We start from the raw sequence: 54,210 nt of genomic DNA on the forward strand, positions 1-54,210 counted from the left end.
GCTGTGTGACCGTTCCCACATATCGTCTGAGTATTCATGCAGGTTGATGCGGCAGCAATGGCCAGCTTCGCAGCGTGTATCTGCAAAACTGCAGACGTGCCTCCTCCGCCTCCGCGCCGGCCCAGCGCTGACGATCTGCTGGTGCTGCTCGCCGTCGGCCGCTCGGGGCGCTACACCAGCGCCGCCGACGAACTCGGCATCAACCACACGACGATCTCCCGGCGGATCGCCGCCCTGGAACAGTCCGTCGGCGGACGACTGTTGTCGCGGGTGGCCGGCGGCTGGGAACTGACCGACCTGGGCCGTGACGCGCTGGCCGCGGCCGAGGCCGTCGAATCGGCGGTGCGCTCGCTGTCGGTGGATCCGACCGGGGACCGGGCGCTGGAGGGCGTGGTGCGGATCTCTGCCACCGACGGTTTCAGCGCCTACATCGCCGCGCCCGCCGCCGCACAGGTGCAGCGCCGGCACCCGCTGGTGGCCGTCGAGATCGTCGCCGCCACCCGGCGCGCCTCCCAGCAGCGGTCCGGGCTGGACATCGAGATCGTGGTCGGTGAACCGCAGGTCCACCGCGCCGAGGCGATCCGGCTCGGCGACTACTGCCTGGGCCTCTACGGCTCGCGCGACTACCTCGCCGAGCACGGCACCCCCAACCGGGTGGCCGACCTGGCCCGCCACCCGCTGGTGTACTTCATCGATTCGATGCTGCAGGTCGACGACCTCGACCTCGCGACCAGTTTCGCCCCGGCGATGCGCGAATCGGTGACGTCGACCAACGTCTTCGTCCATGTCGAGGCGACGCGCGCCGCGGCGGGTCTGGGCCTGCTGCCCTGTTTCATGGCCGACCGCCACGACGACCTGGTCCGAGTGCTGGCGCGGACGGTCTCGGTGCGGCTGAGCTACTGGCTGGTGACACGCGCCGAGATCCTGCGCCGACCCGAGGTGGCGGCCGTGGTCGACGCGATCCGCGACCGCATGGTCGATCAGCGCGACGTCCTGCTCGGCGCTCCCTAGCCCCTTGCGCGCTCCCGCACGCCGTGATGCAGTCGGGCCATGCCGATGTTGGAGCACGACCGTGGCCGCGCCTACTACCGGCACTGGGCCGCCGCCCAGCCGCGCGCGGCGGTGATCTTCCTGCACGGCTTCGGCGAACACACCGGCGTCTACCACCGCTACGGCTTCGCGCTCAACGCCGCGGACATCGACCTGTTCGCCGTCGACCAGTTCGGCCACGGCCTGAGCCCGGGCAACCGCGGCGATTTCGGGTCGATCGCCGACTCCTCGGCGCTCGCCGAGGCACTGACGGCGATCGCCGAGCGGGAGCGGCCGGGCATCCCGCTGATCGCCCAGGGACACTCCCTCGGCGCCGTGATCACGTTGTTCCGGGTGCTCGAGCACCGGAACCGCTACCGCGCGTGCGTGATCTCCGGTGCACCGCTGGTACCGGTCGCCCAGCTGTTGGACGCGGACACCTCGTTCGACCTCGACCCGGCGTGGCTGTCGGCCGACCCGTTCTACCTCGACACCCTGGAACATGATCCGCTGGCCTTCGTCGGCGCCGACGGAGCCGCACTGGGCCGCGAACTGGACTGGGCGTGGGACCGATTCGGCGCGGCGCTGCCGACGCTGGCGGTGCCGACCCTGGCCGTGCACGGCGGCGCGGACCCCATCGCGCCGATCGGCGCCGTGCGCGCCTACGCCGAGCAGATCGGGCCGCTGCGGCTCACCGAGTTCCCCGGTGCGCGCCACGACATCCTCAACGAGACCGTGCACCGGGAGGTGACCGCGACCATCGTCGGGTTCATCGACGAACAGCTCGCCGATTGAGTTCGCGCGTGGGCTGTCAGCCTCCGCCGCCGCAGCCCCCGCCACCGCCGCAGCCACCACCGCCGCAACTGCCGCCGTCGCCGTAGCCGCCGTAATCGCCGTCCGACGAATAGACGCCGACCGCACCGGCCGTGCCCGCCGCCCACATCCTTCGGCGCTTCTCGAGGTGTTTGACGCGGCGCTTCTGGTCTCTGGTCCGCAGACCGGGCACCTCCCGCCGGTACCGGGCATGCGGAGCCCGCCGATGCCGCATCGTGAGCAGGACCGACGCCGAGACGACGACGATGATCGCCGTCACCGACACCGGGATCCAAGAGCCGTTCATCTCAACCCCCTCCGCCGCCGCAACCGCCGCCGCAGCCACCACCGCAGCCGCCGCCGCCCCAACCGCTGCCCCCACCGCTGCGGTACCGGGGCGCTCCCCCGCCCCAGGTCCGCTTCACCCGTCGTTTCCGACGTGCCTCGGCGCGCCGCTCGGCGAATGCGCGCCACCGCGATCCGCTACCCGACCGGTGGTCCAGAGCAACGTATTCACCCGTGGCCATACGGCCCGAACCGTCAGCGTGCAAATCAGTGCCGCGGCGGTAGCTACCCACCAGGATGGACGCGGTGACCAGCACACCAACCGCTGACATCAGCCCCACCACAACGTCCGTGGCGTCCATGAAAAGAGCGTACGCTGGTTAGCTCTCGCGGCCTACAGTGAACTTCATGCGGCACACCCGCCTCGACCGCTTCGACCGGGTCCACTCCGTGGTGTCGGAACTGGAGCTGCCACCGGCCGTGTTCAAAACCTGTCCATGGCAACCGCGATCCCTGATCGAGACCGGCCTGCGGCAGTGGCTGCGCTGCTGTGCCCCGGCCCTGCGGGATGAGCAGGTGATCGGGATGCCGTCCCGGGCGGTCGACGAGGCGTGGCACGGATTCATCCTCTGCACCGTGCGATACGCCGCCTTCTGCACCGAGGCCTACGGACGGTTCCTGCACCACCACCCCGAAGGAGCCGGACCCGCCGGGGGCCCGCCTGAAGAACCGATGGCTGAACAGCTGCGCAGGACCGTGATCGCCTGGACGCTCGTCGCGCGCCCGCAGGAGCGCTGTGTGCTGTGGGACCTCGACCGGCGATTGGGTCTCGACCACCCGTGGGGTGTCGACGCCGGCCTGGTGGCGGCCGTGAGCCGTGACCTCGCCGGCTGACGCCTACAGCCAGGTGTCGGGTGTGGTCGCGGTGAGGAACGCCTCGAGATCGTCACGCCAGTGTGCCGGCGAATTCTTGTCCGGCTCGATGCCGGTGTACTCGCCGCGGTAGAACAGCAGCGGGCGCGGCTTCTTCCGAGGCACATCGGACAGCGAGTGCACGGCACCGAACACCACGAAGTGGTCACCGCCGTCGACGACCGAATGCACGGTGCAGTCGATGTGCGCGAGCGTCCCGTCGATGATCGGCGACCCGAGATCCGACGCGCGCCAGTCGATCCCGGCGAACTTGTCCGGCTCGCGGGAGCCGAACCGGGCCGAGACGTCCTTCTGCTTCTCGTGCAGCACGTTCACGCAGAACCGCCCACTCGCCTCGATCGCCTGCCACGACCGTGAGACCTTGGTCGGGCAGAACAGCACCAACGGCGGGTCGAGGGACAGCGCGGCGAACGACTGACACGCGAAGCCCACCGGCACCCCCTCGTGCACGGTGGTGATCACGGTGATGCCGGTGCAGAACTGGCCGAGCACACTGCGGAACGTGCGCGGGTCGATGCTCGGGCCGGAGTGCGAAGCCATGGATCCTTACTTGAAGCCGACGCTGAAGTCGTGACCCCAGAGGCTGACCGCGGTGCTCTCCCGGGCGACCCAGTCCTTGTCGTCGACTTCCAAGCCTTCGCAACCGAACTCGACGTCGAAGCCACCGGGGGTCTTCATGTAGAACGACAGCATCTTGTCGTTGACGTGGCGGCCCAGCGTGGCGGACATCTTCACCTTCCGCCGCAGCGCCCGGTCCAGACACAGGCCCACGTCGTCGGCGTTCTCCACCTCGACCATCAGGTGCACGATGCCACTGGGCGTCTCACCCGGCATGAACGCGAGGCTGTGGTGGCGCGGGTTGACGCCCAGGAAGCGCAGCCACGCCGGCGCGCCGTCGGCGGGCCGGCCGACCAACTGCGGCGGCAGGCGCATGGAGTCGCGCAGACTGAACCCCAGCACGTCGCGGTAGAAATGCAGCGTCTCGGCGTCGTCGCGGGTGGTGAGCACGACGTGCCCGAGGCCCTGCTCCTCGGTGACGAACCTGTGGCCGTAGGGACTGACCAGGCGCCGGTGTTCCAGCGCGACACCGTGGAAGACCTCGATCGTGTTGCCCGACGGGTCGTCGAACGTGATCATCTCGTCGACGCGGCGCTCCGCCAGCTCGGCCGCGGTCGCCTCCTTGTAGGGCGTGCCCTCGATGTCGAGCCGCGTGCGGATGTCCTGCAGGCCTGCGGCGTTGGCGGCCTCCCAGCCTGACGACATCAGCCGGTCGCGTTCGCCCGGCACGATCACCAGCCGCGCGGGGTGTTCGTCCATCCGCAGGTACAGGGCGCCGTCGGTCTGCCCCGACCCTTCGACCATGCCCAGCACCTTGAGGCCGTACTCGCGCCATGCGCCGACGTCGGTGCTCTCGATGCGTAGGTATCCCAGTGACCGGATGCTCATCGCTCGCCTCCGAGGAAATCAATCGTGAGCTTGTTGAACTCGTCGAACTTCTCCAGCTGTGCCCAGTGGCCGCACTGCCCGAACACGTGCAGCTGCACGCGCGGAATCTGCTTGAGTGCCACCAGCGCCCCGTCGAGCGGGTTCACCCGGTCCTCCCGGCCCCAGATGAGCAGCACCCGCTGACGCAGCTGGTACACCTCGCGCCACATCATGCCGAGTTCGAAATCGGGCCCGGCGAACGACTTTCCCATCGCCCTGGTGGCGGCCAGCGACTCCGGCTGACGGGCGATCTCAAAGCGCTCGTCGATCAGCTCCTCGGTGATGAGGCTCTGGTCGAACACCATGATGCGCAGGAACTTCTCGATGTTCTCGCGCGTCGGTTCGCCGGCGAACTTGCCGAGCAGCTTGACACCCTCGGTCGGATCGGGGGCGAACAGGTTGACGCTGAGCCCGCCCGGGCCCATCAGCACCAGGCGCCCGGCCCGGTCCGAGTGGTCGAGGGCGAACCGCACCGCGGTGCCGCCGCCGAGCGAATTGCCCACCAGCGCCGCGCGTTCGATGCCGAGATGGTCGAACAGCCCCAGCAGCGCGGTCGCGCTGTAGCGGTTGTACTGCTCGTGCTCGGTGTGTTTGTCGGACAACCCGTAGCCGGGCTGGTCGACCGCCAGCACGTGGAAGTGCTGCGCGAGCACCGCGATGTTGCGGCTGAAGTTCGACCAGCTCGAGGCTCCGGGACCGCCGCCGTGCAGCAGCACGACCGTCTGCCCGTGGCCGACACCGGCCTCGTGGTAGTGCAGCCGCATGTCTCGATCGCCCGAGCGGACCTGCGCGTACCGCGAGGTCGACTCGAACGTGACCTCGACCTGCTGCTCGGTCTCCTGGATGTAGGACGTCATCGTCTGATCCGATCAGACCATCGTGTCCTGCGGCGGCAGGCCGAAGGCGTCGTTGCCGAAGATGAGGTACGCCCGCTCGGGTTCGTTGGCCGCGTGCACGCGGCCGGCGTGGGCGTCGCGCCAGAACCGCTGCACCGGCTGGTCGAGACCCAGCGCGGTGGCGCCCGACGCCTCGAACAGCAGGTCGATCGACGCGATCGCGCGCGCGGTCGCCCGCACCTGATCGCGGCGGGCGCGGGCGCGCAGCTCGAACGGAATCTCCTTGTCCGCCTGCAGCAGTGCGTACTCGTCGGCGACGTTGCCGATCAACTGACGCCACCCCGCATCGATGTCGCTGGCCGCCTCGGCGATCCGGATCTTGGCGAACGGATCCTCCTTGGACTTCTCGCCGGCGAACGCCGCGCGCACCCGCTTGCCCTGGTGTTCGACATGAGCGTCGTACGCGCCGTAGGCCATCCCCATGATCGGGGCGGTGATCGTCGTGGGATGCATGGTGCCCCAGGGCATCTTGTACACCGGTGCGGTGTTGTTCTGCAGACCGCCCGCGGTGCGGTCGTTCATCGCCTTGTATGACAAGAAGCGGTGCCGCGGCACGAACACGTCCTTGACGACGACGGTGTTGCTGCCGGTGCCCTTGAGCCCCACCACATTCCACACGTCGTCGATGCGGTAGTCACTGCGCGGGATGAGGAAGCTGCCGAAGTCGACCGGCTTGCCGTCCTTGATCACCGGGCCGCCGACGAACGCCCACGTCGCATGGTCGCAGCCCGACGACCACTGCCAGGCGCCGCTGACCAGGTAGCCGCCGTCGACCACGGTGCCCGCGCCCATCGGGGCATACGACGAGGAGACCCGCACGGTCGGATCGTCACCCCAGACCTCGTCCTGGGCCTGCTGATCGAACAGCGCCAGATGCCAGTTGTGCACGCCGATGATCGAGCTGACCCACCCCGTCGACCCGCACGCACTGCCCAGCCGGCGCACCGCCTCGTAGAACAGCGTCGGATCGCACTGCATGCCACCCCACTGCTCGGGCTGCAGCAGCTTGAAGAAGCCGATCTCGTCGAGATCCTTCACCGTCTCGTCGGGCAGCCTGCGGAGTTCCTCGGCCTCGGGTGCGCGCTTGCGCAAGGTGGGCAGCAGGTCGTCGATGCCGCTGAGGACCGCCTGCGCGTCGCGCTGTTCAATGGACGTCACTGCCTGCCTCCAACACGTACGGGACTGAAACGGGGCTTGGACAAAGATTAGAACACGTTACGATTTGTGTCGAGCAGCCCAACCCTGCAGGGTCTGGACCTGCGGAAGTGCATTTCTGTAACCTGTTCTAATTATGACGGAAGGGTGGGCTGCAACGTGGGCCAGGACGTGACGGACGAGCCGCTCGGCAGCCACGTGCTCGAACTGGAGGTGGCCGACGTCGTCGAGGAGACCGCCGACGCCCGCTCCCTGGTGTTCAGAGTTCCCGATGGCCCCGACGCGCCGGACATCCCGGCCGAACGGTTGCAGTACGCGCCCGGTCAGTTCCTCACGCTGCGGGTGCCCAGCGACCGCACGGGTTCGGTCGCCCGGTGCTACTCGCTGTGCAGTTCGCCGTTCAGCGACGATCCGATGACCGTGACCGTCAAGCGGACCGCCGACGGCTACGCCTCCAACTGGCTGTGCGACAACGCGCACCCGGGCATGCGGATGCACGTGCTGGCGCCCTCGGGCACGTTCGTGCCCACCTCACTCGACGACGACTTCCTGCTGCTGGCGGCGGGCAGCGGCATCACCCCGATGATGGCGATCCTCAAATCCGCCCTCGCCGAGGGCAGCGGGAAGGTGGTGCTCGTCTACGCCAACCGCGACGAGAGCAGCGTCATCTTCGCCGGCGCCCTGCGCGATCTGGCCGCCAAGTACGCCGACCGGCTGACCGTCGTGCACTGGCTGGAATCGGTGCAGGGCCTGCCATCGGCGACGGCGCTCGCCGGACTGGCGCTGCCCTACACCGGGCACGAGGCCTACATCTGCGGTCCCGGCCCGTTCATGGCCGCCGCGCAGGAAGCCCTCGGCAGCGCCGGGACCGCGCCGGACAAGGTGCACATCGAGGTGTTCAAATCGCTGGAGTCCGATCCGTTCGCCGCGGTGGTCATCCCGGAGGACGACAGCGACGAGGGCCCGGCCACCGCGGTGGTGACCCTGGACGGTCAGACCCACGAGGTGCGCTGGCCGCGGAAAGCCAAACTCCTCGACGTCCTGCTGGATCAGGGTCTCGACGCGCCGTTCTCCTGCCGCGAGGGCCACTGCGGCGCCTGCGCGGTGCTCAAGAAGAGCGGCGAGGTCGACATGGAGATCAACGACGTGCTCGAACCAGCCGACCTCGACGAGGGGCTGATCCTGGGCTGCCAGGCGGTGCCGCGGTCGGATTCGGTCGAAGTCACCTACGACGAATAGCGAAGGGCTAACTTCAACACGATGAACCGGCTCGCAGCAGTGAGTGCAGCGGCAGCGCTGGCGGCGGTGCTCGCCGCACCCGCCACCGCGGGCGCCGCGGTCAACGCGGCGCGCACGTCGATCCCCGTCGACCCCGCCACCCAGATCGAGATGCACGTCAGCGCGGACTGCGCGGGCACGCGATGCACGTTCACCACCGCCGCCAACCTGCTCGGACCCGGCGGGCCGACCGGTTTCCCGGGTGACACGTGGTCACGGCAAACCATCACGCTGCGCAGCAACGACCGCGACGTCTGGCAGGAGGTGCAGTACAGCGCACCCGCCGGTGTGCCTCGGGAAGTCAAGGGGGCCAACCACAACAACGTGCTGTCCAAGATGTACAAGGGGCTGCGCGACGTCGAGATCTCGGTGACGTCGTTCGGCGGCGGGCCGCTCGAGCGCTACCGCGTCGACGGCGACTCGATGCCGATGGCGTGGAGCACCGGGCAGCCGAACACCGAGGCCACCTTCATCGTGTGCTCGCAGATCCAGGTGGTCTACGCCGGGGTGAACCTGACCACCCCGCAGGCCTGCGCGCAGACCACCTTCAACTGACCGCTACCGCGGCAGCCCCAGCAACCGCTCGCCGGCGAGGGTGAGCAGGATCTGCTCGGTGCCACCGGCGATGGTCAGGCAGCGGGTGTTGAGGAAGTCGTGCACCTGCTGGTTGGACACCGACCCGGCACCGTCGGAGAGTTCCATCCGGAACTCCGCCAGCCCCTGCCGGTAGCGCACGCCGATCAGCTTGCGGGCGCTGGACTCCGCGCCCGGATCCTGTCCGCCGACCGCCTTCTGGGCGATGCGCTGGTCGAGCAGCGAACCGACCTGGGCGGTCAGGATCAGCACCCCCAGCCTGTCCTGATCGGCCGGGTCGAGGCCCTGTTCGGCCACGACGCGCAGCAGCTCCTCCATCGGATTGCCCAGCGCGGTGCCCGCCGCCATCGCCACCCGCTCGTTGGCCAGCGTGGTGCGGGCCAGCCGCCACCCGTCGTTGACCTGACCGACCACCATCTCGTCGGGCACGAACACGTCGTCGAAGAACACCTCGTTGAACAGTTCGTCACCGGTGATCTCGCGCAGCGGCCGGATCACGATGCCCGGTGAACGCATGTCGATCAGGAAGTACGTGATCCCTTTGTGCTTCGGGGCGTCCGGGTCCGTTCTGGCCAGGCACACGCCCCAGTGCGCGGTGTGCGCCGACGACGTCCACACCTTCTGCCCGGTCAGCCTCCAGCCGCCCTCGGCGCGAACGGCTTTCGTGCGCAGGGCGGCGAGGTCCGAGCCGGCGCCCGGCTCGCTGAACAGCTGACACCACTTGAGCTCACCGCGCAGCGTCGGCGGGACGAACTGCTCGATCTGCTCGGGGCTGCCGTGTTCGAGGATCGTCGGCGCGGCCCACCACCCGATCACCAGGTCGGGCCGTTCGACACCGGCCGCAGCCAGCTCCTGGTCGATCAGCAGCTGCTCGGCCGGGGCGGCCGCCCGGCCGAACGGCTTGGGCCAGTGCGGCGCCAGCAGTCCCGCCTGCGCCAGCGCGGGCTGGCGCGCGTCGGCGGGCAGCTTCGCCACCTCACCCACCGCCGCGCTGATCTCCGGCCGCAGGTGGTCCACCGAGTCCAGATCGATGTGCAGTTCCCGGCGCACCCCCTGCTGGGTCAGCTCGGCGATGCGGCGCAACCAACGGGAGCGTCCACCCAGGAACTGCGAGATGCCGTGGGCCCGGCGCAGATACAGATGCGCGTCGTGCTCCCAGGTGATACCGATGCCGCCGAGGACCTGGATGCAGTCCTTCGCGTTGGCCTTCGCCGCCTCGATACCGGCGGCCGCGGCCACCGCTGCGGCGATCGACAGCTGCCGGTCGTCGCCGCCCGCCGCGGCGCCGGCCGCATCGGCGGCCGTCACCGACACCTGCTCGGCGCGCAACAACATCTCCGCACACATGTGCTTGATGGCCTGGAAGCTGCCGATCGGCTTGCCGAACTGCTCGCGCACCTTCGCATACTCGGTGGCGGTGATCAGCTGCCAGCGCGCCACCCCGGCCGCCTCGGCGGCCAGCATCGTCGCCGCGAGATCCGCGAAGCGTCCGCGTGGCACGTCGAGCACCGCCGCCGGCGCCGTGTCGAAGGTGACCCGCGCCAGCGGCCGGGAGAAGTCGGTGGCTTCGAGCGGCTCGACGGTCACACCGTCGGCGGTGGCGTCGACGAGCACCACCGCGTCACCGGCCGGGATCAGCAGGACTCCGGCGGCGTCGGCACCCAGCACGCGGGGCGCCACACCGGAGGCGGTGCCGCCGTCGAGGGTCACCTCGGCCACCAGCGCGGCGCCTGCGGTCCGTTCGCCGGAGGCCAGCGCATCGAGCAGGTCGGTGTCGGAGACGACGAGGGTGGCCAGCGCGGTGGTGGCGACCGGCCCGGGCACCATCGCCGCGGCGGCCTCGTCGACCATCGCGCACAGATCCTCGACGGTGCCGCCTGCCCCGCCGAGCTCCTCGGGGATCGCGACGCCGAAGATGCCCAGTTCAGCCAGCCCGGCGTAGGCCCGGCGCCAGGCGTCGGGGTCACCCTGCTCGACCTCGCGGGCGGCCTCCACCGCACCCGACCGGGCCGCCCAGTCGCGGACCAGCTCACGCGCGGCAAACTGTTCGTCGGTGCCGGGGCCGGATCCCGACAGCACGGACTGAGTCATTTTCCGGACCTCTCGCCTTGGGTGAGAAGGTCTCACTCCCCACTAGAACGTGTTCTAATGGTGACACTGTCGAGCCGTCAAGTCGACCGGCATAGCAGCAGCACACGTCGGTGTCGCGCCGACCGCGGGGTGGGAAAACGGCGACGGGCATGCGTATCGTTTTGAGGGGGTACGCGCGGATGAAGGAGCGTCACACGGCATGTCCGAGGTCTCGATGCCAGCACACACCAATCCCTCGACGGGGTCCGATTCGCGCCGGCGGGAGTCCGGCGCCGAGTCGCGGCCGCGCGAGGTGATGAACGTGGCGGTGCTCGCCGAGTCGGAACTCGGCTCCGAGGCGCAGCGGGAGCGGCGCAAGCGCATCCTGGACGCGACGCTGGCCATCGCGTCCAAGGGCGGGTACGAGGCCGTGCAGATGCGGGCGGTCGCCGAACGTGCCGACGTCGCCGTGGGCACCCTCTACCGGTACTTCCCCTCCAAGGTGCATCTGCTGGTGTCGGCGCTGGGACGGGAATTCGAGCGTATCGACGCCAAGACCGACCGCGCCGCACTGTCCGGCGGCACGCCGTACCAGCGGCTCAACTTCATGGTCGGCAAGCTCAACCGCGCGATGCAGCGCAACCCGCTGCTCACCGAGGCGATGACGCGGGCGTTCGTGTTCGCCGATGCCTCGGCCGCCGGTGAGGTTGATCACGTCGGCAAGCTGATGGACTCGATGTTCGCCCGCGCGATGAGCGACGGCGAACCGACCGAGGACCAGTACCACATCGCCCGCGTCATCTCCGACGTGTGGCTGTCGAACCTGCTGGCGTGGCTGACCCGGCGGGCATCGGCGACCGACGTGAGCAAACGGCTGGACCTCGCGGTGCGGCTGCTGATCGGAGACGGCGACCGCCCTAAGATCTGAAGGCGTGGCCGACGCCCTTCCGACCGATCTGCGGCAGGCGCTCGACGCCGCCGCCCAGCTGCCCCGCCTCCTGATCGCCTGCGACTACGACGGCACGCTGGCGCCGATCGTCGCCAATCCGCGCGACGCCCGGCCGCTGCCCGCCTCGTCGGCGGCGATCGAGGCGCTCGCCGCACTGCCCGCCACCGTCGTCGCCCTGATCTCCGGGCGGGCGCTGGCGGTACTCAAAGAGCTGTCCGGCGTATCCGATGCGGTGCACCTCGTCGGCAGCCACGGCTCCGAATTCGACACCGGCTTCGTGCACCCGGTCGACGACCGTGCGAAGGCGCTGCTGGCCGAGATCAAGCGGGCCCTCGACGCCATCGCCGACGAGTACCCCGGGGTGACAACGGAATTGAAGCCCGCCAGCGCCGCGCTGCACGTCCGCAACGCCGCACCCGACGATGCCGACGCCGCGATGCGGCGGGCGGCCGAGGCCGCGACCGGCTGGGACGCCCAGGTGACCGACGGTAAGGCCGTCAAGGAATTCGCGGTCATCCACACCGACAAGGGGCAGGCCGTCGACCTCCTGCGCGACCAGCACAACGCCTCGGCCGCAGTGTTTCTCGGCGACGACGTCACCGACGAGAAGGCGTTCCGGCGGATGCGCGGCGCCGACATCGGAGTCAAGGTCGGCCCCGGTGAGACCGCCGCCGCCTACCGGGTCGACGAACCCGAGGACGTGGCGCGCGCGCTGGAGTACCTGCTGGAAGTCCGGCGGCGCGCGACCGGCTAGGCGGGTGGGCCGGCGGTGCGGCCGCGGATCAGTTCGGTGTCGAGGATGTCGATGACCGGGATCCCGTGGCGCGGCGGCTGATTGAGCAGCCGGCCGGCCCGGCGCCCCTTCTCCACACTCGGCTGCGCGACGGTGGTCAGGCCGCGACGCAGCGCGTCGGGGATGCCGTCGAACCCGGTCACCGTCATCTGCCCCGGTACGTAGATCCCGCGGGCGCGCAGGAAATCCATGGCCGACAACGCCAGCACGTCCGCGGTGCACATCAGCGCGGTGAGCCGCGGATTGGCGGCCAGCGCGACCTCCGCGGCCGCGCCCCCGGAAGTCGGAAGGTGTTCGTAGCTCTCGACGACCGTCACCGCGGCGGCGTCCAGTCCGGCGGCCGCCACCGCGTCGAGGACGCCGCCGATGCGCTCACGCTGGACATGGAAGTGCGCCGTCTTGACCCGCTGCGGATCGGCCAGCGTCGGCCGCGGGTGGCCGTCCGGCTGATCGCGCCCGAGCCGCATGGTCAGCAGGCCGATCTCCCGGTGCCCAAGGCCAAGAACGTGTTCGGCCAACCGGCGCATGGCCGCCCGGTCGTCGATACACACCTGGGAGGTGCCCGGCACATGCCTGGGCTGGTCGACGACGACGACGGGCAGGTGGCGCTGCTGCACCACCGGCAGATACGGGTCGTCGTCGCTGGCCGAATACACCACGAAACCGTCGACCCCGGCCGCGAGCACAGCCGCCGATCCGTCCTCCACACTGCGATTGGGCCCGATCGCCACCAGCAGCAGACCCTGCCCGACCTCCTCGCACGATTCGGCGAGCCCGGCGACGAAGTCGAGCGCGGCGGGATCGCTGAACGAGTAGTTGAGCGGTTCGGTGATCATCAGCCCGACGGCCCCGGCCCGCCGGGTCCGCAGCGATCGGGCCACCGGATCCGGTCCCGGATATCCCAGCCGCTTGGCGGCGGTGAAAATGCGTTCGCGCAGTTCGGCGGAGAGCTGGTCCGGCCGGTTGTAGGCGTTGGAGATCGTCGTGCGCGACACCTTCAGTTCGGCCGCGAGCGAGGCCAGGGTGGCACGCCGTCGCGGCACCGGACTCCCCGACATGTCCGCGACGTTAGCCCATCGCGGGACACTGCCGTCGGCGTACTCGCCGCGTCAGCTCACCAGGACCCGGTCACCGGCCGACCGGAAGCCGCGTTCGACCACCCACACCACCCCCCACACCCCGCACGCGATCGTGACGATGACGAAGCTCGGCGGCGCGTTGAACATCGCCGACACCCCGAGCCCGACCCACACCGCAACCAGGTTGATGATCGTCGAGATCGCGATCGCCAGCGCCGGACGCGGAGTGAGCATGATGGCCGCCGCCGCCGGCGTGACGACGAGCGCGAACAGCAGCAGTGTGCCGACCGCCTGCACGGCCATCGTGACGGTGAGCCCGAGCAGGATCATGAAGACGATCGACAGACCCCGCACCGGTACGCCTTTGGCGTTGGCCACCTGTGGGTTCACCGACGTGAACAGCAGCGGCCGGTAGATCACCGCGATGCTCACCGCGAGCACGGCCAGCAGCGCCGCGAACGACAGGATCTGCTGGTCGGTGATGGCGAGCAGATTGCCGAACAGCACATTGGTCATCGTGCTGGAACTGCGGGTGGCGAGTGAGTTGAACAGCAGACCCAGGCCGGTCGCCATCGCCAGGACGGTTCCCGTCGCCACCTCCCGATCTGCCGCGCGCCGGCCGAGCGCGCCGATGACCAGCGCACCGCCGATACAGAACGCCCCGAGACCGACTCCCACCGGCACTCCGATCAGCACGGCACCGGTCGCGCCCGGTAGTCCGATGTGGGCGAGCGCATGCGCGGCGAATGCGGTGCTGCGGACGACGACGAAGTACCCGATCAGCCCCGCGGCGAGCGCGACGATCGTGCCGCCGACCACGGCGTTGCGCATGAAGTTCGAGGTCAGGATCTGCCACCAGTTGTCCTGATAGCCCAGCGCCAGCACCGATGTCGTCACCTGGGCCTCCGCACGTAGAGGTCGCCCCGCGGGGTGTGCACCACCTCGATGTGAGTGCCGTACAGGTGGGTGAGCAGCTTCTCGTCCACCACACCCTCGACCGTGTCGAAATGCGCATGCCCGTCGAGCAGGTAGATGGCTCCCGTCAGGATGCCGAGCAGCGGGTTGAGGTCGTGAGCGACCAACAGCACTGTGACGCCGAATTCGGTGTTGATGTCGCGCACCAGCGCCACGAGTTCGTCCTGGCTCCGCAGATCCAGCGAGGCCAGCGGTTCGTCCAGGATCAGCAGTTTCGGCCGGCTCACCAGCGCGCCCGCCAGCGCCACCCGCTGGCGCTGGCCGCCCGACAACTGCGACAGGCGCTTGTCGGCGATCGCCGTCGCCGCGACCGCCTCCAGCGCTTCGTCGACGCGTGACCGCTGTTCTCGACTGGCCGTACCGAACCCCCAGCGGTGGCCGGTCAATCCGAGTGTGACGGCGTCCCGCGCGCGCACGGCCTCCCCGGCGAGTGCGCCGTAGTTCTGTGGCACGTAACCGATCTCATCGTTGCGTGCGCCGGGCTCGCTGCCGAGCACCTCGATCCGCCCGGTCGCGCACGGGATCAGGCCGAGAACCGCCTGCAACAGCGTCGTCTTACCGGCGCCGTTGGCGCCGATGACCGCGACGATGCCGCCGGCGGGGACGTCGAACGAGGCCTCCGACCAGATGGTGCGGCCGCCGCGGACGACGCTGACGTCACGAAACGCCAGTGCGTTGTCAGGTCGCGACACCCAGTGCCTTGGAAAGTGCGTTGAGTTGATCGACCTGCCAGGTCTCGAACGACGTGGTGCCCGGCGGAACCGTCTCGGTCACCTCGACCACCGGCACACCGGCTTGTTCGGCCGCGCTGCGGATCTGCTGCGGCACCGACCCTTCGGTCTGCACGTTGTAGATCAGGACATCGACTCCCTTGTCGCCCAGCAGGCGCAGGAAGGCCTCCAGATCCGCGGGCGACGGGTCGGTCTCGTTCGCCGAGCTCACCTGGTAGCCCTCCGGGGTGCGGTTCTGCAACCCGACCGCGGCGGCCATGTCGTCGAAGACGCTCTCGGTCGCGGCATAGGTCTTACCCGTGGCCCCGGCCTTGATCTTCTCGATCGCCTCGTCGTACGGCTGCATCGATTCGGTGAACGCCGTGCGCTGCTCGTCGAAGTAATCGGCGGCGCCGGGAGCGAGTTCGCCGAGCTCGGCGGTGACCGCGTCGGCGACGGCGGTCACGGCGGTGGGGCTGTACCAGACGTGCGGGTTCGGCTCGCCGGCGTGGTCGTGTGCCGCCCCTTCGTCGGCGTGGGCCTCGCCTTCGTGGGCATGGTCCTCGTGCGCGTGCGCCTCGGCGCCGCCGGCTTCCAGGGCGTTCACGATCGGTGCATCCGGAGCCGACGTGGCCGCCAGCTTGCTCGCCCACTCGTCGTAATGCCCACCGTTGACCACGACCAGCTGCGCGTTGTCGAACAGGGCCGCGTCCTTGGGGGCGGGTTCGAAGTCGTGCGGGTCGACCGCGGAGCTCGCCACCACCGTGCTGACCTCCGCGCAGGCGCCGCCCAGCTGCGACACGATGTCACCCCACTGGTCGACGCTGACGACGACCGCGACCGGTGTGGTGGGGCATTCGCCTGCGGCCTGAGCGCTGGTCTCCGCCGTCCCAGCCGAATCGCCGCCGCCGGAGCAGGCCGCCAGGGCGACCGGGAGTGCCAGCACGGCACCGACGGCCAACAGGCGGGTGCGCAGGCGGCGCGTTCTGGTCCACATCACCCGCTAACGATAACCGTTCTCATGGTCGATCGACGAACCGGTCACGAACGGCTTGATGACAACCATTATCATTAAGTGATGTCCTCGTCGGAACCTCTTCCCGTCACCGTGCTGTCCGGCTTCCTCGGCGCAGGTAAGACGACCTTGCTCAACCACATCCTGGCCAATCGGGAGGGCCGGCGGGTGGCCGTGATCGTCAACGACATGAGTGAGGTGCACATCGACGCCGCCCTCATCGCCGGCCAGGGTCACCTCGACCGCACCGAGGAGCGGCTGGTCGAACTGACCAACGGCTGCATCTGCTGCACACTGCGCGAAGACCTCATCGAGGCGGTCGGCGCGCTGGCCCGCCAGGGACGGTTCGACCACCTGGTCATCGAGTCGACCGGGATCAGCGAGCCGATGCCGGTGGCGGCCACCTTCAGCTGGGAGTTCGAGGACGGTTCGAGCCTCGGGGACGTCGCCCGCCTGGACACTCTGGTCACCGTGGTCGACGTCTCGACGTTCCTCACCGAGATCGCGCGGGGTGAGGCGCTCGCCGACCGGCAGATGAGCGCAGGGGACGGTGACGCCCGCAGCGTCGCGGAGCTGCTCGTCGACCAGGTCGAGTTCGCCGACGTCATCCTGCTCAACAAGACCGACCTCGTCGGCCGGGGAACGCTGGGCGCGGTGGAGACCTTGGTGCGGCGGCTCAACCCGACCGCCACGATGATCCACACCGATCACGGCGTGGTCGACATCGCCGACGTGCTCGACACAGGTCTCTTCGACCCGATCGCCGCGGCGGAGACCCCCGGGTGGGACGAGGAGATCGCCGACGGGCACACGCCCGAGACCGAGGAGTACGGGATCAGCTCGATGACGTTCCGAGCGGATCGGCCATTCCACGCCGAACGTCTGTACGACGCACTCGAGCAGCTGACGACCATCGTGCGCAGCAAGGGCTTCTGTTGGATCGCCAGTCGGCCGTCGATCGCCGCGATCTGGTCGCAGGCCGGTCCGAACCTGGTGATCGAACCCGCGCAGTACTGGTCGACCACCGAACTGGCGCCGGGCCAGGAGATCGTGCTGATCGGCGTGCACCTCGACCGCGGACGCGTCGAACGATTACTGCGCGGCGCGGTGTTGACCGATGCGGAATTCGCCGAAGGGAAAGGGGCGTGGATCGGCTATCCCGACCCGCTGCCGGCGTGGGGCGCCACCCACAGTCACACGCACTGACCGTGATCAGGGTCCCGTGGCGACCGGACGGGCGGGGTCGGCGCACCACTGCGACCACGACCCCGGGAAGAGACCGGCCTCGATTCCTCCGGCACGCAGCGCGGCCACCAGCACCGCAGCAGTGACACCCGAACCGCAATATGCGGCAATCTGATTCGGCGCTTCGACGGCCGGCTCGAGGAGGCCCGCCAGCTCGGGGCCGGACCGGAACACGCCGCGGTCGGTCAGCACGCCGGTACTCGGCACGTTGCGGGCACCCGGGATGTGACCGGCCACCGGATCGACCGGTTCGGCGTCGCCGCGGAACCGCTCCGGCGCCCTGGCGTCCAGCAGCACCCCGTCGAACACTGCGACCTGATCGGCCGTCACGGTGGGCAGGGCACCCCGGTACAGGTCCGGGTGCACGACGGTGACGTCGCCGGGTGTCGTTGCCGCGAAGCCGGTTTCGAGCGCACCTCCGGCCGCGGTCCACGCGGCCAGTCCGCCGTCGAGAATGCGCACCCCGGGGATGCCGGCCGCGGTGAGCACCCACCACGCCCGGGCGGAGCCGGCCCGATTCCAGTCGTCGTAGACGACGGTGGGCACACCGGCGCGCATCCCCCACCGCCGGGCGGCCGCCTCGACGGCCGCACCGGTCGGCAACGGGTGGCGGCCCCGCCCGGGAACGGAGTGGTCGGTGAGCTCATCCTCGAGCGAGACGTACACCGCCCCGGGCACGTGTCCCTCGGCGTAGGCGCCACGCCCGTCCGGCCGGCTCAGCTCCCAGCGCACATCGAGCACGGTCACCGGGGACCCGGCGGCGAGCAGGTCCGCCAGCTCCCGGGGTTCGATCAGAACGTCGGAACGTGTCACGGTTCCGATCGTGCCACCGGCCGGTGAGCGGAGACCGCCCACCGGCCGATGAGTGTGCTGTGGATCAGTGGTGATGCCCGACCGCGCCGGTGAGCTCGTTCGGCGCCTGCTCGAGCGTCGCCGACGCCGACACCGCACCCTGCTGCAGATCGACGACGTGGATCTGCCTGGTTGCCGGGTCGGTGACGTAGACCGTGTCCTCGCGGGTGAAGACGGTCGGCCGCGGCTCCTGCCACTCGAGCGGCTCGGTCCAGCTCTCGGTGACGTCGATGGTCTTGATCGTCTCACCGGTCACCGCGTCGAAGACGTAGAGCTTGCCGTCGGTACCGAGGATCAGCGCCTCACCCTGCGGGCCGCGGCCCAGCGACCGGAACGAGTAGCTCACCGAGGGCGGCAGCGCCACGACCTTGAGCTGGTCGGTGGTGGTGTCGATGAGCGCGAACTGCTCGGGACGCTCGAGTTCGGCGTCCGGGTCGACCTTCATGTCCCCGAGGACGACGGGCGAGTCCTCATGGCCGCGGGTGTTCCCGGTGCGGCCGTACGGCGTGGGGCTGGGGATCTTGGTGAACCTGCCGTTCGCGTACTCCAGCACGCCGTTCTCGCAACCCATGATGACGACCTCGTCGGCGGCGACAGACTCACCGTGCAATCCCGGGCAGTCCTCGTTGCGGGCGATCTCCCGGTCCCCCTGCATCGCCACGGCGCCGGTGCGCTTGTCGGGATCGCCGAGGCTGTGCACCAGCGTCCCGTCGGACAGGATCACGGCCACACCGTGATGGGCCTGCGGCGTCGCGAACTTCTCGGTCTCCGGCATCCCGCCGCCCTCGAGCGCGTGCGGATCGAACGCGGTGATCTCCCCGGTGCCGTCGGCGAACAGCACGGTGTGCTCACCGTGGTTGACGACATGGCCGGCCTCCTCCGCGGGAAAGGTCTCCTCGGTCAGCCGCCCGCCTGCGGCGTCGAGGATGCGGAAGCCCTCGGGAACGGTGACCAGGACATGCGCGTCGTCGCCGGCCGGGTTGACGCGCAGGAAGCCGTCGAGCGCGATGTCCTGTTCGACCTCGAGTGTCTCACCGTCCAGCACGTAGAGCCCGCCGTCGTACGTCGCCACCAGCGGCTCGTTGATCGGCGCGGACTGCGCCTGGCTCTCGGTCGACGACTGGCCGCCCTCAGTGCTCTCGGCGGAGTCGTTGCCGCCGCTAGAGCACGCCGCCAGAGCGGCCACCGTGCACGACAGCGCTCCGACGCGGTACAGCCACCGCGGATTGGTCATATTCGCTCCCTTCCGAGCGTAGTGGCCCGCGCCTATCGCAGACCGGTGACGATGGCGTCGGTGTTGGCGCGCATCATGTCGAGGTAGGTCGCACCCGGAGTGCCGGGCGGACTGAGGGATTCGCTGTAGAGCGGAACGATCTGGACCCGGATGTCGGCCTGCTCGGCCAGCACCCGCGCCAGCTTCTCCGGCTGCGACGAGTCGACGAAGATCGCCGACACCGCGGCGGACTCGATCGCACCGACCAGCGATTCGAGGTCCGACGGGCTGGGCGCGGCCAGCGTGGTGCCACTGGGCACGACGGCGCCGATCACCGTGAACCCGAACCGCTGCGCCAGGTAGCCGAGGACGTGGTGGTTGGTGACGAGCTTGCGCCGTTGCGGCGCGATACTCTCGAAGCCCTCGGCCATCGACGCGTCGAGCTCGCGCAGCTGCGCGCGGTAGTTCTCGGCGTTGCGCGCCACCGCGTCACCGTCGACACCGTCCACCTCGCGCAGGACGGTCTCCTCGATCACGTCGACCGCGGTGAGCATCCGCTGCGGATCGGTCCAGAAGTGCGGGTCGGGCATACCGGCGCTGCCGCCCTCGGAGTACTGGATCGGGTCGATGTGATCGCCCACCGCGAGCGTCGAAACACCCTGGCCGGCAGCACCTTCCACGTTGCGGGTGATGTTCTCCTCCAACCCGAGGCCGTTGTAGACGATCAGGCCGGCGCTGCTCATCGCCGCGGCGTCCTGCGCGGAGACCCCGAACGAGTGCGGGTCGGCGTTCGGCTGCATCAGCACGCGCACAGCGGCGGCGTCACCGACCACGTTGCGCACCACGTCGCCGAGGATGTTGGTGGTGACCACGATTTCGCCGGGGTGCGCGCCCCCACCGCCGCTGCAGGCGGTGACGGCCGCGGTCAGGAGGGTGACGAGCCAGATCAGTGGCCGGCGGCTCACCGGCCGGCCTCCACCATCAGGCCGGGTGCGACCTCGGTGCGCAGCGTGCGGGCGATCCGCAACCCGTCGGCGTAGTCGATCTCGTAGACCTCGCGGGCGGCGGCGTTGTTCACGTACGCGCGGTCGGTGTCGATCTCGATCACCGGCTGCGGACCGTCGGCGGGCACCGCGGCCGGGAACAGCGGCACGCGGGCCTTCTCGGTACGGGTGTTGACGTCGAACGCGGCGAGGGTGCCGTCGCGGTCGAGCACCACGACCGTGCCATCACCGGCGGTGTTGGCCGCGACCGCATTCGGCGCCGGGATCACCGTCCACCGGCGCTGCCGGCTGTCGAGCACCCACACCCCGGCCGGGGAGACGCCGGCGAACACGTCGGCACGGTCGCGGTGATCCATCCGTTCCGGCGGCTGCGCCGACGCCTCGGGCGGGTACGGCATCGCGGTGACCGTCAGGTCGCCGTCACCCCCGGTCACCCGCACCGCACCGGTCTCACACCCGAACACCACGGCACGCCGGGTGGGCCGGGCCCACGACGGGGCCGGACACTCGCCTGCGAGCGCCGTCGCGCCGTCATCGCCGATCACCCGCATGCGGCCCGTGCTGTCCACGGTCACCACCCGGCTGCCGTAGGGCACGGCCGCAGCCACGTCGTTGCCGGCGCTCAGCCCGGCCGGCGGCTCGACGAGTCCCCCGCCGAGCTTGTCCCGGTCGATCAATTCGACCGCGCCGCCGGTGGTTTCGACCGCGACGACGGAGTTGCTCGCGGCGACCGATGCCGCGGGCACGTCGAGCGTCCCGGCCATCGCCGGGTCGGTGGCGAAGTAGTGGTCGTGGTCGCCGTGGTCGAACGTCCAGGCACCGGCGTCGACGATCGTGGTGGTGTCACCCGTGCGCAGGTACGCGAACCGCCCGTCGCCGCTGATGTCGGTCACCGGTCCGTACGTGCCGATGCGGGTCTCGGCCTCGTCGACCGCATCGTAGACCGCGGTGTCGCCGCCGGCCGGGTCGACGAGCACCAATCGTGTGAGCGGCCCGTCGAGTTCCTGTGCCCCCTCGACGGCGACCTCATCGTGTCCGCCGGCGGCCGCGGAGGTCTCCGGGGCGCGCGGCGCACCACCGTCTCCGGCGCAGCCCGCCACCAGGAGCGCCGAGGCGGCCGCCATGCAGACCGGCTTCCACTTCGCGCGCAGCAGCGAGACGAGGGTCGAGACGAAGAACAGCAACACAGCAACTCCTGCAATGGTGGCTCCACCGGCCGTGCCGGCGTACCACGAGATGATCAGGCCCAGATACACGGCCGCCGAACCGATCACGGCGGCGAGCAGCATGACCCGCGGAATCGAACGTGCCCACGCCATGGCGGCGGCGGGCGGGGCCACGAGCAGTCCGAGCACCAGCAGTGTTCCGACGACGTGGAAGGACGCGACCATCGCGATCGCCATCAGCACGGTGAGCGCGGGGATGGCCAACTGTGGGCGCAAGCCGAGGGTGGCGGCCTTGCGCGGGTCGAAGGTCACCGCCACGAACGCGCGGTGCCCGATCACCACGGCCACGAACGTCACGGCCAGCGCGACGGCGAGGATCACCAGATCGACTGTGCGAACCGCGAAGACGTCACCGAAGAGGAATGCGGTGAGATCCACCGCGAAGCTCTGCGAGCGCGACACGATGATCACCCCGAGCGCCAGCATGCCCACCAGTAGGAGCCCGATGCTGGTGTCCGACGCCAGCCTGGCCGAACGCCCGATCATTGCGACACCGACGGCCATCACCAGCGCGGCGACGATGCCGCCGACCAACAGGCTGCCGCCCAGTAGCGCCGCCAGCGCCACCCCCGGGAGCATGCCGTGCGTCATCGCCTCGCCGAGAAAAACGCTGCGGCGCAACAGCACCCACGAGCCGACCAGCGCGCACAGGCAGGCGGCGATCACCCCGGCGACCAGGGCCCGTGCGACGACGTCCGCCGCGAAGGGCTCGGTCAACCAGTACATGCCGTACACTCTTAGCAGTAATGAAACTCATTTTCAACAAAGTGATGGCAGTCACCGCACCGATCGCCGTGACCGGCGTCGGGTTCGGCTATGCCCGGACGCCGGTGTTCGACGGCGTGACGCTGTCCATCACCCCCGGTGCCGTCACAGCGCTGGTCGGCTCGAATGGTTCGGGCAAGTCGACCCTGCTGGGGCTGCTCGCCGGTGTGTTGCGTCCCGACCGCGGTGACGTGCGGGTGCCCACCGACGACATCGCGTTCGCCGTGCAGCGCAGTGAGGTCACCGACACGTTCCCGATCACCGCGGCCGAGGCGGTCATGATGGGCCGCTGGCGGCGACTCGGACTGCTGCGGCGGCCGAAGGCGGCCGACCGCGCCGTCGTCGACCACTGGCTCGCCGAACTGGGACTCGCCGAATTACGGGGCCGCACACTGGGGGAACTCTCCGGCGGGCAGCGTCAGCGTGTCCTGCTCGCGCAGGCGTTCGCCCAGGAGGCGCCGCTGGTGCTGCTCGACGAACCCACCACCGGACTCGACGCCGCGACGGGCGCGCTGGTGATCTCACATCTGCGCCGGCTCGCCGAGTCGGGCACCACGGTGGTCGCCGCCACCCATGACGCCGAGGTGGTGCGGGCCGCCGACCACCGCATCGACCTGGACACGACCGTCCGGGCATAGGCTGGCCCCGTGTCCGCGGTGTCCGTCGACCTCAACGCCGATCTCGGCGAGGGCTTCGGCGTGTGGACACTCGGCGACGACGACGCCATGCTGGCGATCGTCACCTCCGCCAACGTGGCGTGCGGGTTCCACGCCGGCCACCCCGCGGGGCTGGCCCGTGTGTGCCGGGCCGCCGCCGACCGCGGCGTCCGGATCGGCGCGCAGGTCAGCTACCGCGATCTCGCCGGGTTCGGCAGACGGTTCATCGACGCCACGCCCGAGGACCTGACCGCCGACGTGATGTACCAGATCGGTGCGCTGTCCGCGCTGGCGCACGCCGCCGGAACCGCGGTGTCCTACGTCAAACCCCATGGTGCGCTGTACAACACGATTGTCGCCCACCGCGAGCAGGCCCGCGCGGTCGCCCACGCCGTGCACGCCGTCGACCCGTCGCTGCCCGTGCTCGGGCTCGCGGGATCGGTGTTCTTCGACGAGGCGCGCGAACTCGGTCTGCGCACGGTGGCCGAGGCGTTCGCCGACCGGGCCTACCGGCCCGACGGCACCCTGGTGTCCCGTCGGGAAGCCGGCGCCGTGCTGCACGACGTGGACGAGATCGCCGAACGGGTGATCGCGATGGTCACCACCGGCCGCGTCACCGCGGTCGACGGCACCGCGATCGACGTGGAGGTGGAATCGGTGTGCGTACACGGGGATTCGCCCGGCGCGGTGCAGATCGCGGCGGCGGTGCGGGACCGGCTGACCGCCGCGGGTGTGACGCCGGCGCCGTTCAGCTGACCGTCTGCGCGTTGGCGCTGCGCACCACGCTGTCCAGCAGGCCGGGGATGGCCGCGTCCACGTCGTCGCGCCGCAACCGCTGGTGGGTGAGGCCGTCGATGACCAACCGCTCGATGATCCCGGCCTCGCGCAGGATTCTGAAGTGGTGGGTGGCGGTCGATTTGTTGATGCCGTCGTAGAGCGCTCCGCACTGCAGCGGTGTGCCGGCGTTGTAGAGCCGGCGGACCACCTCGAGGCGCACGGGATCGTGCAGTGCGCCCAGCACCTGCTGCACCGGCCCGACTCGGCCGTCGAGCAGTACGTCGTCCGCCATGGGAAGTGCCCTTCGTCACGCAAGGTTTGATGATCGTCAAACCCAGCGTACGCTCGGTCTGGTTCGATGTCCGTCAAACTACTCGACCGGGGGTGCCGCTGCCATGGTCGCGCTGGACCGATCGACGGCTGGGACGCAGCGCTGGGCCTATCCCCTGCTGCTGGTGCTCAGCGGTGTCGCACTCGGGGTGTCCGGGCTGCCCGCCCCGCTCTACAGCATCTACGAGGCCAACTGGCACCTGTCGCCGCTGGCCACCACCATCGTCTTCGCCGTCTACGCGATCGCCGCGCTCGCCGCGGTCCTGATCTCCGGGAAGATCTCCGACATCGTGGGCCGCAAGCCGGTGCTGCTGGGCGCGCTGGCCGCACTGGTGGTCGGGCTCGGCGTCTTCCTCATCGCGGACAACATGGCCCTGCTGCTGGTGGCCCGCACCATCCACGGCGCCGCGGTCGGCTCGATCGTGGTCGCCGGCGCGGCCGCCCTGCTCGACCTGAGGCCCGACCACGGGGTGCGCTCCGGTCAGCTCAGCGGCGCGAGCTTCAACATCGGCATGACCGTGGCGATCATCGGATCGGCCTTACTCGCCCAGTACGCACCGCATCCGCTGCGCACGCCGTACGCGGTGGTCGCGGTGATCTGCCTGGTGGTCGGCGCCGGCGTGCTGGCCCTGCGCGAACCGCACACCGCCCGCACCCGCGGCCCGATCCGCATCGCCAGGCCCGCGGTCCCGCAGGAGATCCGCGGCGACTTCTGGTTCTCGGCCCTCGGCGCCATGGCGTCGTGGTCGGTGCTCGGCGTGCTGCTGTCGCTGTACCCGTCGCTGGCCGCCCGGCAGACCCACATCGACAACCTCGTCTTCGGCGGCGCCGTCGTCGGCACCACGGCGTTCGCCGCCGCGCTCGCCCAACTCGCCACCACCCGGGTGCCCGCCCGCTACTCGGCGGTGATCGGCGACGTCGGAATGGCGGCGTCGCTGCTGCTCACGATCCCCGTGCTGCTGACCCATCAGTGGCAGCTGGTGTTCGTGGCCGCGGCGCTGCTCGGCGTCACGTTCGGCCTCGGCTTCGGCGGATCGCTGCGGCACCTGTCCGACGTGGTGCCCGCCGGCCGGCGCGGCGAGACCATGTCGGCGTTCTACCTACTGGCGTACTCGGCGATGGCGGTGCCGACCCTGGTCGCCGGGTGGGCGGCCACACAGTGGGACCTCGCGGCGGTGTTCCCGTGGTTCGCCGGCACGGTCGCCGCGGCCTGCCTCGGCGCCGCGGGCGCCGGGCTGCGCAGCATGCGGGCCTCAGCGCGCGGCTGACGCTTCTTCGGTGAGTTCGTAGCGGATCAGCCGGGAGCTGTCGGTCTTTCGTGCGGCTGGCACAATGACCGCCGTGGCGGTCGGGACGGCTCTGCAGCGGCGGCGGCCCGGCTCGATGCTCGTCCTCGTCGCCGCGGTCGTCGGGCTGGCGCTGGCCGGTGCCACCATGCGGACGGCAGTCGTCGGCAACCGTGAGATCGCCACCGCCGCAACAGTGTTCTGCGGCATTTTCGTTCAGGCACTGCCGTTCCTGGCGCTCGGCGTCGTGATCAGCGGAGCGGTCGCCGCGTTCGTGACGCCGGACCGGCTGGCCCGCTGGCTGCCCCGGCGCCCGGCCGCGGCGATCCTGACCGCCGGCGTCGGCGGTGCCGCGCTGCCCGGCTGCGAATGCGGCTCCGTGCCGATCGCGCGGCGACTGTTCGGCGATGGCGCCGTGGGCGCCGCGGCGCTGACCTTCATGCTCGCCGCACCGGCCATCAACCCTGTGGTGCTGGTGGCCACCGCGGTCGCGTTCCCCGGTGCACCGCAGTTGGTGGCGGCACGGTGTGTGGCGTCGCTGGCGACCGCGCTGATCATGGGCGCGCTGTGGGCGCGGTTCGGGCAGCCGCGGTGGATCACCCGCTCGATGCCGCACACGCACGCCGCCGACGGCCCGCGCTGGGCCGTGTTCACCGAAGCGGCCCGGCACGACTTTCTGCAAGCCGCTTCATATCTGGTGATCGGCGCGGCCGCGGCGGCCGCGCTGCACGTGCTGGTCCCCTCCTGGGTGTACGAACACCTAGCGGGTCAGCTGGTCCTGGGCATCGCGGTCATGGCGCTGCTCGCGGTGATCCTGGCGCTGTGTTCGGAGGCCGACGCCTTCGTCGCGGCCAGCCTGTCGATGCTGCCGCTGCTGCCGAGGCTGGTGTTCCTGGTCGTCGGTCCCGCCGTCGACGTCAAACTTTTCGCGATGCAGGCAGGCATGTTCGGCCAGGCGTTCGCGGTCCGCTTCGCCCCGGTGACGTTCGTGGTCGCGACGTCGGTCGCGACCGCAGTGGGCCTGCTGATGATCGGGGCGCGGTGAGCCGGGAGACCCAGAATGCCCTGCTGTTGCTGGTCGGGGTCAGCACCGCGCTGATCACGATCAGCGGCGCGTTCACCCGCTACGTCAAGCCGGGGTTGCAGCCGTGGCTGCTGGTTTCGGCCGGGGTGCTGATCGCGTTGGCGCTGGTGTCGATCGCGCGCGACATCCGCCGCGGCGGCGCCCCCGACGACGCGGACGACGGCCATCGGCATCGGTCCGGTGTGGTGTGGCTGCTGCTGGTCCCGGTCGCGCTGCTGGCGTTCGTCGTCCCGCCCGCGATCGGGCCGCAGACCGCCCGGCCCACCGTGAGCGAGGTGTCGACGGACGTGCTGCGCCGGCCGTTCCCGCCGCTGCCGCCCGGACCCGCCCCCGAGCTGGCCCTGCCCGAATTGCTGGTCCGCATCGCGCAGGACTCCGCCGGCACCCTCGACGGCCGGACGGTCAGCGTCACCGGGTTCACCATCGACGACGGCGGCCGCACCGATCTGGGCCGCGTCGTGATCCTGTGCTGCGCGGCCGACGCCCAGCTGGCCCGCATCCGCCTCGGGGGTCCGGCCGCAGGCGCGGCCGCGGACCTGCCGGACGGTGCCTGGGTGCGGCTGGAGGGCAGCGTGCCTGCGGGACAGGGTGTTCCATCGCGCCGCACCGTTCCGGTGCTCGAGGTCTCGCGGGTGCAGCGGATCGAACCGCCCGCAAACACCTACGCCTACTGACGCCGTTCGACGAACGGCAGCAACGCCATCTCACGCGCGTTGCGGATCGCGGTGGCGACCTGCCGCTGCTGCTGCGGGGTGAGCCCGGTGACCCGGCGGGAGCGGATCTTGCCGCGCTCGGAGATGAATGTGCGCAGCAGCGCGGTGTCCTTATAGTCGATCGTCGTGACGCCCCTTACGGCCAGTGGATTGCGCTTCTGCTTGGCCGGCCCCTTGACCGGGGTGCGCCGTTTCGGGCTCTTCTTCGCCATCACCAACTCGACTTCCGCACGCCGGGCAGCTCACCGCGGTGCGCGTACTGGCGCACCCGCACCCGCGACAGGCCGAACTTGCGCAGGTGTCCGCGGGGGCGGCCGTCGACCGAATCCCGGTTGCGCACCCGCACCGGGCTCGAGTCGCGCGGAAGACGTTGCAGCGCAGTGACTGCCGCGGCCTGCTGCTCGACGCTGCCCGCCGGGTCGCGGATGATCCGCTTGAGTTCGGCCCGACGCTCGGCGTAGCGCTCGACGAGCACCTTCCTGCGCTCGTTGCGGGCGATCTTGGCCTTGGTGGCCATCAGCGTTCCTCCCGGAAGTCGACGTGGCGGCGCACCACGGGGTCGTATTTCTTGAGCACCAGCCGGTCGGGATCGTTGCGCCGGTTCTTGCGGGTGACGTAGGTGTAGCCGGTGCCCGCGGTGGATCTGAGTTTCACGACCGGACGGACGTCGGTGGCCTTGGCCATCAGAGCTTCTCCCCTCGGGCCCGCAACCGCGCCACCACGGCGTCGATGCCGTCGCGGTCGATGACCTTGATGCCCTTGGCGCTGACCCGCAGCGTGACACGGCGGCCCTCGGAGGGCACGAAGTAGGTCTTGCGTTGGATGTTGGGGTTCCACCGGCGCCGCGTGCGGCGGTGCGAGTGTGACACCCGGTTACCGAACCCCGGCGAGGCGCCCGTGACCTGGCAGTGCGCGGACATGTCCCTCCTTAGCGTTTATGACAATCGTTTTCGACAACTGTGATTCGAGACTGTAGCGTAGGCGGCCAGTCAGGTGAAAATCGTTGTCGATAGCTGGAGGTGTGATGCGGACACCGGCGGTCGTCGTGACCGGTCAGGGACAGTCCAACGGGGTGTGCGACGTGCTGTTGACTACGCCGGGCACCGTGGTGGTCACCCACCGATTCGACGGCCAGGTGGTGGTACGCGCCGTCAGCATGCGCCGCGATGACCAGGTGCACGTTTCGGAGTGGCCGCTCGAGCTGACCAACTGCTGCATCGGATGCACCACCCGCAACGACCTGCTGATCCTGCTGCGCCGCCTGCACCGCCGCGACGACGTGAGCCGCATCGTCGTGCATCTGGCGCCGTGGCTGGAACCCGAACCCGTCTGCTGGGCGATCGAGAACGTGGCCGTACACGTCGGCCCCGGCTACATCGACGGCCCGGCCAGCCGCGACGTCTCGCTGGAGGCCGTGGTGACCACCGTCGACACCGGCCGGTGGCTGGCGCAGGCGATCGGCGACGAGGAACTCAACGACCAGCGCACCGCCGCGCAGGTGGTCGTCGGTCAGGCAGAGTTCGCCGACGTCCTCGTGCTCACCGAACCCGACCGCAGGACCCTGTCGGTGCTGCGCCGCCTCTCCCCGCGCGCCCGGATCACCGTCGGCACCGACCGGCTCGAGACCGCGCTGGCTCACCTCGAACCCGACGCCCGCCGGGGCCGCGAGCACAATCCGCACGACCCGCTGCTCGCGGGCGAACCCCCACTGCAACCCGACGGCGACGTCGCCCTCGTCGAGTTCAACGCCGACCGGCCGTTTCACCCGCTGCGCCTGCACCACGCCATCGACGACCTGCTCGACGGAGTGGTGCGCATCCGCGGCCGGGCGTGGCTGGCCAGCCAGCCCGACGCGGTGGTGTGGATCGAGTCGGCCGGCGGTGGCCTCCAGGTTGGCCACGCCGGGGACTGGCTGGCGGCGCTGCCGCCCAACCAGCGCGCCTACGCCGCTCCGGAGCGGATCGCGCTGGCCGCGCTGACCTGGGACGACAGATTCGGCGACCGCCACATCGCGATGACCGCGCTGGTCTGCGGCGCCGATCCCGACATCATCACCCGGGCGCTGACCGGCGCCCTGCTCACCGACGAGGAGATGGCGCGGCCGCAGGACTGGCCGCACTACGACGACCCGTTCGGCGACTGGCACGAAGACCCGTGCGACGACCTCGACAAGGTCGACGACCGCACTAATGGTGAACGCCGACAAGGAGATTCATAGATGAAGCCCGGGATCCACCCCGACTACCACCCCGTCGTCTTCCAGGACGCGCTCACCGGCGACAAGGTCCTGACCCGCTCCACGATCACCAGCTCCCGCACCATCGAGTGGGAGACCCCCGACGGCGTGCGTACGTACCCGCTCGTGGTGGTCGACGTCAGCTCGGCGTCCCACCCGTTCTGGACCGGGTCGCGCCGGACCCTCGACACCGCCGGTCAGGTCGAGAAGTTCCGCCGCCGCTACGGCCGGGGCCGCTGACCGTCGCCCTACAGTGGTCGAATGCGCCTGCGCCCCGGACGCCCCGACCTGCGTGACTACGCCGGGCATGTCGACGTGCCCGCGGCCACCACGCAATCACCGGTCACCGTCACCTGGGCCGGCGTCACCACCCTGCTGGTCGACGACGGCGCGTCGGCGGTCATGACCGACGGCTTCTTCTCCCGCCCGGACCTGCTGCGGGTGGGCCTGCGCCGCATCGCCCCCGACCCCGCCCGCGTCGACGGCTGCCTCGCCCGGCTCGGCGTCGACCGCCTCGACGCGGTGCTGCCCGTGCACACCCACTTCGACCACGCACTCGATTCCGCGCTGGTCGCCGAGCGCACCGGCGCCACCCTCGTCGGCGGGAGCTCGGCCGCCCAGATCGGGCGCGGCCACGGACTACCCGAGGACCGGATCCGCACCGTCACCCCGGGAAAACCCCTGACGCTGGGCGGATACGACGTGACGCTGGTCGACTCCGGGCACTGCCCGCCCGACCGATTCCCGGGTGGGATCAGCCGCCCCGTCGTCCCGCCGGCGCGCGCCTCGGCCTACCGGTGCGGCGAAGCCTGGTCGGTGCAGGTCAACCACCGCGGCAGCGGCGCCACGCTGCTGGTGGTGGGCAGCGCCGGATACCGGCCCGGCGCGCTGACCGGGCACCGCGCCGAGGTGGTGTACCTCGGCGTCGGTCAACTGGGTGTGCAGCCGCCGGAGTACCTGGACGCGTACTGGCGCGAGACCGTTCGCACCGTCGGCGCCCGCCGGGTGGTGCTGATCCACTGGGACGACTTCTTCCGGCCCCTGCACCGCCCGTTGCGCGCGCTGCCCTACGCCGGTGACGATCTCGACGTCACGATGCGGTCGCTGCGCCGGCTGGCCGCCGAAGACGGTGTGGCGCTGCACCTTCCCGCGCTGTGGCGGCGTGAGGACCCGTGGCGCTGACTCAGCCGATGCGGTGATGGGCCGGCGGCAACGGCATGCCGAGCTCGGCCATCACCGCCCGCAGGCGCGTCGGGTAGTCGGTGATGATCCCGTCGGCGCCCGCCTCGATCTGGGCTCGCATCGCGGCCGCGTCGTTGATCGTCCACGGGATCACCGTGAACCCGTGCTCGTGCGCGCGGGCCACGAATTCGCGGTCGGCCACCAGCCGGAAACCCGGATCGGCGGGCGTCTGCCCGTAGGGCACCGAGTAGCCCGGCGACACGATGTCCGCGCCCACGCTGACCGCGCCCATGATCGGGTCCTCGACGACGGCGGGGTCCACCCCGGCCAGCCACGGCGAGCCGGGCACCCAGGTGGTGTCGTCCCACAGCGCGACCAGCGGCACCCCCGGCGCCGCCGCGGCCACCATCGGTAACGTGCGCCAGTCGAAGCTCTGGATCTCGACGCGGTCGAGCTTGCCGGCCTGCCGCACGGCGGCCAGGATCACGTCGACGAACTCCTCTGGCGCAGCGGATTGTTCGGGTTTGTCCGCCTCCACCTTGGTCTCGATGTTGTAGCGCACGGTGTCCGCGCCGTAGGAGTCGGCGAGCGCGAACACCTCGGGGAGCACCGCGATGCGGTTGCCCGCCACCACCTCAGCGTCCGGATACCCGGGCAGCAGCTTCCCGCAGTCCAACGTGCGCACCTGTTCGAGGGTGAGCTCGCGGACCAGCTTGCCGACGTACGGGTACAGCGGATCGCCCGGGAACGCCGGCGCGGTGTCGGCGCACTTGGCCGGATCGATTCGCGGGTCGTGCCACACCAGCGGCTGGTTGTCGCGGGTCAGCACGATGTCGAGTTCCAGGGTGCTCACGCCGAGTTCCAGCGACTTGGCGAACGCCCGCAGCGACTCCTCGGTGGTCTCGCCCCGCCCGCCGCGGTGCGACTGCAGGTCGAACGATGCGGATTGGGCGCCGGCGGGCGGTACCGGGGACACGGTGGCCAGCCCGGTGGCCAGGGTGAGGATCGACAGGAGTCGGCGCATGATGGGTGAGGTTAGCGAGCGGGTCAGGCTGCAGCAGGCGGGCGACGGGCCGCGCGTCGATTCGTCATCGGATGTTCGGCTGGTGGAAAGGACCCCTGGGTGCTCCTCGCCCTGCTGATGCTCGCTGTCGTGCTGACGTTCGCCCTGGTGCGTCCGCGCGGATGGCCTGAGGCGGTGGCCGCCGTCCCGGCCGCGGGGCTGCTGGTCGCCACCGGCGTGATCTCGCTGTCCGATGCGGCCGCCGAGGCGGCGCGGCTGGCCCCGGTGGTCGGGTTCCTCGCCGCGGTGCTGGTGCTGGCCCAACTGTGTGACGACGAAGGGTTGTTCCACGCGGCCGGTGTGCTGATGGCCCGCGCCGGCGGCGGGGATCCGCGACGGCTGCTGTTGATCGTGTTCGCGCTGGCCGCCGCCACCACCGCGGTCCTGAGCCTCGACGCGACCGTCGTCCTGCTCACCCCCGTGGTGCTGGCCACCGCCCGCACCCTGTCGATTCCCGCCGCGCCCTACGCCTACGCCACCGCGCATCTGGCCAACAGCGCGTCGCTGCTGTTGCCGGTGTCGAATCTGACCAATCTGCTGGCGTTCACCGCAGCGGGCCTGTCGTTCGGGCACTTCGCGGCGCTCATGGCGCTGCCGTGGCTGGCCGCGATGCTCGGCGAATACCTGACGCTGCGCGGCATGTTCGCCCGCGACCTGGCCGCCACACCGCAGCCGGCACAGCCGCTGCCGGAGGTGGAGGTGCCGGTGTTCGTGCTCGTCGTGCTCGGCCTCACCCTGGCCGGATTCGCCGCGACGTCGGCGGTCGGGCTGTCCCCGGCGTGGGCGGCACTGGCCGGTGTGGTGATGCTCGCCGCGCGCGGGTTGCGCCGGCGGGAGAGCACGGTGCGCGGCATCGTGTCCGCGGCCAACGTGCCGTTCCTGGTGTTCGTGCTGTGCCTCGGGGTCGTGGTCGACGCGGTCATGCGGCACGGACTCGACGACGTGATGCGCGAGGTGCTGCCCGCCGGCGACAGCCTGGCAGCATTGCTGGGCATCGCCGCCGTCGCGGCGTTGCTCTCCAACGTCGTCAACAACCTGCCCGCGGTCCTGGTGCTGCTGCCGCTGGTCTCGGCGGCCGGCCCGGGTGCGGTGCTCGCGGTGCTGATCGGGGTCAACGTGGGCCCGAACCTCACCTACGTCGGGTCGCTGGCCAACCTGCTGTGGCGCGACGCCGTGCGCGGCTCCGACGTCCCCAGCGGCGCACTGCGTTTCAGCGCCGTGGGGGCGGGCACGGTGCCGCTGACCCTGGTGGCGGCGGTGACCGGTTTGTGGGCAGGCCTCCAGCTGTTCAACTCCTGACTCGCGAGCGTTCATCGACCCGTCCGGCGGCGCGGCGAGCGAATCGCCCCGGCGCTGGGCAGAATTGACCCGTGGTGTCGCTGCGCAGATACGTCGCGCTGGGGGATTCCTTCACCGAGGGCATCGGTGACCCACATGCGCACAGTCTCAACGGCGTCCGCGGCTGGGCCGACCGGCTGGCGGCGCGCCTCGCCCGCGACGTCGACGGCTTCCGCTACGCCAACTTCGCGGTACGCGGACGCACGATGGCCGACATCGTGACCGACCAGGTGCCCGCCGCCGCCCTGCTCGAACCCGACCTCGTCACGATCTACGCCGGGATGAACGACCTGATGGCGCTGACCATCGACGTCGACGCGATGATGTCCAGCTACGCCGACGGCCTGAAATCGCTGCAGCAGACGGGCGCCACCGTGCTCGCCTTCACCGCCCCCGACCTCGGCGCCAAACCGCTGTTCCGCGGGCTGCGGGGGCGCGCGGCCATTTACAACGAACTGCTGCGGGCCATCACCGACGACCTGGGCATCGGGCTGATCGACTTCTGGCGCTTCGACGAGTTCCGCGATCCCCGGCTGTGGGACCACGACCGCGTGCACCTTTCCCCGCTGGGGCACGAGGTGATGGCCGCCCGAGTGCTCGACGCGCTGCCCGGCGCCGGGCTCCGGACGCGCACCGAGCGGTTCCTCGCCGCGCCCGCCACCCGCGCCACCACGGGCGAGAATCTGCGCTGGGCGGCGTCGTTCGCGGTGCCCTGGGCGGTCCGCCGGCTGCGCCGCATCACACCCGGCACCGGTGTCGACCCCAAATCCACCACGTGGGTGGACGTGGTCTGACGGCTATCCGCGGCGCTGGCGGGCGATCTCGGCCAGCACCACCCCGGCGGCCACCGACGCGTTCAGCGATTCGGTGGGCCCGGCCATCGGGATCGAGACCACGGCGTCACAGTTCTCGCGCACCAGCCGCGAGAGCCCCTTGCCCTCCGATCCGACGACCACGACCACCGGTCCGGACGCGTCGAGTTCGTCGAGCATGGTGTCGCCGCCGGCGTCCAGCCCGATCACCTGCAGGCCGGCGTCGGCCCAACTCTTGAGCGTGCGATTGAGGTTCGTCGCCCGCGCCACCGGTAGGCGCGCGGCCGCACCGGCGCTGGTCCGCCACGCCACCGCGGTCACCGACGCCGAGCGCCGGGCGGGGATCACCACACCGTGCCCGCCGAACGCGGCCGCCGAGCGCACGATGGCCCCGAGGTTGCGTGGATCGGAGATGTTGTCCAGCGCCACCAGAAGTGCCGGGGCGCCATCGGCTTTCGCCGCGGTCAGCAGATCGTCGGGGTGGGCGTAGTCGTACGGCGGCACCTGCAGGGCCAGCCCCTGGTGCAGCGCGTTGGACGTCATCCGGTCCAGGTCGAGTCGCGGCACCTCGAGGATGGGCAGCCCGCTGTCGGCGGCGATCTGCACCGACTCGGTGACCCGCTCGTCGGCCTCGGCGCCCAGCGCGACGTAGAGCGCGCTCGCCGGGACTCCGGCGCGCAGACACTCCACCACGGGGTTGCGGCCGAGCACGAGCTCGGTCTCGTCGGTCTTGCGCGGCGGGCGGCGCTGGGCGACCTTGGCCGCCTTCGCCGCCCGCTTGGCGGCCGGGTGGTTGGGCCGCATATGCGCGGGCGGGGTCGCCCCCCGGCCTTCCAGGCCGCGCCGGCGCACCCCTCCGGAACCGACGGTCGGTCCCTTCTTGGTGCCCTCTTTACGCACCGCGCCGCGGCGTCTGGAGTTGCCGGCCATCGCTACGCGTCCTTGCTGTCGCCGTCGATCAGCGCCCACTGGGGCCCGTCGGCGGTGTCGGTGACCTCGATACCGGCCTCTTTGAGCCGGTCGCGGATCTGATCTGCGGTGGTCCAGTCGCGCCGCGCCCGGGCCTCGGTGCGGCTGGTCAGCGCCCACTGCACGAGCACGTCGACCGCGGCCAGTGCCGCCGACGCCTCATCGCGCGACTCCCACCGCTCGTCGAGCGGATCGCAACCGAGGATGCCCATCATCGCCCGGATCGACCGGGCCTGGGTCATCGCCGTGTCGTGGTCGCCGGAGTCCAGCGCCCGGTTGCCCTCCGCGCGGGCGGCGTGCACCTCGGCCAGCGCGATCGGCACCGCGAGGTCGTCGTCGAGGGCGGCCTCGAAGCGCGGCGTCCACTGGCCGGGCACCACCGCGCCGACGCGGTTGCGGACCCGGTGCAGGAAGTCCTCCACACCGCTGTAGGCCTTGACCGCATCCTGCAGGGCCGTTTCGGAGAACTCGAGCATGGAGCGGTAATGCGCGCTGCCGAGGTAGTACCGCAGTTCGGCGGCCCGCACCCGCGACAGCACGGCCGGGATCGACAGCACGTTGCCCAGCGATTTGCTCATCTTCTCGCCGCCCATGGTCACCCAGCCGTTGTGCAGCCAGTAGCGGGCGAACCCGTCACCGGCGGCCACCGCCTGTGCCACCTCGTTCTCGTGGTGCGGGAAGACCAGGTCCATGCCGCCGGCGTGGATGTCGAAGGTGTCGCCGAGGTACGCCTCGCACATCGCCACGCATTCGGTGTGCCAGCCGGGTCGGCCGCGGCCCCACGGGGTCGGCCACGACGGCTCACCGGGTTTGGCGCCTTTCCACAGCGTGAAGTCGCGCTGGTCGCGCTTCCCGGTCGCGACGCCCTCCCCCTGATGCACGTCGTCGATGCGGTGCCCGGACAGCGCGCCGTAGTCGGTGGCGCTGAGCACGTCGAAGTAGACGTCACCGCCGCTGGCGTAGGCGTGGCCGCGGTCGATCAGGCGCTCGATGAGCTCGACCATCTGGGTGATGTGGCCGGTGGCGCGGGGTTCGGCCGACGGCGGCAGCACCCCGAGCGCGTCGTAGGCGGCGCTGAACGCCCGCTCGTAGGTGGCGGCCCACTCCCACCACGGCCGGCCGGCATCGGCAGCCTTGGTGAGGATCTTGTCGTCGATGTCGGTGACGTTGCGGATGAACGCGACGTCGAAACCCTTGGCGGTCAACCAGCGACGCAGCACGTCGAACGCCACCCCGCTGCGCACGTGCCCGATGTGGGGCAGGCCCTGCACGGTCGCGCCGCAGAGGTAGATCGACGCGTGGCCCGGCCGCACCGGCACGAAGTCGCGCACGGCACCGGTCATGGTGTCGTAGAGCCGCAGACCCGTCGGCTCCGCCGACCGGGCCGCATCTGCGCGATCGGTCACGACGTGCCAGCCTACCGGCCTGTTCGCGGTTCTCCCGCATCGACCACGAGCGCGGTGGCGATCGCGGCCAGCCCCTCACCGCGTCCGGTCAGCCCGAGTCCGTCGGTGGTCGTCGCCGACACCGACACCGGCGCACCGACCAGATCGGAGAGCACCTGCTGCGCCTCGGCCCGGCGCGGCCCCACCTTGGGGCGGTTGCCGATCACCTGGACGGCTGCGTTGCCCACCTGCAGTCCGGCGCCGTCGAGCAGCCCCCGCACGTGCCGCAGCATGTCGGCGCCGCTGACGCCGTCCCACTCCGGCCGTCCGGTGCCGAACACCTCACCGAGGTCACCGAGTCCGGCCGCGGACAGCAGCGCATCGCACAGCGCATGCGCGGCGACGTCCCCGTCGGAGTGGCCGGCGCACCCGTCGGCGCCGTCGAAGCGCAGGCCGAGCAGCCAGCACGGCCGGCCCGGTTCGATCGGGTGGACGTCGGATCCGAGTCCGATACGCGGCAGTGTCACAGCGCAGTCATACCGCACCGGACAGGATCGCCTCGGCGAGCACCAGGTCCAGCGGGGTGGTGATCTTGAATGCGAGCGGATCGCCTTCGACGACCTGCACCTGACCGCCGATGCGTTCGACCATCGACGCGTCGTCGGTGAAACCGCCCTCGTGCGCATGACCGTAGGCACGGCGCAACACCTCGGTGTGGAAACCCTGCGGCGTCTGCACGGCGCGCAGGCCGGCGCGTTCGGGGGTGCCGAGCACCGCGCCGTTGGCGTCGACCGCCTTGATGGTGTCGGCCACCGGAAGTGCGGGCACCACCGCGGTGTGCCCGGCACGCAGCGCCTCGACCACACGCACGATCAGCGCCGGCGGGGTGAGGGCGCGGGCCGCGTCGTGCACCAGCACGAACTCGGCCTCGCCGGCCGCAGCCAGCGCCAACCCGACCGATTCGGTCCGGTCGGCGCCGCCCGCGACGACGACGGCCTCGCCGCCGAACACGAGCTTGGCCTCGTCGGTGCGACTCGGCGGCACCGCGATCACGACGGCGTCGACCACGCCGGAGTCACGCAGACCGGCGATGGCGCGTTCGAGCATGGGGCGCCCACCCAGAGTGACGAAGGCTTTGGGCGCACCGGCCGCGAGCCGTTGACCGGATCCCGCGGCCGGGACGACGGCCACTGTCGTCATACCGCGTCCGGTCTAGGACGCGGCGGCGAGTGCCTCATCGAGAATGATCGTGGCCTTCTCGTCGTCGGTGTTCTCGGCCAGCGCGAGCTCACCGACGAGGATCTGCCGGGCCTTGGCCAGCATGCGCTTCTCGCCCGCGGACAGGCCGCGTTCCTGATCGCGGCGCCACAGGTCGCGCACGACCTCGGCCACCTTGTTCACGTCACCGGAGGCCAGCTTCTCGAGGTTGGCCTTGTAGCGGCGGGACCAGTTGGTGGGCTCCTCCGTGTGGGGGGCGCGCAACACCTGGAAAACCTTGTCGAGACCTTCCTGTCCGACCACATCACGCACACCGACGTATTCGGCGTTATCGGCGGGCACTCGAACTGTGAGATCGCCTTGGGCGACCTTCAAGACGAGGTATTCCTTCTGCTCGCCTTTGATGGTTCGGGTTTCGATCGCTTCGATCAACGCAGCACCGTGATGTGGGTAAACAACGGTGTCTCCGACCTTGAAAATCATCAGTTTCGAGCCCCTTTCACGTGTCCATGCTAACACGCGGCCCCGACACGTGCGGATCAACGGTGCAGGTCAGGGGCACTGCGGATGAAGATCAAGGGTTGACAGGGCGGCGAATCCGTGCAACCGCGCGGTTGCCGGTGTCCCGCCGCGCCACACCGCCGGACACCGATTCGCCACACCGGTTCACCGTCCCGCGGCGCCCATCGGGACACCTTCGGGGACCCCTCTCGGACACCGGGCGACTTTGCCGTGCGGACCACCGTGGCCGCCCGCCGCGTCGACCTACTACTGTGCATAGTCGAACTCCCGGATCGACAGCTGGGCAACCCCCTGCAGGAGGCTTGTGTGAACCGCTTCAGTACGCGCGCTTCTGCCGTCACCTCCGGGCTGGCGGCCGCCGGGCTGGCCCTGGCCCTCACCGCCTGCGGCGCAGGTCAGATCTCCCAGACGGCCACTCAGGCGCCTGCGGTCAACGGCGTCAACGCCGGGGTGGGCACGATCTCGTTGCGCAACGTCCACATCCGCGCGCCGCAGGAGTCCGACTACGTTCGCCCGGGCACCGAGGCGGAGTTGCTGTTCACCGCGACCAACGAGTCCCCCGACCAGCCGGACCGGCTGGTGTCGATCCGCTCGGAGATCGGTTCGGTGCCGCTGCGCGGCGACACCGAGATCGCCCCGACCGGGGTGCTCGTCGCCGGCGAGCCCGACGGTCAGACCGCCGCACTGGAGAGTGTCGAACCCGCCTCCCCGCTGACCGCGGACATCACGCTGACCGAGCCGATCACCAACGGGCTGACCTACCCGTTCACGTTCACGTTCCAGCGCAGCGGTGACGTCACCGTGCAGGTGCCGATCTCCGCAGGCGAGGCCCCGCGCCGCGATGACGGCGGGCACTCCGCGCCCTCGGGCGAACACTCCGGCGGTCACTGACCCCGCGACACGCGGGCGCGCAGCGCCCACCCGCACCCCACTGTCGGCGCCGACCGATACCGTCGTCCCGTGGCCAAAGCGCGCTCGTCCTACCGCTGTTCGGAGTGCAGGCACGTCACCGCCAAATGGGTCGGCCGCTGCCCCGACTGCGGCACCTGGGGGACCGTCGAAGAGGTCGCCGTGCTGTCCGCGGTGTCCGGCTCCCCGGCGCGACGATCGGTGGCGCCCACCTCCCCCGCCGTGCCGATCAGCAGCATCGACCCCGGCCGCACCCGCCACGACGCGACCGGAGTGAGCGAACTCGACCGGGTGCTCGGCGGCGGGCTGGTGCCCGGGTCGGTGACGCTGCTCGCCGGTGATCCCGGGGTCGGGAAATCCACCCTGCTGCTCGAGGTCTGTCACCGCTGGGCCCGCTCCGGCCGCCGCGCGCTGTACCTGACCGGTGAGGAATCCGCCGGTCAGGTCCGGCTGCGCGCCGAGCGCACCGGCTGCACACACGACGAGCTGTACCTGGGCGCGGAATCCGATCTGCCGACCGCACTCGGCCACATCGACGCCGTGCGGGCCAGCCTCGTGGTGGTCGACTCGGTGCAGACCATGTCGACCACCGAATCCGACGGCGTGCCCGGTGGCGTCACCCAGGTGCGCGCGGTCACCACGGCGCTGACCATGGCGGCCAAGACCACCGGGGTGGCGATGGTGCTCGTCGGGCACGTCACCAAGGACGGCGCGATCGCCGGGCCGCGCTCGCTGGAACACCTCGTCGACGTGGTGCTGCACTTCGAGGGCGAGCGCACCTCACCGCTGCGGATGGTGCGCGGGGTGAAGAACCGCTTCGGCGCGGCCGACGAGGTGGGTTGTTTTCAGTTGCACGACAACGGGATCGAATGTGTCGCCGATCCGTCGGGGCTCTTCCGCGACCAGCGCACCAGCCCGGTGCCCGGCACCGCGGTGACCGTGACGCTGGACGGCAAGCGGCCGCTGATCGGCGAGGTGCAGGCACTGGTCGGCAACGAGCAGACCGGTCCCTATCCGCGCCGCGCGGTCAGCGGCATCGATTCGGCCAGGGCGCCGATGATCGCCGCGGTGCTCGACCGGCACGCCAACATCGGCGTCGCCTCGCGCGATCTGTACCTGTCGACCGTCGGGGGGATGCGGTTGACCGATCCGTCGTCGGATCTGGCCGTCGCGCTGGCCATCGCGTCGGCGCGCTGGGATCTGGCGATGCCCGCCGATTCGCTGGCGATCGGTGAGGTGGGGCTGGCCGGTGACCTGCGCCGGGTCACGGGGATGGACCGGCGATTGGCAGAAGCCGCCCGGCTGGGCTTCACCACCGCTATCGTCCCGCCCGGCAGCACCTCGGCGCCGACCGGACTGCGGGTGGTCACGGCCGACAACATCCGGTCGGCGTTGCAGGTGATGCGCAGCATCGCCCACAATGACGGCCGAGCGCAGGAGGAATGATGGCCGTGAAGACCGCCAGGACGGCCCGTACGGTCGTCGCGCTGGCCCGTCCGACGCTGCGCGAGACGCTGGGCCGGTTGGCCCCCGGGACGCCTCTGCGCGACGGTCTGGAGCGGATCCTGCGCGGCCGCACCGGCGCGCTGATCGTGCTCGGCTACGACGACAGCGTCGAGGCCATCTGCGACGGCGGGTTCGAACTCGACGTCCGCTACGCGCCCACCCGGCTGCGCGAGCTGTCGAAGATGGACGGGGCGGTGGTGCTGTCCAGCGACGGCACCCGCATCCTGCGCGCCAATGTGCAACTGGTCCCCGATCCCTCGATCCCCACCGACGAGTCCGGCACCCGGCACCGCTCGGCGGAGCGCACCGCGATCCAGACCGGTTACCCGGTCATCTCGGTCAGCCACTCGATGAGCATCGTCACCGTCTACGTCGCCGGCGAACGCCACGTGGTGCCCGACACCCCGACCATCCTGTCGCGGGCCAACCAGACCGTCGCGACGCTCGAGCGCTACAAGTCCCGCCTCGACGAGGTCAGCCGCCAGCTGTCGACCGCCGAGATCGAGGACTTCGTGACGCTGCGCGACGTGATGACCGTGGTGCAGCGCCTCGAGATGGTCCGGCGGATCAGCCTGGAGATCGACGCCGACGTCGTTGAACTCGGCACCGACGGCCGCCAGCTCAAACTGCAGCTCGAGGAACTCGTCGGCGACAACGAGACCGCGCGCGAACTGATCGTGCGCGACTACCACGCCAACCCCGACCCCCCGACCGCCGCGCAGGTGAGCGCCACGCTCGAGGAGCTCGACACGCTGTCGGACAACGAGCTGCTCGACTTCACCACGCTGGCCCGGGTGTTCGGCTACCCGTCCACGCTCGAGGCGCAGGACTCGGCGATGAGTTCCCGCGGCTACCGCGCCATGGCAGGCATCCCCCGCCTGCAGTTCGCCCACGTCGACCTGCTGGTCCGGTCGTTCGGCTCACTACAGGGGCTGCTGGCCGCCAGCGCCGACGATCTGCAGTCCGTCGAGGGCATCGGCTCGATGTGGGCGCGCCACATCCGCGAAGGTCTGTCACTGCTCGCCGAGTCGACCATCGCCGACCGGCTGGCCTGATCGGGCGGTCAGCCCACCCCGGGCGCCGCGGGCGGCGGCACACCGGGAGCTCCCGGCGCCGGGGCCTGCCCGGGCGGGGCGGCCTGAGCCAGGATGAACGGCACGGGTGCTGAACGCAGGTTCCCGAGCTGGACGATCAGGTTGTAGGTCCCGGCGCCGATCGGCTCGCGCGGCAGCGGGCACTGCGGCGCCGAACCCATACCGGTCCAGGTCACCTCGGTGGTCACCTGCTCACCGGGGGCGAAGGTCTTGACCAGCGTCTCGTTGCTCGGCGCGCAGTCCAGGTTGGACCACAGCCGGGTGTTGTCCAGCGAGTACACATAGGCGGCGAGCACCGCGGCGCCGACGTCGCGCTTGCACGCCACCAGGCCGATGTTGGTGACGACCATCGTGAACTTCGGCTGATCGCCGACGACGTACTCGGGCTGGCTGGTGATGCCCTTGACGGCCAGCGTCGAATCGGGGCAGTCGTCACCCTCCTGCAGCACCGGCGGAGGGGTGACCGCCGCGGTGGGCGTCGGGGTGGGCGGCGGCACCTGCTGCGGCGCCGGCACGATCGGGGTTTTGACCTCGGGGTTCTCCCCGGGCAGCGGGGTCGGGGCCGGGGCCGCGGGTTCGGACTGCTCTGCGGCGTTCTTGGTCTCGGCGCCGGACCCGCCGCTGACCACCATCAACACCACCGCGGCGACGATGCCGACGACCACCACCGCGATGCCCATGGCGAGCGCCCTGCGGCGCCAGTAAATCTGCGAAGGCAGTGGGCCTTGCGGTTCGAGATCCAGCACACGACCACGGTAAAGCCAGGTCAGGCCCGATCGTTCGAGGTGACTCGGCGTGTCGCGCTCAGGCTTCGCCGATGTCCCCGAGATGGTCGCGCAGCGCGATCTGCCCGTCGGCCAGGTGATACGTCACCCCGGCGATGGCCAGCGCGCCCGAGTTGATGCGCTCGGCGATCGCGGTCGAGCGCTCCTGCAGCTGCACGGCGGTCTCACTGACGTGGCGGGCCTCGAATTCGTCGACCCGGGTCAGGCCCTCGCGGCGGCCGCGCAGAATCGACGGCGTCACTCGCTCGACCACGTCACGCACGTACCCGCCGGGCACCACGCCGTCGTCGATCGCGGACAGCGTCGCCTTGACCGCACCGCAGCTGTCGTGGCCGAGCACCACCACCAGCGGCACGTCGAGCACCGTGACCGCGAACTCGATGGAGCCCAGCACCGCCGAGTCGATGACGTGGCCGGCGGTGCGGACCACGAACATGTCGCCGAGGCCCTGGTCGAAGATGATCTCCGCGGCGACGCGGCTGTCGGCGCACCCGAACACCACCGCGGTCGGGTGCTGGCCCTCGGCGAGGCCGGCGCGGTGTTCGATGCTCTGGCTGGGGTGCTCGGGTCGGCCGGCGACGAAGCGCTCGTTACCCTCCTTGAGTGCCTTCCACGCGGTCACCGGGCTGGTATTCGGCATGCCGCATATTGTGCCCGAGCGGTTGAGCGATGATCGACCCGGGCGAGTTAAGTGAGTGGTACGACCACGCGCAGCGCGATCTGCCGTGGCGTCGGCCGGGCGTGACGCCCTGGCAGATCCTGGTCAGCGAGTTCATGCTGCAGCAGACTCCGGTGGCCCGGGTCGAGCCGGTGTGGCTGGCGTGGATTGCCCGCTGGCCCACCCCATCGGCGACCGCCGCGGCGAGCGCGGCCGACGTGCTGCGGGCCTGGGGCAAGCTCGGCTACCCGCGCCGGGCCAAGCGGCTGCACGAGTGCGCGACCGTGATCGCCGCCGAGCACGGCGACCAGGTGCCGTCGGAAGTGGACGTGCTGCTCACGTTGCCGGGCGTCGGCGCCTACACCGCGCGGGCGGTGGCGTGCTTCGCCTACCGGCAGCGGGTCCCGGTGGTCGACACCAACGTGCGCCGGGTGATTGCGCGCGCCGTGCACGGCCGCGCGGACAGCCCGGCCAGCGTCCGCGACCTCGCCGATGTCGCGGCCCTGCTCCCCGAAGACATTGCCGCGCCGAAGTTCTCGATTGCCCTGATGGAGCTGGGCGCCACGGTGTGCACGGCCCGCGCACCGCGCTGCGGACTGTGCCCGCTGCGGGCGTGCGCCTGGCGCACGCTGGGCTACCCGGCGGCGACGACGCCCGCGCGCCGGGCGCAGCGCTACGCCGGGACCGATCGTCAGGTCCGCGGCCGGTTGCTGGACGTCTTGCGCGGCAGTGCGGCTCCGGTCAGCCGCGCCGAGCTGGACGTGGTGTGGCTGACCGACCCCGCGCAACGCGACCGGGCGCTGGACTCGCTGCTGGTCGACGGGCTGGTCGAGCAGACCGCCGACGGCCGGTTCGCGCTGGCCGGCGAGGGTGCGGGCTGACCAGCAGTTTGCCGGATATGTTGCCGTCCCACAGGAAACGACTGCCGTCTAACGTTGACCCATGACCCGCAGCCTGGATCAGGTCGTCACCGCGGCCGCGGCCGAGTTGATGGCCGCGACCGCCACGAACGTGGTCGCCAGCTGCACCCGGGTCCTGGCCGACGTCGTCGCCCATCTGGGAGTCGACTTCAGCTTCCTGCGCCACAACGACCACACCATCCATGCCACCACGCTGGTCGCCGAGTGGCCGATACGCGACACGATCCCGGACCCCGACCCGATCGGCGTCATCTACTTCGCCGACGCCGATCCGGTGTTCCGGATGGCGGAGTACCTGAAGACGCCGCTGATCCTGCGGCCCGAACCGGCCAACGACGACTACCAGCGCCGGATCGAGGAGGGCACCGGGGTGCCCGCGGTGTCGATGGCGTGCGTGCCGCTGCTGTCCGGCGAGATCACCTCGGGCATCCTCGGATTCATCAAGACCGGCGACCGCGAATGGACCGACGAGGAACTCAACGCGCTGCAGACGATCGCCACCCTGTTCGCCCAGTTGCAGGCGCGCATCGCGGCCGAGGAGCAACTGCACTATCTCGCCGAACACGACGACCTGTCGGGGCTGCTCAACCGACGAGCGCTGATCGCCCATCTCGACGCCCGGCTCGCCGGCGGGCAGCCGGGTCCGGTGGCCGTGTTGTTCCTGGATCTCGACCGGCTCAAGACGGTCAACGACTACCTCGGGCACAACGCCGGTGACCAGTTCATCCAGGTGTTCGCCGAACGCCTCAAGGCCGGGACCGACGCGCCCGCGGTGATCGCGCGGGTGGGCGGTGACGAATTCGTGGTGGTGCCCGACGAACCCATGGACGCCGCCGCGGTCGAGGGTTTCGCCCGCCGGCTACAGGACTTCCTGCAGCGTCGGGTCGTCATCGACGGCGAGACGCTGGCCCGCACCGTGAGCATCGGCGTCGCCGTCGGAGATCCCGGCCACGACACCACGACGGATCTGCTGCGCCACGCCGATCAGGCCGCCCTGTCGGCCAAGAGTTCCGGTGGCAGCAAGACCGCGGTGTTCACCACCGAGATGGCCTCTCAGCACGCGGTCCGCAACGACATCGAGCTGCACCTCGAAGGTGTGATCGACGAGGCCAGCGGTGCGTTGGTCCTGCACTACCTGCCCGAAGTCGACATGCGGACCGGGCAGGTGCTCGGCGCCGAGGCGCTGATCCGGTGGCGCCACCCGACCCGCGGGCTGCTGCTGCCCGAATCGTTCATCGGCGTCGCCGAGTCCATCAACCTCGCGGGGAAACTGGGCCGGCTGGTGATGCGCTCAGCGTGCGCGGACTTCGCCCAGTGGAAGTCGCGGCGGGCGATCGACACCGCGCTGCTGCGCATCAACGTCTCTCCCGTGCAACTGGTCTCCGACGGGTTCGCGGCCATCGTGGCCGGCACGCTCGACGAGTTCGGGCTCGACGGGCGCTCGGTGTGCCTGGAAATCACCGAAAGCGTTGTGGTGCAAGACATCGAGTCGACCCGGCACACACTGGCCGCGCTCAAGGAGGTCGGTGTGCGGATCGCCATCGACGACTTCGGCACCGGCTACAGCGTGCTCACCCACCTCAAGTCGCTACCGGTCGACACGGTGAAGATCGACCGCGGGTTCGTCCGGGAGCTCGGCCACAACGCCGGCGACCTCGCGATCGTGCGGGCCATCCTCGCGCTGGCGGACGCGTTCGAACTCGAGGTGGTGGCCGAGGGCGTCGAGACCGTCGCCGCGGCCAGGACGCTGCTCGACCTCGGCTGCCCGCGCGCCCAGGGTTTCATGCTGTCGCGTCCGGTCGACGCCGCGGCGATGGAGGCGCTCTTCCGCCAGGGCGAGATCCCGGTCGACGCGCTGCACCCGGACGGCACCGGCCCCGCGGACAACGGGCATCGGGCGTCGCGCTGAACGCAGCACTCGACATCCGTGCCGGCATCGAGTAAGACGAGTTGACCTTGTCTTCGGCCGGAGGCCGGGCCCGACGCAGGAGGACCGACACCGTGGCAGTGGCACCGTTCAACCACATCACCGCGACGTACACCGCGGGGCACGCCTGGATGTACGAGACCATCGTCGCGCCGTCGGTGTACCGGTCGCGCCAGATCATCGACTCCACATTCCTGTCGCACCTGCCCCAGGGCGCCCGCATCCTCGACGTCGGCGCGGGCGGCGGCCTGTTCACCAACTACCTGGCCGATCAGCGCCCGGATCTGACGATCGTCGGTGTCGATCTGGCCGAGCCACAACTCAAGCGGGCCCGGAAGCGGATGCGCGCCTACGCCGACCGCGTCACCTTCCAGAGGGGCGACGCCACCGCCCTGGACTTCCCGGACCGAAGCTTCGACGGGGTCATCAGCTACGGCTCGGTCAAGCACTGGACGTCACAGGAGAAGGGCATGGCCGAGTGCGTCCGCGTGCTCAAACCGGGCGGTCCGCTGCTGGTCACCGACGCCGACCGCAGCGCCACGTTCGACGACGCCAAGGACTTCATCTCGCACTACAAGATGCCACGCTTCCTCGACGGCCCGAACCTCGCGCTGTTCCGCACCTGGATCGCCGGTCGGTCGATCGACCTCGACGACGCCCGGGCGCTGGCTGCATCCGTCCACCTCGACGAGGTCGACGTGCGCCGCATCCCCGACTCGCCGCTGGTCATGATCGCCGGGCGGCGCCCCGCCGAGTAGTCCGGCGGTTCAGGCAGGCTGGGAGGCGGCGGCCTCGGTGTCGGTGCAGCAGAACCGCCGGCGGTAGTCCGAGGGCGTCACGCCGATGACGCGCCGGAAGTGGTGGCGCAGCAGCGTGGCGGTGCCGAAGCCGGACCGCTCGGCGATGCGGTCGATGTCCAGATCGCTCTCCTCGAGCATGCGACGCGCGTAGAGCACCCGCTGGTCGGTCACCCACTGCATGGGCGTGGTGCCGGTCTCCTCGACGAAGCGGCGGGCGAACGTGCGCGCGGACATGTTGGCGCGCCGGGCCAGCGTGGTGACGGTGTGCGGTTTCTCGAGGTTGGCCATGATCCAGTCCAACTGCGGGGCGAACCGTTCCGAACACCGCACCGGGATGGGCTGCTCGATGTACTGGCGCTGGCCGCCGTCGCGCTGCGGCGGCACGACCATGCGCCGCGCGATCGTGTTCGTGACCTCGCTGCCGAGTTCGCGCCGCACCAGGTGCAGGCAGGCGTCGATGCCCGCCGCGGTCCCCGCGCTGGTGATCAGGTTGCCGTCGTCGACGAACAGGACGTTGCGGTCCACCCGGGCGGTGGGGTACATCCGGGCCAGTTCCTCGGCGTGCATCCAGTGGGTGGTGCAGGGCCGGCCGTCGAGCAGGCCGGCCGCGCCCAGGACGAAGGCGCCCGAACAGACCGACAGGATGATCGCGCCGTTGGCCGCGGCGGTGCGCAGCGCGTCGAGCGCCTCGGCCGGATAGCCGTTCGCGCCTGCGCTGATCGCGGGCACCGCGACCAGGTCGGCATGCACCAGTTCGGCGAAATCGCAACTGGGCGTGATCAAGGCGCCGACCGTCGTCTGCACGGATTTTCCGGCCACCGGTCCGCAGACCTTGAAGTCGAAGTTCGGCACGCCGTCGGTGGACCGGTCGATTCCGAACACCTCGCAGATGACGCCGAACTCGAAAACCGCTAGCCCGTCCATCATCATTGCCGATACGCTTTTCAACGCCATGGCAGCATATTAGCGCAACCTGTCAGTGCTGCCACTGTTGGCTGGAATTCCCTCGTCGAAAAATAACTGCCATGACCACTGCACTGATCGCCCTCGCCGTGACCGCCCCGTTCGCGCTCACCGCCGCCCTGGCCTGGGTGGCTCACCGCAACGGGATCCTCCGCCTGCACCTCGACCAGTTCCGCGTCTTCGCGCCGATGCGCGGCCGGCTGTCCGACGGTCAGGAAGACCGGGACTTCTCCCGCGCCCAGCACGACCTCGAGGCGGTGCGCAGCCGCTTCGAGGAGCACCCGGTGTGGCCGTCCTCAGGTGCGGTCGGCGAACGGCGCTAGGTATGCCTCGACCGCCGTCCGGTACACCTGCGGTTGCTCGTCGTGGATGAGGTGACCGGCACCGGGCACGTACAGGTACGTCGCCCGGCGCCCGGTCTCCGCCATGCGCCGCATCTGCCCCGGCGGGGTCACCGAGTTCCCGGCCTCCAGCAGCAGCACGGGCGCACGCACCTGCTCCCACTGGCTCCAATAGTCTCGCCGCCCCCACTCGGCGGCGATGTCGATCCACTGCCTGCGCCGGCCGTGCAGCCGCCACCCGGTCGGCGTGCGGTCGAACGCCTCCAGGAAGTAGCGTCCCGCCACCGGGCCGAACTCCGCAAACACCTGCTCGGGGCTGGTGAACTCGACGGGCAGCGCATGCAGCCACGGCTCCCACGGGCCGGTGGTGCGGCCGCGGAAGTCCGGTGCCATGTCCTCGACGACCAGCGCGGTGACCAGATCCGGCCGGTCCGCCGCCAGGCACCAGGCATGCAGCCCACCCATGGAGTGGCCGATCAGCACGGCCGGCCGCGACAGCGCCGCCACCGCCGCGCCGAGTTCGGCGACGAAGTGGTCGGTGCCGACCGGGTGCGGCTCGACGACGTCGCGGCCGCGGTGCCAGGGCGCGTCGTAGGTGAACACCGCACCGAGCCCGGTCAGCCACGGCACCTGACGCCCCCAGGTGGAGCCGCGGCCCATCAGCCCGTGCACCAGGACCAGCGGTACGCCGGTACCGCCGCGGTGGGTCAGCGCAGCGTGATCCATGTGCTCATCTTGCCGTCCGCTACCGGTAATCTGAGCCCCATGCCCAGCCAGAACCCTGTGGTGAAGATCAACGCAATCGAGGTCCCGCCGGATGCCGGCCCGGAGCTGGAGAAGCGGTTCGCGCACCGCGCCCACGCCGTGGACAGCCAGCCCGGGTTCCTCGGCTTCCAGCTGCTGCGGCCGGTCAAGGGTGAGGACCGCTACTTCGTGGTGACCCAGTGGGAGTCCGAGGAGGCCTTCCAGGCCTGGGCCACCGGACCGGCGATCGAGGCGCACAAGGGGCAGGCCGCCAACCCGGTGGCCACCGGTGCGTCGCTCCTGGAATTCGAGGTTGTGCTCGACGTTGCGGGGTCGAGCAGTAAGGCGTGACGCGGGCCGGGTGAGACGACGGGCGACGGTCGCGGTGGCGACCGCCCTCGTCGCCGCCCTGGCCTGCGGATGCACACACGACGCCACAGCCCCTGCGGATGCCGCCTACGGCGCGCACATCGGGACCTCCACACCGCAGGGTCTGCGCGCGAAACAGACCATGGACATGGTCAACTCGGACTGGCCGATCGGCGACATCAACGTCGGCACGATGGCCGTCCCAGAACAGGTCGACCACATCATCGACGCGATGGGCAACCTGTGGTGGGACCGGCCGATCACGGTCACCGGCGTGAACATCGGCGCGGGCAACGCCACCCTGCACGTCGAGACGTCCTACGGCGCCGACCAGGACATCGAGCTGCGCACCGACGACGCAGGCCTGGTCGACCGCTTCGACGTCACCCTGCGACCACCGGTGATCCGCAGCTGGGCGGACATCGACGCCGCGCTCACCGAGTCGGGGGCGCGCTACTCCTACCGGGTGTCCAAGGTCAACGGCGGCCGCTGCCAGCAGGTGGCCGGCACCAACACCGAGCAGTCGCTGCCGCTGGCGTCGATCTTCAAGCTCTACGTCCTGCTCGCCGTGGCCGAGGCCGTCAAGGACGGCAGCGTCCGCTGGGACGATCAGCTCACCGTCACCCCGCGGGCCAAGGCCGTCGGCACCGCCGGACTCGACGAGCTGCCGCCCGGCGCCACCGTCTCCGTGCGGGCGGCCGCCCAGCAGATGATCTCGGCGAGCGACAACATGGCCACCGATCTGCTGATCGAGCGAATCGGGCCGCAGGCGGTGGAACGGGCGCTGGTCGCCGCCGGCCACCACGACCCGGCCAGCATGACGCCGTTCCCCACCATGCACGAGCTGTTCTCGGTCGGCTGGGGTGAACCCGACCTGCGCGAGCAGTGGCGGCACGCCGACGCCGATGGGCGCGCTGCGTTGCTGCGGCAGACCAACTCCCGCCCCTACGAACCCGACCCGACCCGCACCCACACCCCGGCCTCGGGGTACGGCGCCGAGTGGTACGGCAGCGCCGCCGACATCTGCCGGGTGCACGCCGCCCTGCAGGCCGCCGCCGTCGGCGAGGCCGCCCCGGTCAAGGACATCCTCTCGGCCATCCCCGGCGTCGACCTCGACCGCGGCAAATGGCCCTACATCGCCGCCAAGGGCGGCAACCTGCCGGGTGATCTGACCTTCAGCTGGTACGCCACCGACCACACCGGGCAGCCCTGGGTGGTCAGCTTCCAGCTCAACTGGGAGCGGTTCAAGAGCCGGACGGCGGCCGCCTGGCTGCTGTCGATCATCCACCAGACGTTCGCGATGGTCCCGGTCGACCACTAGACCGTCGCGGGAGGGGTTACGCTCCACCTGCTGCGGTGAACGGGAACCCGGTGGGAATCCGGGGTGGCCCTCGCCACTGTGAACGGGAAGTCGGCGTCCGACGTGCCACTGCTCGCGCCCCGCGTGAGTGGGAAGGCGGACGCCGCCGTACCGGACCACCCTGACGGGTGGATCCGGCAGAACCCGTGAGCCAGGAGACCGGCCGCAGCACCGACAACGATGCCCACGAGGTGCTGGGCGGAAAGGCATACGCCGACAACATGCACATCGCAGAGGGATTCCTCCCCCCGGCGCACGCGGTCGCCTGGACCGTCGCGGCAGCGCCGTTCGTGATCCACGGGGCCAGACAGGTCGCCGTCACCGTCAAACGCCATCCGTCCTCGGGGCCGCTGCTGGCCGCGGCCGGCGCGTTCTCGTTCGTCATGTCGGCGATCAAACTTCCGTCGGTGACGGGGTCGAGTTCGCACCCGACCGGCACCGGGTTGGGCACCGCGATCTTCAAACCGCCGGTCATGGCGTTCCTGGGGACCATCGTGCTGCTGTTCCAGGCGCTGTTGCTCGCCCACGGCGGCATCACCACCCTCGGCGCCAATGCGTTCTCGATGGCGATCGCGGGGCCGTGGGCCGGCTTCGCGGTGTTCTTCGCGCTGCGCAAGGCCGGGCTCGGCGTGCTGCCCGCGGTGTTCGCGCTGGCCTTCGTCGCCGACCTCGTCACCTACGTCGTCACGAGTGTCCAGCTGGCGCTGGCCTTTCCGGCGGCCGACGGCGGTTTCGGCGAGAGCCTCGCCGAGTTCATGGGCGTCTTCGCGCTCACCCAGGTGCCACTCGCGATCGTCGAGGGCCTGATCACCGTCGTCATCGTCCGCGTGCTCATGCAGGTGGCCTCGTCCGAACTGTGCAACCTCGGCTTCCTCACGGGCCGCGACGTACCGGCCGGCGCCGACCACCGCAGCGGCGAGCGCGAGGAGGTCCAGTCGTGAGCGCGCGAGTGCGCAAAGCCTCGGGCGGCGTCCCGACCCTCATGCTGACGATCGGGCTGCTCGTGCTGGCCGCCGCGATCGCCGTCGGATCCCTGCTCTACGGCTACTCCCGTGACGCCGGCGCCGAGTTCGGCGGCGCCGACGGCCAGGCCGAAGAGGTGATCACCGAGATCGACGCGGGGTACGAGCCGTGGTTCTCCCCGCTGGTCGGCGAGCTGCCGGGCGAGGTCGAGTCCGGGCTGTTCGCGATCCAGGCCGGTCTCGGCGGCATCGTCCTCGGCGGCGCCGTCGGGTGGTACGCGGGCCGCAGGCGGGGCCGCCAGGAGGCGCTCGCCCCGGCCGGGCCGGCGACGGCCGCCGAGGAGGATCGCGGCTCGAACTGAGTCTTTCGCAGTGAACCCACTGGAACTCAGCGCGGCCCGCAACCGCTGGTCGACCGACCCCGCCGCCGAGAAGCTCTGGCTCTACGGGGGCCTGCTGCTGTGCGCGATGGTGCTGCCGCCGCGCACGGGGGCGCCGCTGGTGCTCGCGGCGGTCGGGGTGGTGACGCTCGCGTTCGCCCGGGTGCGGCCGCGCCTGTTCCTGCTCGCGCTGCTCGGCCCGGCGGTGTTCATCGCGCTGGGCGCGCTGCCGATCGCGGTGAGCCTGCGCGGCGGCCCGCACCTCGAGCCCGGCGGTGTCGGCGTCGCCGTGGACACCGCGCTCCGGGCGATCGCCGCCTCGGCGGCCACGATCGGGCTGGCGTCGACGACGCTGATGGCCGATCTGCTCGACCTGGCCCGCCGGGCCGGGGTGCCCGCCCCGCTCTGCCACGTCGCCGACCTGACGTACCGGCTGGTCGGCATCCTCGTGCAGTCCGCCCGCGCGTCGCGCGAAGCGGTCGGGCTGCGGCTGGGAATGCGCCGCCCGCGCGATGCGATCACGGTGATCGGCGCCCAGTCCGCGCTGGTCTTCGTCCGCGCGACCGACCGCGCCCGCGCCATGTCGGAGGCGATGTCGATGCGCGCGGAACCGGGAATGACCGCGGTGCTCACCGCTGACCGGCCCGTCCGCCCGGCCCGGCTGGCCGTCACCGCCGCGCTGCTCGCCGCGATCTCGGCGGTGTCGATCCTGACGTGGAGGAGCTGGCATGCCGGGTGACGGTGCCGCGGTTCTCGCGCTGGAGGACGTCGGCTTCGCCTATCCCCGCGGACCGGAGGTTCTCGACCGGGTGGACCTGGCGCTGCGGGCGGGTCAGCGCATCGCGCTGCTCGGTGCCAACGGCTCGGGGAAGACGACGCTGCTGCGGATCCTCGTCGGTCTCACCACACCGACCACGGGACGGCTGCTGCTCGGCGGGACCGCGCTGCGCGGCACGCGGGCCGACCGCACCCGGTTGCGCTCCCAGGTGCAGATGGTGTTGCAGGAGCCCGACGACCAGATCGTCGGCGCGACGGTGCGCGCGGACGTGTCGTTCGGGCCGGTGAACCTCGGCCTGGACCGGACCGAAGTGGTGGCCCGTGTCGACGAGGCGATGGCCGCGCTGGGGATCGCCGACCTCGCCGACCGGCCGCCCAACCTGCTGTCGTTCGGGCAGCGCAAGCGGGTGTCGATCGCCGGCGCCGTGGCCATGCGCCCGCGCGTGCTGCTGCTCGACGAGGCCACGGCGGGCCTGGACCCGCGCGCGGTCGAGGACCTGCTCACCACGCTCACCGCGCTGTCCGACGCGGGCACCGCGGTGGTGCTCGCCACCCACGACGTCGACGTGGCGTGGACCTGGTCGCGGGAGTGCCTCGTGCTCGGCGGGCGCAGCATCCGCCGCGGACCCACCCACGAGCTGCTGGCCGACGATGAACTGCTGGCCGGCGCCCGGCTCGCCGTCCCGTGGGGTGCCGCGGTGTCGCGTCTGCTGAACCGCACCGTGCTGCGCCCCGGCGAGCTGTGAGCTCCCCACAGACAGCACAGAGGCGGCCACCCGGGGGTGACCGCCTCTGCGTGTGACGGGGTTACTCGGCCGCGCTGGGCGCGCCGGCGGCGCCGGCCTGTGCCAGGTCGGGTTCGGCCGGCTCGGTGCGCTTCGGCCCACCGGAGAAGGTGAACCGGGCGTCCTCGCCGGTGCCGGTGCCGTCCCAGCCCTCGACGTCGACCGTGACGAGCTGACCCGGACCGACCTCTTCGAACAGGATCTTCTCCGACAGCTGATCCTCGATCTCGCGCTGGATGGTGCGCCGCAGCGGGCGGGCACCGAGCACCGGATCGAAGCCGCGCTTGGCCAGCAGCGCCTTGGCGTTGTCGGTCAGCTCCATGGCCATGTCCTTGGCCTTGAGCTGGTTGCCGACGCGGCCGATCATCAGGTCGACCATCTTGATGATCTCGTCCTGCGTCAGCTGGTGGAACACGATGATGTCGTCGATGCGGTTGAGGAACTCCGGCCGGAAGTGCTTCTTGAGCTCGTCGTTGACCTTCTGCTTCATCCGCTCGTAGTTGTTCTCGCCGCCCCCGGAGGAGAAGCCGAGACCAACGGCCTTGCTGATGTCGCTGGTGCCGAGGTTCGAGGTGAAGATCAGCACGGTGTTCTTGAAGTCGACCGTGCGACCCTGACCGTCGGTGAGGCGGCCGTCCTCGAGGACCTGCAGGAGGCTGTTGTAGATCTCCTGGTGGGCCTTCTCGATCTCGTCGAACAGCACCACCGAGAACGGCTTGCGGCGCACCTTCTCGGTGAGCTGGCCGCCCTCTTCGTAGCCGACGTAGCCCGGAGGGGCACCGAACAGCCGCGATGCGGTGAAGCGGTCGTGGAACTCGCCCATGTCGATCTGGATGAGCGCGTCGTCGTCGCCGAACAGGAAGTTGGCCAGCGCCTTGGACAGCTCGGTCTTACCGACACCGGACGGGCCGGCGAAGATGAACGAGCCCGACGGGCGCTTGGGGTCCTTCAGGCCGGCGCGGGTGCGGCGGATGGCTTTCGAGACCGCGCGCACC

General features: G+C 70.7%; 61 protein-coding genes and 1 riboswitch (1 of these 62 cut by a window edge). Of the genes, 31 read left to right on the forward strand and 30 right to left on the reverse strand.

Annotated features, from left to right (window positions below; translation table 11 throughout):
• Positions 1 to 57: 57 nt before the first annotated feature.
• Together E4P42_RS06255 and E4P42_RS06260 are read left to right on the forward strand one after the other, a co-directional pair.
• Positions 58 to 1,011, forward strand: coding sequence for a LysR family transcriptional regulator (locus E4P42_RS06255; protein WP_135124146.1), 954 nt, complete (start codon positions 58 to 60; stop codon positions 1,009 to 1,011).
• Positions 1,012 to 1,050: 39 nt separating this feature from the next.
• Entirely contained in the window at positions 1,051 to 1,824 is a 774-nt protein-coding gene (locus E4P42_RS06260; protein WP_135124148.1) for an alpha/beta fold hydrolase, read from the forward strand.
• A gap of 16 nt (positions 1,825 to 1,840) precedes the next feature.
• On the opposite strand, the gene E4P42_RS06265 is transcribed toward E4P42_RS06260, so the two are convergent.
• Positions 1,841 to 2,149 carry a hypothetical protein gene (locus E4P42_RS06265; RefSeq protein ID WP_135124150.1) on the reverse strand — a complete coding sequence of 103 codons (309 nt, stop codon included), beginning with the start codon at positions 2,147 to 2,149 and terminating at the stop codon, positions 1,841 to 1,843.
• A gap of 386 nt (positions 2,150 to 2,535) precedes the next feature.
• Here E4P42_RS06265 and E4P42_RS06275 point away from each other — a divergent pair, with 386 nt between their 5' ends.
• On the forward strand, positions 2,536 to 3,021 hold the full coding sequence (locus E4P42_RS06275; protein WP_135124154.1) for a hypothetical protein: 486 nt from the start codon (positions 2,536 to 2,538) through the stop codon (positions 3,019 to 3,021).
• 3 nt (positions 3,022 to 3,024) lie between these two features.
• Here the strand turns inward: E4P42_RS06275 and hsaB are convergent, their stop codons facing one another.
• The 4 genes from hsaB to hsaA are packed head-to-tail and all read right to left on the reverse strand — an operon-like array spanning position 3,025 to position 6,599.
• Positions 3,025 to 3,600, reverse strand: coding sequence for a 3-hydroxy-9,10-secoandrosta-1,3,5(10)-triene-9,17-dione monooxygenase reductase subunit (gene hsaB, locus E4P42_RS06280; RefSeq protein ID WP_135124156.1), 576 nt, complete (start codon positions 3,598 to 3,600; stop codon positions 3,025 to 3,027).
• Between the two features lie 6 nt (positions 3,601 to 3,606).
• On the reverse strand, positions 3,607 to 4,506 hold the full coding sequence (gene hsaC, locus E4P42_RS06285; protein WP_135124158.1) for an iron-dependent extradiol dioxygenase HsaC: 900 nt from the start codon (positions 4,504 to 4,506) through the stop codon (positions 3,607 to 3,609).
• A complete protein-coding gene (gene hsaD / locus E4P42_RS06290; RefSeq protein ID WP_135124160.1) occupies positions 4,503 to 5,402 on the reverse strand; it encodes a 4,5:9,10-diseco-3-hydroxy-5,9,17-trioxoandrosta-1(10),2-diene-4-oate hydrolase in 900 nt (299 codons plus the stop codon). Before hsaD ends, hsaC begins: the two co-directional genes overlap by 4 nt.
• A 12-nt stretch (positions 5,403 to 5,414) precedes the next feature.
• Positions 5,415 to 6,599, reverse strand: coding sequence for a 3-hydroxy-9,10-secoandrosta-1,3,5(10)-triene-9,17-dione monooxygenase oxygenase subunit (gene hsaA, locus E4P42_RS06295; protein WP_135124162.1), 1,185 nt, complete (start codon positions 6,597 to 6,599; stop codon positions 5,415 to 5,417).
• Positions 6,600 to 6,767: 168 nt separating this feature from the next.
• Here hsaA and E4P42_RS06300 point away from each other — a divergent pair, with 168 nt between their 5' ends.
• Together E4P42_RS06300 and E4P42_RS06305 are read left to right on the forward strand one after the other, a co-directional pair.
• A complete protein-coding gene (locus E4P42_RS06300) occupies positions 6,768 to 7,835 on the forward strand; it encodes a ferredoxin--NADP reductase (protein ID WP_135124164.1) in 1,068 nt (355 codons plus the stop codon).
• Between the two features lie 21 nt (positions 7,836 to 7,856).
• Positions 7,857 to 8,429 (forward strand): hypothetical protein, encoded by a 573-nt coding sequence (locus tag E4P42_RS06305; protein WP_135124166.1) that lies wholly within the window; start codon positions 7,857 to 7,859, stop codon positions 8,427 to 8,429.
• A 3-nt stretch (positions 8,430 to 8,432) separates the two neighbouring features.
• Here E4P42_RS06305 and E4P42_RS06310 read toward each other — a convergent pair whose 3' ends face one another.
• On the reverse strand, positions 8,433 to 10,559 hold the full coding sequence (locus tag E4P42_RS06310) for an acyl-CoA dehydrogenase (RefSeq protein WP_135124168.1): 2,127 nt from the start codon (positions 10,557 to 10,559) through the stop codon (positions 8,433 to 8,435).
• Between the two features lie 301 nt (positions 10,560 to 10,860).
• Here E4P42_RS06310 and kstR point away from each other — a divergent pair, with 301 nt between their 5' ends.
• The gene (kstR, locus tag E4P42_RS06315) at positions 10,861 to 11,466 is read left to right on the forward strand and encodes a cholesterol catabolism transcriptional regulator KstR (RefSeq protein ID WP_167759386.1); all 606 of its coding nucleotides are present in this window, start codon (positions 10,861 to 10,863) and stop codon (positions 11,464 to 11,466) included.
• 4 nt (positions 11,467 to 11,470) lie between these two features.
• Positions 11,471 to 12,241: a trehalose-phosphatase gene (gene otsB, locus E4P42_RS06320; protein ID WP_135124170.1), complete on the forward strand. Its 771-nt coding sequence runs from the start codon at positions 11,471 to 11,473 to the stop codon at positions 12,239 to 12,241.
• Here the strand turns inward: otsB and E4P42_RS06325 are convergent.
• From E4P42_RS06325 to E4P42_RS06340, 4 genes are read right to left on the reverse strand one after another with little or no spacing between them, the layout of a single operon-like run.
• Complete coding sequence (locus E4P42_RS06325; RefSeq protein ID WP_135124172.1) at positions 12,238 to 13,338, reverse strand: LacI family DNA-binding transcriptional regulator; 1,101 nt, start codon at positions 13,336 to 13,338, stop codon at positions 12,238 to 12,240. The two genes, otsB and E4P42_RS06325, sit on opposite strands and share 4 nt — an antisense overlap.
• 51 nt (positions 13,339 to 13,389) lie before the next feature.
• On the reverse strand, positions 13,390 to 14,256 hold the full coding sequence (locus E4P42_RS06330) for a metal ABC transporter permease (RefSeq protein ID WP_135124174.1): 867 nt from the start codon (positions 14,254 to 14,256) through the stop codon (positions 13,390 to 13,392).
• On the reverse strand, positions 14,253 to 15,026 hold the full coding sequence (locus E4P42_RS06335) for a metal ABC transporter ATP-binding protein (RefSeq protein WP_135124176.1): 774 nt from the start codon (positions 15,024 to 15,026) through the stop codon (positions 14,253 to 14,255). The genes E4P42_RS06330 and E4P42_RS06335 overlap by 4 nt, the downstream gene beginning before the upstream one ends.
• Positions 15,013 to 16,041, reverse strand: a complete 1,029-nt coding sequence (locus tag E4P42_RS06340) for a metal ABC transporter solute-binding protein, Zn/Mn family (RefSeq protein ID WP_167759378.1) — start codon at positions 16,039 to 16,041, stop codon at positions 15,013 to 15,015. The genes E4P42_RS06335 and E4P42_RS06340 overlap by 14 nt, the downstream gene beginning before the upstream one ends.
• A gap of 81 nt (positions 16,042 to 16,122) precedes the next feature.
• Here E4P42_RS06340 and E4P42_RS06345 point away from each other — a divergent pair, with 81 nt between their 5' ends.
• Positions 16,123 to 17,265, forward strand: a complete 1,143-nt coding sequence (locus E4P42_RS06345; protein ID WP_135124178.1) for a GTP-binding protein — start codon at positions 16,123 to 16,125, stop codon at positions 17,263 to 17,265.
• A 6-nt stretch (positions 17,266 to 17,271) separates the two neighbouring features.
• Here E4P42_RS06345 and E4P42_RS06350 read toward each other — a convergent pair whose 3' ends face one another.
• From E4P42_RS06350 to aztB, 4 genes are all read right to left on the reverse strand, one after another.
• Positions 17,272 to 18,117 (reverse strand): sulfurtransferase, encoded by an 846-nt coding sequence (locus E4P42_RS06350; RefSeq protein ID WP_135124180.1) that lies wholly within the window; start codon positions 18,115 to 18,117, stop codon positions 17,272 to 17,274.
• Positions 18,118 to 18,181: 64 nt separating this feature from the next.
• The gene (gene aztD, locus E4P42_RS06355) at positions 18,182 to 19,390 is read right to left on the reverse strand and encodes a zinc metallochaperone AztD (RefSeq protein ID WP_135124182.1); all 1,209 of its coding nucleotides are present in this window, start codon (positions 19,388 to 19,390) and stop codon (positions 18,182 to 18,184) included.
• 32 nt (positions 19,391 to 19,422) lie between these two features.
• A complete protein-coding gene (gene aztC / locus E4P42_RS06360; protein WP_135124184.1) occupies positions 19,423 to 20,334 on the reverse strand; it encodes a zinc ABC transporter substrate-binding protein AztC in 912 nt (303 codons plus the stop codon).
• Positions 20,331 to 22,325 carry a zinc ABC transporter permease AztB gene (aztB, locus tag E4P42_RS06365; RefSeq protein ID WP_135124186.1) on the reverse strand — a complete coding sequence of 665 codons (1,995 nt, stop codon included), beginning with the start codon at positions 22,323 to 22,325 and terminating at the stop codon, positions 20,331 to 20,333. Before aztB ends, aztC begins: the two co-directional genes overlap by 4 nt.
• Positions 22,326 to 22,369: 44 nt before the next feature.
• Between aztB and aztA the strand changes: the two genes are divergently transcribed.
• Positions 22,370 to 23,002: a zinc ABC transporter ATP-binding protein AztA gene (aztA, locus tag E4P42_RS06370; RefSeq protein ID WP_245233907.1), complete on the forward strand. Its 633-nt coding sequence runs from the start codon at positions 22,370 to 22,372 to the stop codon at positions 23,000 to 23,002.
• A gap of 9 nt (positions 23,003 to 23,011) precedes the next feature.
• Positions 23,012 to 23,776 carry a LamB/YcsF family protein gene (locus E4P42_RS06375; RefSeq protein WP_135124190.1) on the forward strand — a complete coding sequence of 255 codons (765 nt, stop codon included), beginning with the start codon at positions 23,012 to 23,014 and terminating at the stop codon, positions 23,774 to 23,776.
• Here the strand turns inward: E4P42_RS06375 and E4P42_RS06380 are convergent.
• The gene (locus E4P42_RS06380; RefSeq protein WP_135124192.1) at positions 23,769 to 24,089 is read right to left on the reverse strand and encodes a helix-turn-helix transcriptional regulator; all 321 of its coding nucleotides are present in this window, start codon (positions 24,087 to 24,089) and stop codon (positions 23,769 to 23,771) included. The two genes, E4P42_RS06375 and E4P42_RS06380, sit on opposite strands and share 8 nt — an antisense overlap.
• 103 nt (positions 24,090 to 24,192) lie before the next feature.
• Between E4P42_RS06380 and E4P42_RS06385 the strand changes: the two genes are divergently transcribed.
• The 3 genes from E4P42_RS06385 to E4P42_RS06395 all read left to right on the forward strand — a co-directional run bounded on the left by E4P42_RS06385 (position 24,193) and on the right by E4P42_RS06395 (position 27,171).
• The gene (locus E4P42_RS06385; RefSeq protein ID WP_135124194.1) at positions 24,193 to 25,395 is read left to right on the forward strand and encodes an MFS transporter; all 1,203 of its coding nucleotides are present in this window, start codon (positions 24,193 to 24,195) and stop codon (positions 25,393 to 25,395) included.
• Positions 25,396 to 25,459: 64 nt separating this feature from the next.
• Entirely contained in the window at positions 25,460 to 26,458 is a 999-nt protein-coding gene (locus E4P42_RS06390; protein ID WP_167759379.1) for a permease, read from the forward strand.
• Positions 26,455 to 27,171, forward strand: coding sequence for a TIGR03943 family protein (locus tag E4P42_RS06395; RefSeq protein ID WP_135124198.1), 717 nt, complete (start codon positions 26,455 to 26,457; stop codon positions 27,169 to 27,171). The genes E4P42_RS06390 and E4P42_RS06395 overlap by 4 nt, the downstream gene beginning before the upstream one ends.
• Here E4P42_RS06395 and rpsR read toward each other — a convergent pair.
• From rpsR to rpmB, 4 genes are read right to left on the reverse strand one after another with little or no spacing between them, the layout of a single operon-like run.
• Complete coding sequence (rpsR, locus tag E4P42_RS06400; RefSeq protein ID WP_371286990.1) at positions 27,165 to 27,425, reverse strand: 30S ribosomal protein S18; 261 nt, start codon at positions 27,423 to 27,425, stop codon at positions 27,165 to 27,167. The genes E4P42_RS06395 and rpsR overlap by 7 nt on opposite strands.
• Positions 27,422 to 27,727, reverse strand: coding sequence for a 30S ribosomal protein S14 (gene rpsN / locus E4P42_RS06405; protein WP_135124202.1), 306 nt, complete (start codon positions 27,725 to 27,727; stop codon positions 27,422 to 27,424). The genes rpsR and rpsN overlap by 4 nt, the downstream gene beginning before the upstream one ends.
• The gene (gene rpmG / locus E4P42_RS06410; protein ID WP_135124204.1) at positions 27,727 to 27,894 is read right to left on the reverse strand and encodes a 50S ribosomal protein L33; all 168 of its coding nucleotides are present in this window, start codon (positions 27,892 to 27,894) and stop codon (positions 27,727 to 27,729) included. Before rpmG ends, rpsN begins: the two co-directional genes overlap by 1 nt.
• Positions 27,894 to 28,130, reverse strand: coding sequence for a 50S ribosomal protein L28 (gene rpmB, locus E4P42_RS06415; RefSeq protein ID WP_135124206.1), 237 nt, complete (start codon positions 28,128 to 28,130; stop codon positions 27,894 to 27,896). Before rpmB ends, rpmG begins: the two co-directional genes overlap by 1 nt.
• 104 nt (positions 28,131 to 28,234) lie before the next feature.
• Here rpmB and mrf point away from each other — a divergent pair, with 104 nt between their 5' ends.
• Genes mrf through E4P42_RS06430 form a run of 3 tightly spaced genes read left to right on the forward strand, consistent with a single transcriptional unit; the run spans position 28,235 to position 30,628 of the window.
• Positions 28,235 to 29,428, forward strand: a complete 1,194-nt coding sequence (gene mrf / locus E4P42_RS06420) for a ribosome hibernation factor-recruiting GTPase MRF (RefSeq protein ID WP_135124208.1) — start codon at positions 28,235 to 28,237, stop codon at positions 29,426 to 29,428.
• Complete coding sequence (locus E4P42_RS06425; protein WP_135124210.1) at positions 29,429 to 29,686, forward strand: type B 50S ribosomal protein L31; 258 nt, start codon at positions 29,429 to 29,431, stop codon at positions 29,684 to 29,686. It begins immediately after the preceding gene.
• A 21-nt stretch (positions 29,687 to 29,707) separates the two neighbouring features.
• The gene (locus E4P42_RS06430) at positions 29,708 to 30,628 is read left to right on the forward strand and encodes an MBL fold metallo-hydrolase (RefSeq protein ID WP_135124212.1); all 921 of its coding nucleotides are present in this window, start codon (positions 29,708 to 29,710) and stop codon (positions 30,626 to 30,628) included.
• A 1-nt stretch (position 30,629) separates the two neighbouring features.
• Here the strand turns inward: E4P42_RS06430 and E4P42_RS06435 are convergent, their stop codons facing one another.
• Positions 30,630 to 31,652 carry a glycerophosphodiester phosphodiesterase gene (locus E4P42_RS06435; RefSeq protein WP_135124214.1) on the reverse strand — a complete coding sequence of 341 codons (1,023 nt, stop codon included), beginning with the start codon at positions 31,650 to 31,652 and terminating at the stop codon, positions 30,630 to 30,632.
• A gap of 117 nt (positions 31,653 to 31,769) precedes the next feature.
• Between E4P42_RS06435 and E4P42_RS06440 the strand changes: the two genes are divergently transcribed.
• The gene (locus E4P42_RS06440; protein WP_209305711.1) at positions 31,770 to 32,990 is read left to right on the forward strand and encodes an SLC13 family permease; all 1,221 of its coding nucleotides are present in this window, start codon (positions 31,770 to 31,772) and stop codon (positions 32,988 to 32,990) included.
• A gap of 74 nt (positions 32,991 to 33,064) precedes the next feature.
• The gene (locus E4P42_RS06445; RefSeq protein ID WP_135124389.1) at positions 33,065 to 33,823 is read left to right on the forward strand and encodes an SGNH/GDSL hydrolase family protein; all 759 of its coding nucleotides are present in this window, start codon (positions 33,065 to 33,067) and stop codon (positions 33,821 to 33,823) included.
• A gap of 3 nt (positions 33,824 to 33,826) precedes the next feature.
• On the opposite strand, the gene rlmB is transcribed toward E4P42_RS06445, so the two are convergent.
• Genes rlmB through carD form a run of 5 tightly spaced genes read right to left on the reverse strand, consistent with a single transcriptional unit; the run spans position 33,827 to position 37,896 of the window.
• Complete coding sequence (gene rlmB, locus E4P42_RS06450) at positions 33,827 to 34,771, reverse strand: 23S rRNA (guanosine(2251)-2'-O)-methyltransferase RlmB (protein WP_135124218.1); 945 nt, start codon at positions 34,769 to 34,771, stop codon at positions 33,827 to 33,829.
• A gap of 2 nt (positions 34,772 to 34,773) precedes the next feature.
• Positions 34,774 to 36,216, reverse strand: coding sequence for a cysteine--tRNA ligase (gene cysS, locus E4P42_RS06455; RefSeq protein WP_135124220.1), 1,443 nt, complete (start codon positions 36,214 to 36,216; stop codon positions 34,774 to 34,776).
• A gap of 11 nt (positions 36,217 to 36,227) precedes the next feature.
• Positions 36,228 to 36,722: a 2-C-methyl-D-erythritol 2,4-cyclodiphosphate synthase gene (ispF, locus tag E4P42_RS06460; RefSeq protein WP_135124222.1), complete on the reverse strand. Its 495-nt coding sequence runs from the start codon at positions 36,720 to 36,722 to the stop codon at positions 36,228 to 36,230.
• A gap of 7 nt (positions 36,723 to 36,729) precedes the next feature.
• The gene (ispD, locus tag E4P42_RS06465; RefSeq protein WP_135124224.1) at positions 36,730 to 37,395 is read right to left on the reverse strand and encodes a 2-C-methyl-D-erythritol 4-phosphate cytidylyltransferase; all 666 of its coding nucleotides are present in this window, start codon (positions 37,393 to 37,395) and stop codon (positions 36,730 to 36,732) included.
• Between the two features lie 12 nt (positions 37,396 to 37,407).
• Positions 37,408 to 37,896: an RNA polymerase-binding transcription factor CarD gene (gene carD, locus E4P42_RS06470; RefSeq protein WP_059093232.1), complete on the reverse strand. Its 489-nt coding sequence runs from the start codon at positions 37,894 to 37,896 to the stop codon at positions 37,408 to 37,410.
• 345 nt (positions 37,897 to 38,241) lie between these two features.
• Here carD and E4P42_RS06475 point away from each other — a divergent pair, with 345 nt between their 5' ends.
• The 3 genes from E4P42_RS06475 (at position 38,242) to disA (ending at position 41,405) form a co-directional block, all read left to right on the forward strand.
• Entirely contained in the window at positions 38,242 to 38,826 is a 585-nt protein-coding gene (locus E4P42_RS06475; RefSeq protein WP_135124226.1) for a hypothetical protein, read from the forward strand.
• A gap of 69 nt (positions 38,827 to 38,895) precedes the next feature.
• On the forward strand, positions 38,896 to 40,290 hold the full coding sequence (gene radA / locus E4P42_RS06480) for a DNA repair protein RadA (protein ID WP_135124228.1): 1,395 nt from the start codon (positions 38,896 to 38,898) through the stop codon (positions 40,288 to 40,290).
• Positions 40,290 to 41,405, forward strand: a complete 1,116-nt coding sequence (gene disA, locus E4P42_RS06485; RefSeq protein WP_135124230.1) for a DNA integrity scanning diadenylate cyclase DisA — start codon at positions 40,290 to 40,292, stop codon at positions 41,403 to 41,405. Before radA ends, disA begins: the two co-directional genes overlap by 1 nt.
• Before the next feature lie 8 nt (positions 41,406 to 41,413).
• Here disA and E4P42_RS06490 read toward each other — a convergent pair whose 3' ends face one another.
• Complete coding sequence (locus E4P42_RS06490; protein ID WP_167759380.1) at positions 41,414 to 42,190, reverse strand: hypothetical protein; 777 nt, start codon at positions 42,188 to 42,190, stop codon at positions 41,414 to 41,416.
• A 58-nt stretch (positions 42,191 to 42,248) separates the two neighbouring features.
• Positions 42,249 to 42,869 (reverse strand): carbonic anhydrase, encoded by a 621-nt coding sequence (locus E4P42_RS06495; protein ID WP_135124232.1) that lies wholly within the window; start codon positions 42,867 to 42,869, stop codon positions 42,249 to 42,251.
• 29 nt (positions 42,870 to 42,898) lie between these two features.
• Here E4P42_RS06495 and E4P42_RS06500 point away from each other — a divergent pair, with 29 nt between their 5' ends.
• The 3 genes from E4P42_RS06500 (at position 42,899) to E4P42_RS06510 (ending at position 46,492) form a co-directional block, all read left to right on the forward strand.
• Positions 42,899 to 43,768 (forward strand): A/G-specific adenine glycosylase, encoded by an 870-nt coding sequence (locus E4P42_RS06500; protein ID WP_135124234.1) that lies wholly within the window; start codon positions 42,899 to 42,901, stop codon positions 43,766 to 43,768.
• A gap of 61 nt (positions 43,769 to 43,829) precedes the next feature.
• A complete protein-coding gene (locus E4P42_RS06505; protein ID WP_135124236.1) occupies positions 43,830 to 45,716 on the forward strand; it encodes a bifunctional diguanylate cyclase/phosphodiesterase in 1,887 nt (628 codons plus the stop codon).
• Between the two features lie 92 nt (positions 45,717 to 45,808).
• Positions 45,809 to 46,492 (forward strand): class I SAM-dependent methyltransferase, encoded by a 684-nt coding sequence (locus E4P42_RS06510; RefSeq protein WP_135124238.1) that lies wholly within the window; start codon positions 45,809 to 45,811, stop codon positions 46,490 to 46,492.
• 9 nt (positions 46,493 to 46,501) lie between these two features.
• Here E4P42_RS06510 and E4P42_RS06515 read toward each other — a convergent pair whose 3' ends face one another.
• Entirely contained in the window at positions 46,502 to 47,488 is a 987-nt protein-coding gene (locus E4P42_RS06515) for a GlxA family transcriptional regulator (RefSeq protein ID WP_135124240.1), read from the reverse strand.
• A gap of 71 nt (positions 47,489 to 47,559) precedes the next feature.
• Between E4P42_RS06515 and E4P42_RS06520 the strand changes: the two genes are divergently transcribed.
• On the forward strand, positions 47,560 to 47,820 hold the full coding sequence (locus E4P42_RS06520; protein WP_135124242.1) for a hypothetical protein: 261 nt from the start codon (positions 47,560 to 47,562) through the stop codon (positions 47,818 to 47,820).
• On the opposite strand, the gene E4P42_RS06525 is transcribed toward E4P42_RS06520, so the two are convergent.
• The gene (locus tag E4P42_RS06525; protein WP_135124244.1) at positions 47,794 to 48,564 is read right to left on the reverse strand and encodes an alpha/beta fold hydrolase; all 771 of its coding nucleotides are present in this window, start codon (positions 48,562 to 48,564) and stop codon (positions 47,794 to 47,796) included. The two genes, E4P42_RS06520 and E4P42_RS06525, sit on opposite strands and share 27 nt — an antisense overlap.
• A gap of 39 nt (positions 48,565 to 48,603) precedes the next feature.
• On the opposite strand from E4P42_RS06525, the gene mhuD reads away from it, so the two are divergent.
• From mhuD to E4P42_RS06555, 6 genes are all read left to right on the forward strand, one after another.
• On the forward strand, positions 48,604 to 48,933 hold the full coding sequence (gene mhuD / locus E4P42_RS06530; protein WP_135124247.1) for a mycobilin-forming heme oxygenase MhuD: 330 nt from the start codon (positions 48,604 to 48,606) through the stop codon (positions 48,931 to 48,933).
• A 10-nt stretch (positions 48,934 to 48,943) separates the two neighbouring features.
• The gene (locus E4P42_RS06535; RefSeq protein ID WP_135124249.1) at positions 48,944 to 50,272 is read left to right on the forward strand and encodes a serine hydrolase; all 1,329 of its coding nucleotides are present in this window, start codon (positions 48,944 to 48,946) and stop codon (positions 50,270 to 50,272) included.
• Positions 50,269 to 50,494: riboswitch (cobalamin riboswitch) on the forward strand. It overlaps the preceding gene by 4 nt.
• A 38-nt stretch (positions 50,495 to 50,532) precedes the next feature.
• Positions 50,533 to 51,252: an energy-coupling factor ABC transporter permease gene (locus E4P42_RS06540; RefSeq protein ID WP_135124251.1), complete on the forward strand. Its 720-nt coding sequence runs from the start codon at positions 50,533 to 50,535 to the stop codon at positions 51,250 to 51,252.
• Positions 51,249 to 51,635, forward strand: a complete 387-nt coding sequence (locus tag E4P42_RS06545; protein ID WP_245233908.1) for an energy-coupling factor ABC transporter substrate-binding protein — start codon at positions 51,249 to 51,251, stop codon at positions 51,633 to 51,635. Before E4P42_RS06540 ends, E4P42_RS06545 begins: the two co-directional genes overlap by 4 nt.
• Before the next feature lie 10 nt (positions 51,636 to 51,645).
• The gene (locus E4P42_RS06550; protein WP_135124253.1) at positions 51,646 to 52,392 is read left to right on the forward strand and encodes a CbiQ family ECF transporter T component; all 747 of its coding nucleotides are present in this window, start codon (positions 51,646 to 51,648) and stop codon (positions 52,390 to 52,392) included.
• Positions 52,382 to 53,176, forward strand: coding sequence for an energy-coupling factor ABC transporter ATP-binding protein (locus tag E4P42_RS06555; protein WP_135124255.1), 795 nt, complete (start codon positions 52,382 to 52,384; stop codon positions 53,174 to 53,176). The genes E4P42_RS06550 and E4P42_RS06555 overlap by 11 nt, the downstream gene beginning before the upstream one ends.
• A gap of 61 nt (positions 53,177 to 53,237) precedes the next feature.
• Here the strand turns inward: E4P42_RS06555 and clpC1 are convergent, their stop codons facing one another.
• On the reverse strand, positions 53,238 to 54,210 hold the 3' portion of the coding sequence (clpC1, locus tag E4P42_RS06560) for an ATP-dependent protease ATP-binding subunit ClpC (protein WP_135124257.1). It continues 1,571 nt past the right edge of the window; the window shows 973 of its 2,544 coding nt (coding positions 1,572-2,544); the start codon falls outside the window, past its right edge; the stop codon is at positions 53,238 to 53,240.

It is taken from the genome of Mycobacterium sp. PS03-16 (genome assembly GCF_004570325.1).
Classification (GTDB): Bacteria; Actinomycetota; Actinomycetes; order Mycobacteriales; family Mycobacteriaceae; genus Mycobacterium.

What these genes read in the sequence shown, in the direction of transcription:
- E4P42_RS06255 (WP_135124146.1), top strand. Translation starts at nt 58, where the DNA reads ATGGCCAGCTTCGCAGCGTGTATCTGCAAAACTGCAGACGTGCCTCCT.
- E4P42_RS06260 (WP_135124148.1), top strand. Translation starts at nt 1,051, where the DNA reads ATGCCGATGTTGGAGCACGACCGTGGCCGCGCCTACTACCGGCACTGG.
- E4P42_RS06265 (WP_135124150.1), bottom strand. Translation starts at nt 2,149, where the DNA reads ATGAACGGCTCTTGGATCCCGGTGTCGGTGACGGCGATCATCGTCGTC.
- E4P42_RS06275 (WP_135124154.1), top strand. Translation starts at nt 2,536, where the DNA reads ATGCGGCACACCCGCCTCGACCGCTTCGACCGGGTCCACTCCGTGGTG.
- hsaB (WP_135124156.1), bottom strand. Translation starts at nt 3,600, where the DNA reads ATGGCTTCGCACTCCGGCCCGAGCATCGACCCGCGCACGTTCCGCAGT.
- hsaC (WP_135124158.1), bottom strand. Translation starts at nt 4,506, where the DNA reads ATGAGCATCCGGTCACTGGGATACCTACGCATCGAGAGCACCGACGTC.
- hsaD (WP_135124160.1), bottom strand. Translation starts at nt 5,402, where the DNA reads ATGACGTCCTACATCCAGGAGACCGAGCAGCAGGTCGAGGTCACGTTC.
- E4P42_RS06305 (WP_135124166.1), top strand. Translation starts at nt 7,857, where the DNA reads ATGAACCGGCTCGCAGCAGTGAGTGCAGCGGCAGCGCTGGCGGCGGTG.
- E4P42_RS06310 (WP_135124168.1), bottom strand. Translation starts at nt 10,559, where the DNA reads ATGACTCAGTCCGTGCTGTCGGGATCCGGCCCCGGCACCGACGAACAG.
- E4P42_RS06325 (WP_135124172.1), bottom strand. Translation starts at nt 13,338, where the DNA reads ATGTCGGGGAGTCCGGTGCCGCGACGGCGTGCCACCCTGGCCTCGCTC.
- E4P42_RS06340 (WP_167759378.1), bottom strand. Translation starts at nt 16,041, where the DNA reads ATGTGGACCAGAACGCGCCGCCTGCGCACCCGCCTGTTGGCCGTCGGT.
- E4P42_RS06345 (WP_135124178.1), top strand. Translation starts at nt 16,123, where the DNA reads ATGTCCTCGTCGGAACCTCTTCCCGTCACCGTGCTGTCCGGCTTCCTC.
- aztD (WP_135124182.1), bottom strand. Translation starts at nt 19,390, where the DNA reads ATGACCAATCCGCGGTGGCTGTACCGCGTCGGAGCGCTGTCGTGCACG.
- aztB (WP_135124186.1), bottom strand. Translation starts at nt 22,325, where the DNA reads ATGTACTGGTTGACCGAGCCCTTCGCGGCGGACGTCGTCGCACGGGCC.
- aztA (WP_245233907.1), top strand. Translation starts at nt 22,370, where the DNA reads ATGGCAGTCACCGCACCGATCGCCGTGACCGGCGTCGGGTTCGGCTAT.
- E4P42_RS06380 (WP_135124192.1), bottom strand. Translation starts at nt 24,089, where the DNA reads ATGGCGGACGACGTACTGCTCGACGGCCGAGTCGGGCCGGTGCAGCAG.
- E4P42_RS06385 (WP_135124194.1), top strand. Translation starts at nt 24,193, where the DNA reads ATGGTCGCGCTGGACCGATCGACGGCTGGGACGCAGCGCTGGGCCTAT.
- E4P42_RS06390 (WP_167759379.1), top strand. Translation starts at nt 25,460, where the DNA reads ATGACCGCCGTGGCGGTCGGGACGGCTCTGCAGCGGCGGCGGCCCGGC.
- rpsN (WP_135124202.1), bottom strand. Translation starts at nt 27,727, where the DNA reads ATGGCCACCAAGGCCAAGATCGCCCGCAACGAGCGCAGGAAGGTGCTC.
- rpmG (WP_135124204.1), bottom strand. Translation starts at nt 27,894, where the DNA reads ATGGCCAAGGCCACCGACGTCCGTCCGGTCGTGAAACTCAGATCCACC.
- rpmB (WP_135124206.1), bottom strand. Translation starts at nt 28,130, where the DNA reads ATGTCCGCGCACTGCCAGGTCACGGGCGCCTCGCCGGGGTTCGGTAAC.
- mrf (WP_135124208.1), top strand. Translation starts at nt 28,235, where the DNA reads ATGCGGACACCGGCGGTCGTCGTGACCGGTCAGGGACAGTCCAACGGG.
- E4P42_RS06425 (WP_135124210.1), top strand. Translation starts at nt 29,429, where the DNA reads ATGAAGCCCGGGATCCACCCCGACTACCACCCCGTCGTCTTCCAGGAC.
- E4P42_RS06430 (WP_135124212.1), top strand. Translation starts at nt 29,708, where the DNA reads ATGCGCCTGCGCCCCGGACGCCCCGACCTGCGTGACTACGCCGGGCAT.
- E4P42_RS06435 (WP_135124214.1), bottom strand. Translation starts at nt 31,652, where the DNA reads ATGCGCCGACTCCTGTCGATCCTCACCCTGGCCACCGGGCTGGCCACC.
- E4P42_RS06440 (WP_209305711.1), top strand. Translation starts at nt 31,770, where the DNA reads ATGCTCGCTGTCGTGCTGACGTTCGCCCTGGTGCGTCCGCGCGGATGG.
- rlmB (WP_135124218.1), bottom strand. Translation starts at nt 34,771, where the DNA reads ATGGCCGGCAACTCCAGACGCCGCGGCGCGGTGCGTAAAGAGGGCACC.
- ispD (WP_135124224.1), bottom strand. Translation starts at nt 37,395, where the DNA reads ATGACGACAGTGGCCGTCGTCCCGGCCGCGGGATCCGGTCAACGGCTC.
- carD (WP_059093232.1), bottom strand. Translation starts at nt 37,896, where the DNA reads ATGATTTTCAAGGTCGGAGACACCGTTGTTTACCCACATCACGGTGCT.
- disA (WP_135124230.1), top strand. Translation starts at nt 40,290, where the DNA reads ATGGCCGTGAAGACCGCCAGGACGGCCCGTACGGTCGTCGCGCTGGCC.
- E4P42_RS06495 (WP_135124232.1), bottom strand. Translation starts at nt 42,869, where the DNA reads ATGCCGAATACCAGCCCGGTGACCGCGTGGAAGGCACTCAAGGAGGGT.
- E4P42_RS06500 (WP_135124234.1), top strand. Translation starts at nt 42,899, where the DNA reads ATGATCGACCCGGGCGAGTTAAGTGAGTGGTACGACCACGCGCAGCGC.
- E4P42_RS06505 (WP_135124236.1), top strand. Translation starts at nt 43,830, where the DNA reads ATGACCCGCAGCCTGGATCAGGTCGTCACCGCGGCCGCGGCCGAGTTG.
- E4P42_RS06515 (WP_135124240.1), bottom strand. Translation starts at nt 47,488, where the DNA reads ATGGCGTTGAAAAGCGTATCGGCAATGATGATGGACGGGCTAGCGGTT.
- E4P42_RS06520 (WP_135124242.1), top strand. Translation starts at nt 47,560, where the DNA reads ATGACCACTGCACTGATCGCCCTCGCCGTGACCGCCCCGTTCGCGCTC.
- E4P42_RS06525 (WP_135124244.1), bottom strand. Translation starts at nt 48,564, where the DNA reads ATGGATCACGCTGCGCTGACCCACCGCGGCGGTACCGGCGTACCGCTG.
- mhuD (WP_135124247.1), top strand. Translation starts at nt 48,604, where the DNA reads ATGCCCAGCCAGAACCCTGTGGTGAAGATCAACGCAATCGAGGTCCCG.
- E4P42_RS06540 (WP_135124251.1), top strand. Translation starts at nt 50,533, where the DNA reads ATGCACATCGCAGAGGGATTCCTCCCCCCGGCGCACGCGGTCGCCTGG.
- E4P42_RS06555 (WP_135124255.1), top strand. Translation starts at nt 52,382, where the DNA reads ATGCCGGGTGACGGTGCCGCGGTTCTCGCGCTGGAGGACGTCGGCTTC.